We start from the raw sequence: 57,671 nt of genomic DNA, 5'->3' as shown, positions 1-57,671 counted from the left end.
AAAAGCCAGAGTTTGCTCAGAAAAGAAATGAATATTTCAAATTTGTTGATCGCGATAATAGTAAACGAATATTTAAAGAAATTATGCATAAAGAAAAAGATATAGATAAACAAAAAAGCTTTTTGGATGTGTTTAGGCATTCTGATATGGTCAAGGTACTGTGGAGAAGGTATAGAAAACTAAAAATGGTTCAGAGATTTGGTCGGAAATTCTTAAATAGGCATAAACAATAGGACTGGCTTTGAGAGGAAAGGAGGGATTGCATTGAGAAAAGTAATCACATACGGTACCTTCGATTTACTTCATAGAGGACATATTAATTTACTAAGAAGAGCGAAAGAATGCGGAGATTATTTAGTTGTGGCAATATCGACAGATCAGTTTAATGCGATAAAAAATAAGAAAGCATACTATAACTTTGAGAGTAGAAAATTGATTCTTGAAGCTATCCGATATGTAGATGAGGTCATAGCTGAAGAAACATGGGATCAAAAGATTCAAGACGTTCAAAATAACGATATTGACGTATTTGTAATGGGAGATGACTGGAAAGGTGAGTTTGATTTCCTCAAAGAGCATTGTGAAGTAATTTATTTACCACGAACAACGGGTATTTCTACTTCGAAAATAAAAAAAGAACTTTATATGAATGATAGTAGTTAATTAAAGGGTAGTCCGCATGGAGAGAATGCGGACTTTTTTTATGGGAAATAAGACAATTTAATCAGAAAACTTATAAAGGATAATTAGTAATATTCATTTAGTGTGACTAAGATATCTGTTATAATTTGAACAATTAATTTGTATATTGTTCCACAGCAAATGGAGGAAATGAAATAATTTTGATATTAATTTATGTTACAATAAGAGGTGTTGTAATTTTCTGAATCAAGGAGGGGGATTCTTGAAAAAAGTACTTACCTATGGAACTTATGATTTACTTCATTGGGGACATATCAACTTATTAAAAAGAGCTAAAGATCTAGGGGACTATGTTGTTGTAGCTATTTCAACTGATGAATTTAATGCGATAAAAAATAAAAAGGCTTATCATAGTTTCGAAAATAGAAAGATGATTTTAGAAGCTATCCGGTATGTAGATGAAGTAATACCAGAAGAAAATTGGGATCAAAAAATAAACGATGTAAAAAAACATAATATAGATTTGTTTGTGATGGGAGATGACTGGAAAGGTAAGTTTGACTTCTTAAAACCTTATTGTGAGGTTGTCTACTTACCAAGAACAGTAGGAATTTCAACATCACAGATTAAAGATGAAATATATCTAGCTGATAAGAATTAAACTTTATGCCTACGTTATAAAACGTGGGCATTATTGGTATGGGAGTGAATACAAAATTATGAATATAAAGAAGAAGTTACATGTATTAAAGAGGCGTACTAAATTTATTGTGAGTCCTATCGTTGAGTATATCTTAAAAGACAGATCAAAAATACGGTCTATTTACACGAAATACACTGAGAGGCTACCTATAAATGATAAAACAATAATGTATGAAGCTTATCATGGAAAAAATATGACTGGAAATATATATGCCATATTTTTAGAGGCGATCAATGATAATAGGTTAAAAGGATTTAAACATGTCTGGGTAATCAATGACAAGAATAATCCTCATTATGATGAAATTTCTTCAATGGGAAATGTTGAGTTTGTATCCGTTGATGATAAAAATTATTTGAAATATCTTGCTACAGCAAAATATTTACTGAATGATACCTCTTTTCCTTATTACTTCTATAAAAGAGAGGGACAATACTATGTTAATACTTGGCATGGCACACCTTTAAAAACATTAGGTATAGATATTAATAATAGAAGTATGTCTGGACATATGAATATCCAGAGAAACCTTTTGCATGTAGATTTATTAGTCAGCCCTAATGAGTTTACTTACAAAAAGCTATTAAAATCTCACGACGTTTATGAGCTCTTTCCAGGAAAGGTTGCTGATTTTGGGTATCCAAGAGTTGATTTAACATTAAATACTGATAAAGCTATAGTGCTACAAGATTTAAATATTGATTTACAAAAAAAGGTGGTCTTATACGCTCCTACTTGGAGAGGGGAAGTCGGTAAAGAATATGATACAAGCCTAAGCCTGCTTGAAGATGTCAAAGCTATTCAAACATCCTTGGGTGATAACCATGTAGTTTTATTAAAAGCTCATTATTTTACGACTAACTTCTTTAAAGAGCAAGGTTTAGACCATTTATGTGTTCCAGACTCTTACGATACTAATAAACTACTAGCAGCAGTTGATATGCTAATTACAGATTACTCTAGTATATTTTTTGACTATTTACCTACTAAGAAACCAATTTATTTTTACATGGAGGATCTTAATTCTTATCAAAATTCCAGAGGTCTGTATTTCGAAATTGATTCATTACCTGGACCAGTTAGCTTTAATAGAGAAGAATTAATTCATTCATTAAAGAATAATAATTCAAAATATATTGATAACTATGAGAAGTTTTTGGATAGGTTTTGTTATAACGATAAGGGAACTCAAGCTAAAAAACTAGTAGAAACTATATTCCATGGGAAACATTTAGAAGAACTAATAAAAACCGAAACAGAAAAAGAAAGAATGTTATTTTATTGTGGTGGTTTTTATAACAATGGAATTACTGTATCTGCCATTAACCTTATGGATAATATTGATTACTCTAAATATGAGGTAGCGATTATTGATAACTCAAATAATCATAGGGACAAATTTCCAAACATAAAAAGATTAAATCCAAATGTTCATATACTATTTAGACCTGGTGTTTTTAATCGAACGATCAAAGAAACTTATTGGCATGAGCTTGTTATGCGAAGAGGAGTGAACTCCCAATTCATGAAAGACAAGTTACCTGTCCGCGCTTATAAAAGGGAGCTTAGGCGGTTAATAGGAGATGCAACATTTAATTATGGAATTGATTTTGGTGGCTATAACAAATTTTGGTCTTTGCTATTCGCGTTTGGTGATTTTAATAGAAATAGTATTTATCTTCACAATGATATGATGGAAGAGTACAAGAAAAAGGTTAATGGAAAATTTAAACACAAACATAATTTAAAAGTTATTTTTTCCCTTTATGATTTCTATGACAAAATTGTTTCAGTTGCAAAATCCACAAATGAGACGAATAAAATCTCTTTAAAAACTTATATTAAAAGCGAAGATAAAATGGTTTATGTTAATAACGTGATTAATGCAAAAAAAATTCTTGAAATTAAAGACAATAAAAACTTTATTAATTATGCTGGTAAAACATTTTTAATTACAGATGATTCTCAATTAAATGAGAAAAATATTCTTAATTTGTATGGAGTTAATGTACCCTCTGACGAATACATAAATTTTATTAGTATTGGCCGATTTTCTCCTGAAAAAGGTCAAGAAAAGCTATTAAATGCATTCTCAGACGTTATATCAGTTTACCCTAAGAGTAGATTATATTTAGTAGGTGATGGACCATTAAAAGAATTATTGAAATCAAGGATTGAACAGTTAAACTTAACTGATCATGTTATTCTTACAGGGCAGCTTAGTAATCCGTACGGCTTACTAAGTCTCTGTGATTGCTTCGTATTATCTTCTGAATATGAAGGACAAGGATTGGTTTTAATGGAGGCAATGGTATTAGACAAGCCTGTTATTGGAACTAATGTAACTGGGGTAAGGAGTGTATTAGAAGGTGGGTATGGGCATTTAGTTGGTAACAGCGTTGAAGAACTTTCAATAGGGATGTTATCTTTTGTGAAGAACGGACTGAATAGGAAGAAATTTGATTATGATAAATATAACAAAGAGGCGCTAGAGATGTTTTACAAACATATTTGCGCCAGAAATTAAATCTAGTATTCATATGCTTAAAGAGGTGAAATAAGGTGAAAAACGTATATATGCTAATAAATGATTTAGATGTAGGAAGAGGAGGGATTACAAGGGTAATTCTCGATAGAGCCTCGTATTTTTTAGAATATGGGTTATCAAGTAATCTTGTTTCGCTAACATTTAAAAAGAATCTACCATCTATATATAAAAGCTTAATCGAAAATGGTAGGTTATCAAAGCATGTGAATACGATAAATATGTTTGATTATTACAGAGATTTAAATACATTGACCTCTAAGATCACGACTACTTCTGACTTAGATCTTGAAGAACCTAACTCTAAAATTCACGATGAAGAGTACGAGAATCATCATCATGCAAGATATTTTACTGAGGATGGAGAGTATTTCAAATATAAGAAATGGGACAAGTCAGGGATACTCCAATATATTAGCTACTTTACGCATGATAAAAAAGAATATAGAAGAGAAGAATTCCACCCTTCAGGCTATAAAATGAGGTCAAAATTGTTTACACTTGATGAGAAAAAAATTAAATTTGAGACTTATTTCACCCTAGATGGTTTTGCTTATCTCACCTTTGATTATGATTTGACCACTGGATATCCAGGTCTGATTTTTTTGTTTAATAGAAAAAATAACAAGGCTAAATTTTTTAATGGTAACGCACTAAATCAATTTCAAAAATTCTTTTTAGAAGAGATCATGTCATTTGGCTTGCAAAAACCTGTGATAATCAATGATTCTATTGAATTAACTAATATGTTTGTAAGTCTTGATAATAAAAAAGTAACAAAGATTTCGACAACTCATAGTAATCATTTAACTGCTCCTTACACCTATGGCGCTGAAGTTAAAGGGAATTTCAAGAATCTATTTAGTCATTATAAGAAATTGGATGCTATTGTTTTATTAACGGATAGTCAATATTATGATGTGAAGAAAGATTTTGCGGATATAGACAACCTCTATGTCGTGCCAAATGCACTATCTAAAATAGATGCTCCGCACATAAAGAAAAGTGCAAATTTAATTAATGTAATAGGTCGTTTTGATTATCAAAAAAACCTAATTGATCTGTTGAAAGCATTTAAAATAGTTTTAGAAAAACATCCAAATTGTAAACTAAGACTATTTGGAAAAGGTCCTGAAGAAGAGAGTTTAAATAATTTTATAATTCAAGAAAAGATGAAAGGCAATGTCGAATTATATGGGTATACAAATGAAGTTAACTTAAGATTAAAGGAATCGCTATTTACTGTGATGACTTCAATTTTTGAAGGTTCTCCAATGGTTTTAAGAGAATCAATGAGTTTATCTACACCAGTAGTGAGTTATAATTTAAATTATGGACCAAGAGACATTATTGAAAATAATGTTGACGGTTATATTGTAAATGCAGGGGATGTTAATGAGCTAGCAGAGAAGATGAATTATTGGTTGGAAAACCCTGATACTGCAATACGAATGGGCACGAAGGCTGCTGAAAATGTATACAACAAATTTTCTGAGAAAAAGATATTCAACGAGTGGATCAAACTAATAGATAACTTAAGTAGCGTTTCTAGAGGACCTGAATGACTTTGGGATGACTGGAAAGGTGAGTTTGATTTCCTCAAAGAGCATTGTGAAGTAATTTATTTACCACGAACATCGGGTATTTCTACTCCGAAAATAAAAAAAGAACTTTATATGACCGATAATGGATAATACATGTTAGCCCTGCGTATAAATAAGCGCGGGCTTTTTTTAATATCTATTAGGGTGGTGTCGTTTAATGAATGTCACTTTAAAAAAGATTAGTGTGATTATCACGGTCTATAATAAGGTAGAGCAAGTAAGTCGATGTATCCATTCGGTGTTAGATCAAACGTATCCAAACATTGAACTAATTATTATCGATGATGGATCTACTGATGCTAGCAATACGATCATTAATGAAGCAAAGCAATATGCTCAGGAAATAAAATCTATACGCTTTGAAACGCAGCAAGGATTGGCTAAGGCTAGGAATAAGGGGTTACAACTGGCTAATGGAGAGTTTGTTTTTTATTTGGATGCAGATGATTACCTTCTTCCTCAAGCTTTATCGTTACTTGCTGTCACGAGTGATATCAATTCATTGTCGATGATCGCCTTACGAGTTCAAAGCGAGAGAAATATGAGGACTACTGAGTATCAAAGTATTAGAACGGTAAATTGGGAAGGAGATAAACGGTTAAAAATATGTTCTAGACGTTCAGCTTCAAGTATTTTGTACAAGCGTTGTTTTTTAATAGAGAATGAGCTTTCCTTTAATGAAAGTTTTCATTATTATACAGATTTTGATTTTATCATTAGAGCAGCAAATCAAACAAATACCATATTATATGTGGACGCTCCTTTGTACATTCGGGGTGAGTGCCTAGACCCTGTAAATAAACCTTCACTCAGTATAATTCCCGTGACTGATTATATAGATGAGTATTTACTCTTTCTCTCTAAAAGAAAAGAGTATAGTAAAAAGCTAGTGCAGGGAGTGACCCCTTTAGAAGAAGTAGAAATTCTAATTGAAAGAGCTTTTTTGAGAGTATACTTTAATGAAATTTCTAAATGGATGTTAAATCATACAACCTCTTTTGAAAAACTTTTTGATGAATTGAGAAAAGTCTTGATGAACTGTCATGATAAGGTTCTAAAAAACAGTGGTAGGATTGGTAGACTTCAAATTAAAGCACACGTCCAAGGGAAGCCGCAGAAGACAATGAAGTTGGCTAAACTTAGATATTCTCTTTCAAGCTGGAGAAAGGCACTTACCAGTAGATCGGCTTTATATCAACAGTTGGCTAATCATGTTTTTTCAAAGCTTCCACTTAAAGAGAAGCAAGTTGTATTTGAAGCGTTTGGAGGGCGATCTTATGCTTGTAACCCCCGCTCTATTTATGAAGAGCTTCAACAGCTCGATCCATCATACACATGTATTTGGGTGTTTAATGATCCGTCATCTAAGCATATGAATGATAAGACAACAAAAGTAAAACGGTTTAGCTTGCGATACTACTATTACATGGCCACATCAAAGTACTGGATTGTAAATTCAAGAATTCCGAAATACGTGCTCAAACGTGAAGGTACGATTTATGTACAAACATGGCATGGCACACCATTAAAGCGGTTAGCCTCTGATATGAAAGAAGTTTATATGCCAGGAACCACTACGACAACCTATAAATTAAACTTCTATCACGAGGCCGGGAGATGGGATTACCTCCTATCCCCTAATGCTTATTCTAGCGAAATTTTTAAACGAGCCTTTCATTATAAAAAGAACCTTCTCGAGGTTGGCTATCCACGAAATGATCTATTTTTTGATGAAGAAAAAAGATTACCTTCCTCCATTCAACAACTAAAAAGATCACTAGAATTACCTCCTTTAAAAAAAGTCATTCTGTATGCACCTACGTGGAGAGATGATGAATATCATCGTAAAGGGGAGTACAGATTTGATTTACAATTGGATCTTCATGAAATGAAGCGATCATTGGGTGAAAGCTATATTGTCCTACTACGCATGCATTATTTGATTGCCGATAAGCTTTCGTTTGAAGGTCTCGAGGATTTTGCTTTTAATTTGTCTGATCATGAAGATATTGCTGAACTTTATCTACTCTCAGACTTATTGGTTACAGATTATTCTTCCGTTTTTTTTGATTATGCCATTTTAAACAAACCCATTCTTTTTTATACTTATGACCTGGACAAGTACCAGCATGAATTAAGAGGATTTTATTTTGATCTAAGAAAAGAAGCTCCAGGACCTTTGCTTAAAACAACGGAAGAGATTATACATTCGATCAAAGATTTAAATAAAATTACTAGTGAATATCAAGAGCGTAGAGATCAATTTCGTCAACGATTTTGTCATTTAGATGATGGTCAATCCTCTCATAAGATCTTAAAAGAGATATTTAAATAATGTTTTGGAAATGAAAGAATATAGGATATTTGTCTGAATAAGAAATTATGGTATGATGAATTGTATGAGAAATTGCACTCATTTTTAGGAGGTACGACATGAAGAAAGTAAGAAAAGCCATCATCCCAGCAGCTGGTCTAGGAACACGATTCCTGCCGGCTACTAAAGCAATGCCTAAGGAAATGCTCCCGATAGTCGATAAGCCAACGATTCAATATATCGTGGAAGAGGCGGTTGCATCTGGAATTGAAGATATTATTATTGTAACGGGTAAAGGTAAGCGTGCGATTGAGGATCATTTTGATCATGCGTTTGAATTAGAGCAGAATTTAATTGAAAAGCAAAAGCTTGAGCTTCTTGAGAAGGTGCAGGAAGCGTCAAAAGTAGATATACACTACATTCGTCAAAAAGAAGCTAAAGGTCTAGGACATGCTGTTTGGTGTGCGCGTAAATTTATTGGCGATGAACCGTTTGCGGTATTACTTGGTGACGACATTGTTCAAAATGAGAAGCCCTGCTTAAAGCAGTTGATTGATCAATATAATGAGACTGGCTCATCTGTGATTGGTGTCCAGCAGGTGGATGAGAACGTTACGGATCGTTACGGGATTATTGACCCAATGAGCCAGAATGGCCGCCTCTATAAAGTAAATCAATTTGTTGAGAAGCCGGCATTAGGCACAGCTCCGTCCAATCTTGCTATTCTGGGGCGCTACCTTCTTACGCCTGAAATCTTTACATACCTTGATAAGCAAGAGACGGGTGCAGGTGGAGAGATTCAATTAACTGATGCGATTCAGCGTTTAAATGAAGAGCAATCCGTGTATGCGTATGACTTTGAAGGCAAACGTTACGATGTTGGGGAGAAGCTTGGATTTGTAATGACGACGCTTGAATTCGCTATGCAACGTGATGATTTGAAGCCTGAATTAATTAAAAAGATGAAGGAATACCTTCAGCTTGAGGACATTCTAAAGCCATAAGAGTGAATGTTTTATTTATGTAAAGTTTGTAAAGTGATAGCACTTCCCTAATTGGGGGGTGCTTTTTTTTTGTGAAATAATTCTGCTACAATCAGTTTGTGACCATACTGTAAGACATCAGGATGTTTGTTGAGGGGGAAGTCTGTTGCTAGCTAGACACGCATTTGCGTATTTATTATCTCATGGCACTCCAGCTTTGGTTGGCTTTGCGGCTATTGCTGTATATACACGGTTATTAAGTGATACGGAGTATGGCACGTACGCGCTCGTTTTTGCGATTGCCGCCATGATGAATGCCATTGTATTTGAATGGTTAAAGGTAAGCTTCCTAAGATACTTTGCGAGCTATCAAGAAAAAAGGAAGCTAATGGAGACAGTGAAACTGACCTTTTTACTGTTAGCTGGGGCCACGACTTTTTTGGCTTTGCCCTTATATTTCTTTATGGAGAATTTAAGCTGGGTCCACATTTTACTTGCTTTTGTCTTATCATGGAGTCAATCCTGGTATCAGCTGAACCTGAGTCTTATTCGCTCTGAATTTAATCCTCAATTATATGGGTATTTAGCTTTTTCTAGATCGATTCTGTCCATGCTGTTTGGTGTGGTGCTTATTGTTGCAGGTTTTGCTGAATTAGGGCTCTTATGGGGGCTTGTGCTCTCTTTTGCTGTAACTTTGATATGGCCTACTTTGAATAGGTGGAAACTTCGTATGCATCTTCAACAATTTGATACGTCCTTGCTTAAAAGCTTTGCGAGCTATGGTTTGCCACTTGCTATCACTTTATTGTTAGCGGTTGTTATTCATAATTCAGATCGATTTATTATAAGTGCAATGATGGGGGTAGGAGCAAATGGAACGTACTCTGCGACCTATGATTTGACTGAACAAACGATTTTCACACTGATGATGGTGATTAATCTTGCTGCATTTCCGATTGCATTAAAAGCAATGGAATCCAAAGGAGAGGCAGAAGCGCTTCTCCAGGTAAAGGAGAATACAGGACTGCTTTTGCTTATCGCATTACCAGCAATGGCTGGGATGATTTTGATTACACCAAATGCAGTGTCTCTTATGCTGGGTGAAGCCTTTCGAGAGGATGCGTTAGTATTAATGCCATTTATTGCGGTTGGTGCTTTCTTGAAAGGCTTTAAACTTTATTCTGTGGATATTATTTTTCATCTACATAAAAATATGTCTATTCAATTGCTTCCGGTATTGATTGCAGCCGTGTTGAACGTAGCCTTAACGATTTGGTTGATTCCGCCATTAGGTTTAGTAGGAGCAGCGGTGGCGACCATTACGGCGTATGCAATCGCTATTATCCTAAGTCTGTTTTTCATGAGGATACCTATGCGAACATTTCCATTTCCATATAAAGATTTTGTAAAGATTTTGTTAGCGGTTGTAGGTATGACCGTCGCTCTATGGCCTTTAAGATCGTTTATAGGTATTGGATGGCTTTCTGTGCAGCTAATAATAGCATTAATGGTTTACGGAGGTATTGTGTGGTTGACAAATACCTTACAGATTCGGAGGCATGCCCACCGAATACTACATAATAAGAGGAAGATGTAAGCATGAATAAGATTGCCTTTATATTGTATTCGCTTGAAGGCGGAGGAGTAGAGCGAATGACTCTGCATTTAGCAGAGGGGTTTCTGAATAAAGGGTACGTAGTTGATTTGCTGGTTATTCAGCTTAAGGGTGAGTATGTGCAGGATATTCCCGATGGTATCAATATTATTGATCTGAACAAGTCTAATCTTCGCTCGAGTGTAGGAGCGATTCGCTCTTATTTAAAGGCAGAGAAACCTGACACAATCATTTCTGCTAAAGACTATATTAATTCAGTTGTGCTACTTGCTAATCTATTATCGGGTACAAAAACCAAAACCATTGTTAGCTGTCGTGTAAATCTGACGGAGCAAGCTAGGAGAGAGCCGTCATTTAACAAGGTAAAAAGAAGCGTCTCTCTATTATATCGTTTTGCTACTCATATCGTTGGGGTTTCACAGGGGGTGGCGGACGACATTCAACGTATTTCAAAAGTACCATCAAAGCGGGTGCATGTAATCTACAACCCGGTAGTTACACCTGCATTAATGCAAAAAGGGGCAGAAAAAGTGGAACATCCTTGGTTCTCGAATGAATACCAGGTAGCAGTAACAGTAGGGCGGCTGCATATTCAAAAGGATTATCAAACACTACTTCAGTCCATGAGCTATATCGAAAAAAAGAATTCGGCCTTTAGATTAATCATTGTTGGTGATGGTCCAGAAAGGGAACAGCTGATTGAGCAGGCTCATCAATTGAAAGTCGATCATCTTGTTGATTTTATTGGATTCCGTTCAAATCCATATCCATATATGAAAAAAGCAAAGCTGTTTGTGTTATCTTCCGCTTGGGAAGGCTTTGGCAATGTATTGGTTGAGGCTCTTGCGATGGGGACACCTATTGTATCTACTGATTGTCCAAGCGGTCCAGCAGAAATCCTAGATGACGGGCGATATGGACGATTAGTGACAGTGGGAGCTGAGAATCAGCTTGCTGAAGCGATGCTTGCAACGCTTGAATCACATCCTCCAGAACAGGAATTAAAGGAAAGAGCAAATCAATTTAGTTTAGAGCATTGCTTAGATGCATATGAACGGTTGCTACTAAATAAATAGTGGGGAGAACGAGATATGCTCAGTATAATCATACCTACGCTTGGTCAGAGAGTAGAGGAATTTAGAAGGTTATGTAAAAGTCTTGAAGAACAAACGAATCAATCATTTGAGGTTATTGTCACTTCTCAAGACCATCACAAAAAAGTAGGCGAGCTATTACAGACATTTTCATTTTCGTACCAGCATGTGACGCTTCATCGAAGAGGGTTATCATATGCTAGAAATGAAGGGCTCAAAATGATAAAAGGTGATTATGTCACTTTTTCTGATGATGATTGCTGGTATCCGTCAGATATGGTAGAGCGGGTAGAGCGCTTTTTCCTTGATCATCAGAAGCCTGTTGTGTGCTTTCAAATTTATGATCCTATTTCCCAACAGTCTTATAAAAATTACCCACTACAAAAAAAGGATTCTGTTAGTACCAAGGATCTCTTTCGGAAATCATCGATCGAAATCTTTGTTCATGTGACAAATGTGGATAAGCGTTATCTGAGATTCGATGAGAGGTTTGGTTTAGGTGCAGAGCATCCAAGCGGAGAAGAAAATATCTTTTTAGTTGGATTAAAAAGAGCAGGCTATGAAATAAGCTATATTCCAGTGCCTATTGTTTATCATTTAAAACCAACTCATGAATCAAGATTAGCTGAAAAAACGATGATTAGTAAAGGCGCACTCTTTGCAGTGCTCTATAACAAACCCATAGATATGCTGATGCTGACAGTTCTTTTTGCCAAGAAAATCCCTCATTTAAAACGACCTTTCAGCACATACATAAAAGCGGTGAGATTAGCGCTACAAATAGAAAAGAAGTAATTAAATTCATTCTATTAGCCACAAAAGCCTCACTATATCCCATATCATAATGGAGCTCTATGTACTACCATTTGGACATACTTAAAAACGGTCCCTAGATGACTCTAAGGACCGTTTTTATTTTGAATATTAACTAGGAGGAAATTCGAGGGTAGTTAGTTTGTGACTGCCGTCTACTTCCTCCCATTTAGTGTAATAAAGTAACTCACCCGAGGAACTATAACGATATAACCCATCACCGTATCGTGAATACCTTGTTTGTGGATTACTTTCAAGAACCTTTTTAAATTGAGTAAGCTGTTCTTCTTTCACAGGCTGACCCTGTGGAGTTAATTGTGAGAAATCCTCTTGATCTAGAGTCGCTAGATTGTTACGTATGTACTGATCTCCTTCTAATGTGCTTCGAATGGTTAATGTTTGCTCTCCACAAGCAGTAAGAAAAAACATACTACAAAGAACACTTAAACCAATTAAACGTTTCATAGCAACCCCTCCATCGTGATTTCGACTTTATTATAGCTTTTATTACTGTGGATGCAACTGGTTAAATGTAAATATTAAGATTGTAAATACGAATCAAAGTGAATGGTTATTTCAATTGAATCCGGTCATGCTATAACAAATGCAGCACACACGATACAAACATGGATGCATAGGATTGCATCAGTTCGTCCCATCTTTATAAAATCTTTACCTTCATTTAACAAAAGTGGTGATTTACACGTGTTATGATAATGAAAGCCTAAAAGACGAGGGAATTCGACTATGATCTTAACGTTAAAAAAAACGATTAATAAATATCAAACATTCATCCTTTGGGGAACGCTAGCGCTTTTTGCATTTTTAGCGCCATTTGCTGTTGTAAGTGCATATCAAAACGCCTTTCCACTTGCAACATCCGTTTTAATAAGCTCCCTAACAGTGGTGTTACTTGGTCTCGTTTTCTGGGGGAGTGAGCATCGTCATTCTTTGAGACATGTACTAAAAAATCCATCTAGTTGGGTTGTCTTAGCTTTACTTATTCCCGCAGTTCTAGCGGTGATGGCTGCCACCTATAATTTAACGGTGATGCACTCAGCTGAATTTATCCAATATTATCAATCATCGATGATCCGTAGAATTCTTAATGGAACACTGTATATGTGTATCATCCTCATCTTTTTAATGCTTATTCAACAGATGAATACACGAGAGCTACAGGTTCTTGGAAAATCTTATACGGCGGGCATTTATATTCTGATTGTTTATGGAGTTTGGCAGTTCCTACACTTTCTAATTGGATATCCAGCACCTGATTTTGAAACGAGGTCGGCTGTGCATAGTGTATCTTCTGATGTACTAATCAACTTTAGGTTAACCTCTTTAACGGAAGAGCCAAGTTTTCTTGTTCCATTCTTAATTGACGGCTTAATCATAGGATTTATGATCTTTGAGAGTAAAACAAAATATGTCTGGCAGCTTTTCCTTCCCGCTGTATTTGTTTTGTTTTTTTCATTTTCAGTAAGTGGGTATGCCAATATTGTTATCGTTGGTTTGTTTGTATTATGGCTGTTCATTAGTCTTAAGATGATCCCTATCAAGAAATTACTTATAACGATGGGGGCATTAACAGTTCCATTAATAGCGTCAATTGTTTGGAAGTGGAGTTTATTTGTTGGACTGCTTATGCCAATTATTGGTCGATTTGATGTGTTATTTGATGTTACTCGCCACAGCCGTTTGTATATGCTTGTCTATCCATTTGTCTGGCTAACAGACTTTTCATGGGTGAACACCTTATTCGGGTTTGGACCAGGTAGTTATGATTTCTTAGCAAAGACAAAATTTCTGTCCTATGGATCTCGTTTAAGCTCTACCTCTAATAATGTATTTGTTGATCTTCTCTTTGAGCATGGTCTAATTGGTGGAACTATTTTTCTCATAGTATTTATTCTGTTCTTTTTTTATCTATACAGAAGACGAAAGCTAAGTAGTTATTATGTGTATGGCGTCATTTTGTGGTTCCACTTAGGAGTGACCTCATTATATCGTTCCGATTTTGTGTCTCCTAGGTTCTGGCTCATTGTTATGGTGACGATATTGTGCGCTGAACTTGGAAGAAGAGCTACCCTGCAACCACAATGGACGAATGAGACTAACAAACTCCAAGTACGAAAGGTAGGAGATTCTTCATGAAGGTATGTGTCGTCGGAACAGGTTACGTTGGATTAGTATCAGGTGTTTGTTTTAGTGATATTGGGCATCAGGTGGTCTGTGTAGATAATGACCAGTTAAAAATCGATAAGCTTCGACGGGCAGAAGCAACGATTTATGAGCCGGGTCTTGAGGAATTGTTACAAAAGAACATCAAACAAAATCAATTGTCTTTCTCTAAGGAGCTTTCAGCTTCCATCAAAGATGCCGAAATCGTTGTGATCGCTGTAGGAACACCAGCTAACGAGGATGGATCAGCGAACCTTAAATACATTGAGGCTGTGGCCAAAGAGATTGGTCAGCATTTAACCTCATATAAAGTTATTGTGACAAAAAGTACGGTGCCAGTTGGAACAGGTCAAAAAGTAAAGGGATGGATAAAAGAACAATGTGGTGAGATTCCTTTTGATGTTGCCTCGAATCCAGAGTTCCTTCGCGAAGGCTCTGCTATTCATGATACAATGCATATGGAGCGCGCAGTATTAGGTGTTGAAACAGAAAAGGCTGCACAGTATTTAAAAAATCTCCATGCACCTTTTAACACTCATCTTATTGTGACCGATATTGAAACGGCAGAGATGAGCAAATATGCTGCTAATGCGTTTTTAGCAACAAAGATTAGCTTTATTAACGAGGTAGCAAATTTATGTGAGAAGCTAGATGCGGATGTAACTAAGGTTGCTGAAACAATGGGGTTTGATCCTCGTATTGGTGCCGCATTTTTAGGAGCGGGCATTGGATATGGTGGTTCCTGCTTTCCTAAGGATACACAGGCGTTCATTCAAATGGGTATAGAAGCAGGCTACAATCTAAAAATCGTACCTGAAGTGGAAAAAGTTAATTTTGAGCAAAGAAAACGTCTTGTTGATAAGATTGAGCTAGCTTTCTCAGATAGTCTTAAAGGTAAACACATTGCAGTCTTAGGCTTAGCTTTTAAACCAAATACAGATGATATGAGAGCGGCGCCAGCCATTGATATTATTCCGATGTTACTAGAAAAAGGCGCAAAGGTTAAAGCGTATGATCCGGTAGCGATGGATCGTGCCATGAAAATAATGCCTTATGTCGATACCGCAGAAAGTTGGCAGGAAGCGGTTAAAGAAGCGAATGCAGTGGTTATCTTAACAGACTGGAAAGAATTTAAAGAAATTGATCTAGATGTACTGAAATCTAAGGTAACAGATCCAATTTTGATTGATGGGCGAAATGTATTTGATCCAGTGGAGATGAGAGAAAAGGGATTTTACTATGATTCCGTTGGACGTAAAAAAATGAGTATTGAAGGGGATAATTATGAAAGTATTGATCACAGGGGGAGCGGGATTTATAGGCAGAAACTTAGTTGAAGCCTATTTAGAGCGAGGTGATGAGGTAGTCGTCGTGGATATTAAAGCCGCTAATCAACATATCGAATGGCTTGATGGCTGCAAGGTTTATGGAATAGACATCAGAGATGAAGAATTTATTTCCATTGTAAAAGAAGAAAAACCAGACCTAATTAATCATCATGCAGCACAAATCGACGTGCAATCTGCATTAAAAGATCCAAGCAAGGATGCGTCTATCAATATACTCGGCACGATTAATGTTCTAGAGGCCTGTAAGCAAGTGCCAGGCTGTAAACTAATCTATCCTTCTTCAGCGGCAGTATATGGGACGCCCGAGTATCTTGGGGTAGATGAGAAACATCCGATTCGACCATTATCAATGTACGGCATGTCTAAATTCACACCAGAGGATTACATTCGTATTTACTCAGATTTATATGATATTCCATACACCATTTTCCGTTATGCAAATGTGTACGGAAGATATCAGGATCCTAAAGGAGAGGGCGGAGTGATTTGTGTCCTCATGAATTGTGCATTAAAGCATGATCCGTTTACGTTATATGGGGATGGGCAACAAACCAGAGATTTTATCCATGTAGCTGATATTACCTCAGCAAATCTTATGGCAAGTAATGAATCCTTTAACGATGTGTTTAATATAAGCACTGGAAAAGCAACGTCACTCTTAGAAACCATTAGCTTAATGGAGGGAATTGCCGGATTTGAATTTAAAAAGCAAATAAAAGAAGAACGAAAAGGAGATATTAAGCATAGCTACTTACTAAATGATAAAGCAAAAGAGATTATAGGATGGACACCACAAATTGATATTGAAAAAGGCTTGGGGGAGACTTTTTCATTCTATCAATAAGTGAGTGAGGGGATAAAAAGCTTGGCATAGTGCCGTGGCTTTTTATCCCCTTTTTATGTTGTGTTGGAGAGGAGAAGGACAATGCTTCCAATCGTAAAACGAATCGCCGCTATCGTGATGATCACCCTATTTATAAGCGGATTTTTCTTCCTAGATGAAGGGAAGAAAAAACCTGCCTCGGGAGAAAAAGAAACCGTAGTAGCTGATAACGAAGAGATTATGGCGATACGTATGGTTCATAATGCTACGGCTTTTAAGCTTACACAGCTACAGCAAGAGCAAGCCCCTTTAAGTGAAATGGAAAATGAACTGCACTCTTATTTAGGTGGGGAACTACTCCAACAGAGTCTCACTTGGCTTGAAGAGAATGAAAGCACTGAGATTGAATCCTTCCTTCGCGTGGATACTGCTGTCAGTCCAGTTGTTGAGGATGAAGTAGCTGACCAAATTACGTTGATTTGGGGTTCGCCTCGCCAAAGTCATAATGAAGTGACCTATAAGAAGATAAATGATGTGTGGAAAGCCATAGATATGAATACGGCATCCGGGAGTGAATAGAACCATGAATCCATTAGTATCCATTGTTACCCCTGTATTTAACTCGGAAAGGTTTTTGATTGAAACGGTTCAATCCATTTTGGCCCAGACCTATTCAAATTGGGAGCTCTTTTTAGTGGATGATGGTTCTACAGATCAGAGCATAACCATTGCCCGGGATTTTGCCGAAAAGGATGAACGAATTAAACATATTTTGCTCGAGGAAAACCAGGGAGCTGCAGGGGCAAGAAACACAGGAATCATGATGGCAAATGGAAGATATGTGGCTTTTCTTGATAGTGACGATTTATGGGCCCCACAGAAGCTTGAGAAACAAGTGGAGTTTATGGAGACGAATGAATATGTGTTTAGCTTTACCAGCTATAGAATTATACGTGAAGACGGGAAAGAGCGGGAAAAAGTAATTAGAGCACCGGAAGTCGTAACCTATGAGTCCTTATTAAAAAACACCATTATCGGATGTTTGACAGTTATGTTAAATATTAAAGTGCTAGGAAAAGTACAAATGCCCACAATAAGAACGAGACAAGACTTTATGCTGTGGTTAAATATTTTAAAACAAGGCAGAAAAGCGCATGGCCTTGATATGGAGTTGGCTTCTTATCGGAAAGTAACAAATTCCATATCAAGTAACAAACTGAAAACAGCGAAACGGAACTGGATGATTTATAGACATCACGAGGGGCTTCCATTTTTGCGAGCTTGCTTTGTATTTGCAAGCTATGCATGGCATGGATTTAAGAAATTATAGTGGGAAATAAGCTATTCTAAATCCTTTGTTAAGCCTTTGTAAATCAGCGTACAGGAGGGTTTTATTCTGATATTCTCGAGGTAATGTTTCAACCAGAAACCAAAGTTCTGAGGAGATTACTTATGGTGCAAATGTATATAATAGGATTATTGACAGCTTTTTTAGTAACCATTGCTTCTATACCTGTCGTAATGAAGCTTGCTCGAAAATGGGGATTTGTAGATAAACCGAATCATCGAAAAGTACACCAAGCAAATATGCCTCGAATGGGTGGAGTCTCCATAATTCTTGGTACGGCAGCTGGGGTTGCGGTTCTTTGGCCAATGCTCGGACCAACACAAGATGACATGTTATATATTATTCTGGGAGCCCTCGTCCTTTTGATTGTAGGTTTAGTGGATGATCGCTTTACATTAGGAGCAAAATCAAAGTTAATTGGCCAAATCGGTGCAGCTTCGATTGTAGCGATGTCGGGCTTACGTATTGAGTTCATGCAAATGCCGTTTGTTGGAAATATGGATTTTGGTGTATTTAGCTATTTAGTGACGGTTTTATGGATATTAGCTGTCATTAATTCAGTCAATTTAATTGATGGATTAGACGGACTAGCGGCAGGGGTAACGATTATTGCCGTTTTAACAATGATTGTGATGGCTTTTGCACATCCGATCGCTTACGCGGGAGTCATTGTACTATCCTTAGCTCTACTAGGAAGTTCAAGTGGATTTTTATTGTTTAATTTTCATCCGGCTAAGATCTTTATGGGAGATACAGGATCGATGTTTTTAGGATATGCAATGGCAGTTATCTCCATGCTTGGGTTATTTAAAAGTGTGACCTTGTTTAGCCTTATCGTGCCCTTGTTAATCCTTGCTGTCCCTTTTATTGATACAGCCTTTGCCATTATTCGCAGAACGTTAAATCATCAGAGTATTGGTACACCGGATAAAGGGCATCTTCACCACTGCTTGCTAGCGATGGGATATGGGCATCGAAAAACCGTTTTGATTATTTATGGGATTAGCTTGATGTTCGGCATAACAGCCGTATTATTCTCGCAAACCGCAAGTTGGATCTCATTAGTTATTTTGGTTGTTGTCCTGTTCATTACGCTGATATTTGCAGAAATGATTGGTTTAGTTGGACAGAAACGAAAGCCGTTGTTATCTGCGCTTGAGAAGATGCAGGTACTTAGAAAACTTGATTAATAAATAGTGAAAAGCTTTGCTAAAGAAGGCATCCTTGACGCAGAGCTTTTTTTGTATACAAAAATATACGTCTTTATAACAAGCAGACGAATTGGAGGGCCGACAGCTGCTGGGAGAACAGGAGGCCACTGAAAAAGTCATGTAAGAATGTGCTGAATGGCGCCGCTACAGGAGAACCCTAGCACCCGCAAGAACGGCCTCAGCCCTTGAAGTGGAAGGGCGCCACTTCAATGTCTTCAGACGCGTTCTGTTCCGCAGGAGTCTACGGGTTCTCCTTCCGCTAACGTACTGACTTAAAAAAATTGAAGAACGTTCGCAGACTTAATAAAATCGTTTTTCAGTTGCCTCGATGAAAAGGTTCAATGAGATAAATCGACGAAGTCGGGTTAGCTCATTACCTTCCCGCGGTAAGCGTGCCCCCATTTTCGGGAGCGGCAGCCGAAGAAACACTTTACATCGTTGTAATTTACATATAAGTATAACTCTATCTTGGTTTAAAAGAGTCCCAAGAAGTTAAACGAATGTACCAAGACGTTTTAGACAATAATCTTAAAAAAACAGGAGTAAAGACAAGTACATGTCTTTTTCTCCTGTTTTTGTTCTTTAAAAACCAATTGTTTTAATTTGTTTTTACATACTGAGCAGAGACCCAGCCTGTTCTGTTATTGGCTTTAACCTTTAACCATTGGCCATTCTTCTCAAGAATTTCAACATTTGTATTCCGATCAAGCGTAACGATAAAATTATCGCTTGAAACACTTGCTGAAGAGCGAAGGTTGAGACGATCAGTTGTGGTCCCAGTGCTTGATGTGTTTGTAGCAGGTTTAGCTGTAGACACCTGATTGCCGCCGGTATTCACATACTGAGCGGAAACCCAACCGGTTTGCCCACCAGCTTTCACACGAAGCCAGCTGCCGCTTTTCTCAAGAATTTCTACTTTTTGATTGTTGGTTAAGGTCGTAATAATGTTATTCGCCTCAACCTTATTGGAAGAGCGTAAATTCAAGCGAGCAGTAGTAGTTCCCGTACCTGTTACCTTGTCCACATTCTGAGTCGGAGGAGCTGGAGTGGTGTTCGAGCCATCCGTCTTCACATATTGAGCGGAAACCCAACCGGTTTGCCCCGCGGCTTTCACGCGAAGCCAGCTACCACTTTTCTCAAGAATCTCAAGCTTCTGATTGTTATTCAGAGTGGTCAGGATGTTATTCGCTTCAACCTTATTAGACGAGCGCAAATTGAGACGAGCGGTCGTAGTACCAGTTCCAGTGCCTTGACCGACATTCTGAGCCGGAGGAGCTGGAGTGGTGTTCGAGCCATCCGTCTTTACATATTGAGCAGAAACCCAACCGGTTTGTCCCGCGGCTTTCACACGAAGCCAGCTGCCACTTTTCTCAAGAATCTCAAGCTTCTGATTGTTATTCAGAGTGGTCAGGATGTTATTCGCTTCAACCTTATTAGACGAGCGTAAGTTAAGACGAGCGGTCGTAGTACCAGTTCCAGTGACCTTGTCAACATTCTGAGTTGGAGGAGCTGGAGTGGTGTTCGAGCCATCCGTCTTCACATACTGAGCGGAAACCCAACCAGTTTGTCCTGCTGCTTTCACACGCAACCAGCTACCACTTTTCTCAAGAATCTCAAGCTTTTGGTTGTTGTTTAAAGTAGTAATAATGTTATTCGCTTCAACCTTATTGGAAGAGCGTAAATTCAAGCGAGCAGTAGTAGTTCCCGTACCTGTCACCTTATCAACATTCTGAGTTGGAGGCGTCGGTGTGGTGGTGTTCGATCCGTCCATTTTCACATATTGAGCGGAAACCCAACCAGTTTGTCCCGCGGCTTTCACACGTAACCAGCTACCATTTTTCTCAAGAATCTCAAGCTTTTGATTGTTATTCAAAGTAGTCAAGATATTATTCGCTTCAACCTTATTAGAGGAGCGCAAATTGAGACGAGCGGTCGTAGTACCAGTTCCAGTGACCTTATCAACGTTTTGAGCCGGAGGAGCTGGTGTGGTGCTCGAGCTGTCTGTTTTTATATATTGAGCAGAAACCCATCCGACCTTACCAGCCGCACTTATTTTAAGCCAGCTACCGTTTTTCTCTAATATATCGACCTTTTGATTATTGTTTAAGGTTGTGACAATGTTATTCGCTTCAATCTTATTAGAGGAACGGAGATTTAGGCGTGCGGTTGTGGTACCGGTGCCTATAACTTCATGTGATCCGTTGCCACTCTCAATTTTATCGTCATTGTTTGCAGGAGGATTTCCAGATGTAGCAGTTACTTTAACAAACTCAGCAGAAACCCAGCCATCTACACCATTTGCACTAATCTGATACCAGCCATCCTGTTTACTTATAATGGTCAGCTTGGTGCCATTAGCAAGCAGGGTGAGGCGATTTGCACTAGTGCTTGGTGCTGAGCGCACATTTAAGTTAGCGGTTGTTACACCTGGAGTGCTATCCTTTTTTTGCCCTTCATCGATATTAGAGAAGTCTGGTGTAGTGCCTGGTTGGTTCTTATATTGAGGAATCTCATAATGGAGCGTGTAGTCATCAACTAAGCTATACATGCTCGCCATTCGAGAGGTTTGTTTTTCAGCCCAACCAATATCTGTTGCATACTGATGAGTAGCTGGAGCGTCGGGATTCCATCGCATTTTATAGAGCGTGTTTTGTCCTTTTGCTATGTAGTTATTTCCGACAAATTGTGCTCCACCGATAATCGCAGCTTCCTTCGTAAACCAGCCTTGATGAAAGGCGTAGGCAGCTCCAGCTTGCTCTGCATTTCCATCAAAAGCTCCAATCCCGTACATATTATAAACGGTCTTACCGTTGTAATTAATTCCTTGTGCAAGTTTAGACGTTCCATTTCCAGTTTCGAGTAATGCGTGCGAGATCAGATAGATCTCATTTACTCCATGGGTCTTTGCGGCATTAATAAATGCTTGACCTGTTCCAGATAAAGAACCCTTGCCATTTAACAATTGATTGTTAACAGCCTGGGCGCTTAAGTTGGCTGTTTCACTTAAATTAAGAAATTGATAATAGCTGCTTGTTCCAGGCTTAAAGTTATTTGGATTTAGATAATGTGCTACATCCTCTGGGCTAGCATTTTTCCAGGAGCGGTCATAGCGAATTTGATACCAAGTTGAACCGTCCTGTGCTTGTTTGCTACCAAGAATAGTCAGCTTTTGACCATTGGAAGTTTGTCCAACCTTCCACGATTCACTACCGGCACCACCACGTACATTCCAAGCTCCCTTAGATGTTCCAGTCTTACCGCCTGAATCTAAATTGACTCCATCTGAATGGATATAAACATTGTAGCTTTTATCTGTTTGGGCGTTTGCTTTCACTTGCTTCTCGACGACTTGATTAAAATCTAGATCATAGTGAATAACCTTGTAATTTGAACTAGCTAAGGCAGATTGAAAAGGTACTGAAGACATCATAACAGCTAAAGCAATGGGTGAAGTACCTGCAACTACATGAGAAATCTTAATGAATCTCACCTCTTCATAGGAAATTAGTATAGGAAACCAAATAACCAGTTTCCTAAGCTTATTATCGGTGTAAATGGGTAAAAAGTTAAGAGTTTATATGACAAATTTCGATTTTTTCTATAAAACAGTTCTATATAACTAGTATTATAGTCTTTCTAAATATCGAGATAAAAATCTCTAAATTAGCCAGAATATTAGTAGTTCAAAATCTCTTCAAAAACGCGAATCCATTATAATGAAGAAACTAGTCGAAAAAACGTGTATTTTGGTGATCAGAGGTGAGAGAGCTTTACTAAAATTGCCTTTACAAATAAATTCTTTTGTAATATAGCTTTTCTCGCTGAGTAGGTTAAATGAGGAAGTGTAAATTTCGTAATAATTCTTCGTAATTTAAAAGATTCTGATTGATTTTCCTATAAATACCTATAAAAATTTACGAATTACATCAGTCAGATGAACAGTGGGAGATAATCTACCGAAAAAAAATATTATTTTAAAAAGATTGAATATTGCATTCTTTGGAGGTCTCTTTTATAATAAAAATAATAAATTTACGAAATTTGCAAAAAAATCTCGCTAAATTCTATTAAAACGTAATCCTAGAATGTTTTTTTTACTAAATATATGAGTGCGAAGAGGTTGGTTTATGGTGAAGCTGGATGTTGTTGATTTTGCCATCTTAAAATTACTTCAGGAGAATGGTAAAAAACCGTATACGGAAATTGCAAAGCAAATTGAAGTAAGCGAAGGTACAATTCGAACGAGAATTAATCGAATGCTGCAGGATGGTGTATTTGAATTTATTATCCACATTGATCCTAATGCCATTGGGCTGAACGTCCAAGCTATTATTGGCATCACAACAAAGCTTGGTCAGCAAGAGGCCGTAGCCAGGCACTTAAATCAATATCCTGAAGTACGATTTGTAGCAGCATTTTCGGGAAGGCATGACTTAATATTACAAGCCTATTTTAGTAGTAATGAAGATCTTGTTCATTTTGTTAACAAAGAATTAGCAAAGCTGGACGGGATTGTATCAGCTGATGTCAGCATAGAGTTGAAACAGTATAAGGATACATTTTCTTATATGGCTCAAACTGAATCTTAAATTTTTTGAAAATAACCACATTTATAAATATCGGGGTGGATTACTTGGATAAAGGGTTACTAAATATAAAGAATCTATCAACCTCTTTTCGTATTAATGATCAATTCTACGCTGCGGTTGACAATGTCTCATTAAGTGTAAATAAAAATGAGATTCTCGGTATTGTAGGAGAATCAGGTTCTGGGAAAAGTGCATTGGCCTTTTCAATTATGGGTCTTCATGACAAGTTAAATTCAAAGATCGAAGGCGAGATTAATTTTAAAGATCAAAATATTGCGGCTCTTTCAGAGAAAAAGATGAACAAATTGCGCGGCGAAGAAATTGGAATGATTTTTCAGGATCCTTTAACCGCATTAAATCCATTAAAAATTGTTGGAGAGCAAATTAGTGAGATGCTCTATTTGCATACTAGACTTGGGAAAAAAGAGAGAAAAGATAAAGTTCTTGATCTTATTAATCAAGTAGGCATACCTCGTCCGGAATATGTTTACAATCAATATCCACATGAGTTATCTGGTGGGATGAGACAGCGTATTGTCATTGCCATAGCTATTGCGTGCGATCCGGAATTTCTTATCGCAGACGAACCTACTACAGCGCTAGATGTAACAATCCAAGCACAAATTCTTTCTTTAATAAAAAGACTGAAAAATGAGACCAATAGTGGAGTTATCTTAATTACGCATGATCTTGGTGTCGTGGCGGAAATGGCAGATAGGGTAGCTGTTATGTATGCGGGCCAAATTGTTGAAATTGCGCCAGTGAAAGAATTGTTTAAAAATCCCAAACACCCTTATACTCGTTCATTGTTAAACTCAGTACCTCACGGACATGAAGCTAAATCTAAATTACATGTCATTCAAGGGATGGTGCCTTCCTTACAAAAGCTTCCGCGGACAGGTTGTCGCTTTGCTCCGAGAATCCCTTGGATATCAGAATCAGCTCATGAAGAGCATCCAGAGTTGAATGAAATCTCACCTGGACACTTTGTGAGGTGTACGTGTTACAAGCATTTTGAATTCCCTGATCAGGTTGAGGAGGCAGTTGGCAATGGCGTTACTGGAAGTTAAGGATTTAAATGTACATTTTCCAATTAAAGCAGGTATTTTAAAACGGACAGTCGGTCATGTGAAAGCTGTAAATGGTGTTTCCTTTAACTTAGAACCTGGCCAAACCTACGGACTGGTTGGTGAATCGGGCTCTGGGAAAACAACCTCTGGACGAGCAGTTATTGGATTAAATCAAATTACGTCTGGACAGGTACTTTTTGATGGAAAGGATATTTCCAAGGGATTAAAGGGTGGATTTGATTTTCGAAAGGATATTCAGATGATCTTTCAGGACCCTTATTCATCATTAAATCCGAAAAAAAGAGTAATAGATATAATCTCTGAACCGTTACGGAATTTTGAAAAGCTCACTCGAGATCAAGAGAAAGCAGCGGTTAAAGATTTATTAGATAAGGTAGGCTTGAATCCAGAGAGCATATATAAATATCCACATGAATTTTCTGGTGGGCAAAGGCAACGGATTGGGATTGCTCGAGCCATTGCTCTTAAACCAAAGCTAATCATTGCTGATGAGCCCGTCTCAGCTTTAGATGTTTCAGTGCAAGCCCAGGTACTTAACTTTCTACAAGATATTCAGCAAGAATTAAATCTAACCTATCTATTCATTAGTCATGACTTAGGGATTATTCGTCATATTTGTGATCGAATAGGTATTATGTATAAAGGTAGATTTGTAGAAGAGGGCACAAGTGATGATATCTTTAATAATCCTCAACACATCTATACGAAGAGACTACTCTCAGCGATTCCTGATATTGATCCGGAGAACAGAGAAAATCGAGATGCCTTTCGAAAAGAAGTCTCTGAGCAGTACGCTCAATCATATAATGACTATTTTGATGATGAAGGACAGGTTTTTGATTTGCGGCGAATCTCAGATACACATTTAGCTGCGATGCCTGGAAAGGTTGACTGATATGTGGAAATTTATTGTGAGAAGATTGTTCGTTGCAGTGCCTCAGGTTTTTATGCTTTCAATTCTAGTGTTTTTAATGGCTCAAGCTATGCCTGGAGATGCATTGACAGGATTGATTGGTGATCCCGATCTTTCACCTGAAGCAATTCAAGAAATTAGAGAAAGAATGGGCATTGATAACCCATGGTATGTTCAATATAAGGACTGGATTTGGAACGCTTTGCATGGCGATTTTGGTCGCTCGTTCTCACAAAGAGTGCCAGTAGCCGATTTAATAGAAGCTCGGATGTGGAACACAATATGGTTGTCTTTATTCTCAACAATTCTAATCTACCTTATGGGTATTCCTTTAGGAATTTTTAGTGGAAAGTACCACGATACAATTCGAGATCGTATCATAACAGGTTATACCTATGTTGGATTCGCTACACCTATTTTCATTTTTGCTTTAATTATGTTACTAGTATTTGGATTTATGTTGAGGTGGTTCCCTACTGGAGGAAGTGTATCTCCGGGATTAGTGCCAGGGACCTGGGATTATTTTGTTAGCAAAATTAATCATTTAATCTTGCCTTCATTCTCGATTGCACTTATTGGTGTTACAAGTACGGTTCAGTATCTACGTAGTGAGATAATTGATACAAAGCAAAAAGACTTTGTTCGTTTGGCCAGGTCAAAAGGTGTATCTGATAAGAGACTTTATAATAATCATGTATTTCGAAATTCATTAATGCCAATTGCAGCGATTTTTGGATATGAAATTACTCTGATCATCTCCGGCTCAGTCTTTGTTGAGGCTATTTATTCGTATCCTGGAATGGGACAGCTCTTTGTTCAATCTATTACATCGAGAGATTTTAGTGTGGTAACAGCCCTGGTTCTAATATTTGGATTAGCCTATATCTTAGGCGGGTTGTTGTCAGACATTATTATGAGCATAGTTGACCCGAGAATACGAATTAAATAACAAACTCACAAAAGAGCAGGGGTGAATGGTTGTGGCAAAAGATATTGCAGTGGAAGAAAAATCTCCTTCTGGCATTAGTATAATTTGGCGGGAACTTGTCCGCGATAAAATAGCGTTTATATCATTTTTACTTGTTGTCATACTAGCATCAGCTGTATATATTACTTCAGCAATTCTAGATCAAGCAGAAATAGTTAGAGTTGATCTGTTTGCAATGTACGAGCCTCCATCAGCTGAATATTGGTTAGGAACCGATTATGGTGGTAGAGATGTTTTTGGTCAATTAATAATAGGTACGGCAAACTCTCTACAGGTTGGAGTTTTTGTAACGTTACTTAGTGGTACCGTGGGAGTATTAGTTGGTTTAATTGCAGGATATTTCGGTAACTGGACTGACAATATTCTAATGAGAATTCTGGATTTCTTCCAATCATTACCTTCACTAATGATCATCATTGTAGCGGTAACTATTGTTTCATCATACGATGTGTTTAGTTTCTCATTGATTATGTCGACTTTTTTATGGATGCATATAACACGTATTATTCGAGCAAAAGTCATGCAAGAATCCGCTCAAGAATATATTCATGCTGCAAGAACCTTAGGGTCATCACATGTAAAAATCATGTTTTATCATCTATTACCTAATGTGATGTCTTTAATCATTGTAACGATGACATTAAACCTAGCAGCAAACATCGGTATTGAATCTGGCTTATCATTTTTAGGCTTTGGTTTTCCCGAGTCTACTCCAAGCCTAGGAACACTAGTCAGTTATGCAAGAAACCCGCAAGTCTTAGAGTATCGCCCATGGATCTGGTTACCTGCATCTTTACTCATTTTTGTATTGATGCTGTGTATAAATAATGTCGGACAAGCGCTTAAGCGTGCGACCGATGCAAAACAAAGAAGAGGTTAAAAGGAGGAGTCAATATTATGAAAAAGTTTAATCGTGCTAGTAAGATCAAGAAATCGACTGTTGTTCTTGCTTCAACAACAGCGTTGCTATTAGGACTTGCAGCTTGCAGTGGGGATTCCGGTTCTGAAGGTGGTTCAACAGATGGTGGCGGATCTACTGGTGGAGATTCGGAGGAAACAGGGGACGATTTATTCTCAATCGATGATTTTGATGTGATAAAAGGGGAAAATGGCGAGGAAATGATTGAGGGTGGCTCTCTTAATGTAGCACTTGTAACGGACACACCTTTTGAAGGGACACTAAACCCTAACTTTTATCAAGGGACGTTTGATAAACAAGTCATTGACTGGTTTAATGAAAACTTGCTTGCTGTAGATGAGAACTTCACTTATACACAGGAGGGGGCTGCTACATTTGAGATAAATGATGATGGGGATGTATTCACATTCACCATTAATGAGAATCTTAACTGGCATGATGGCGAACCCGTTACAGCTGAAGATTGGGTCTTTGCTTTTGAAGTATTAGGTCATCCTGATTATCCAGCCACACGTTTTTCAGAAGCGTCAAATGTACAGGGATTCAATGAATTCCGTGCAGGTGATGCAGATGACATTTCAGGTTTGAATATCATTGATGAAAAAACACTTGAAATTACATTCACTGAAGCAAGTCCTTCTCTATTAGCTTCAGGTGTATGGGATTATCCAATGCCGAAGCATATATTTGAAGATATTGAAGTAGCTGATATGGAATCTTCACCAGAAGTACGTGAGAATCCGATTGGTTATGGAGCATTTAAAGTTGAATCTGTTACTCCTGGGGAAGCAGTTGTTTATTCTAAAAATGAAGATTACTGGCGTGGAGAGCCTAACTTGGATGAGGTTATTCTAAGTGTGGTTAACCCTCAAACTATCAGCCAATCCCTTCAAAACGGTGAAGTAGATATTGCCGTTTATCCAGCAGATCAATATGCAGATAACTATGAAAGACTTACAAACGTAGAATTCCTAGGTATTACTGACCTTGCATACACGTATATTGGATTCCAAATGGGGACGTGGGAAGATAACCAAAACGTGTTTGATGAAGACAAAGCTGTTTCAGATATTAACCTTCGTAAGGCAATGGCCTATGCGGTTGATAACCAAGGAGTTGCAGAGAATTTCTATGATGGTTTAAGATGGGGAGCAAACACACTATTAGCGCCTTCTCACCCTGATTACTATGATGAGTCTATTGAAGGCTATACTCAAGACATTGATGAAGCTAACCGTATTCTAGATGAAGCTGGATACGAAGATGTTGACGGTGATGGCTTCCGTGAAGATCCAAATGGGGAAGAGCTTGTTCTTAATTTCGCTTCAATGAGCGGAGGCGATACAGCTGAGCCAATTGCTACCTACTATATGCAAGCATGGGAAGATGTTGGAATTAATGTTCAATTGTTAGACGGTCGTTTGCAAGAATTTAATACTTTCTATGATCGCCTTGAAGCAGCAGATCAGGAAATTGATGTATACCAAGGTGCATGGGGTGTAGGCTCTGATGTCGATCCGACTGGACTATGGGGGAGCTCAGCAGCTTATAACTATACACGTTGGACAGATGAAAGAAACGATGAGTTATTAGCTCAAGGTGTATCTGAGGAAGCACTTGATATTGAAAGAAGACAAGAAATCTACAAAGAGTGGCAGGAATATATGGTTGAGCAAGTACCGGCATTCCCAACTCTTTATCGTTCTGAATTAACGGCTGTTAATAACCGTGTTGTTAACTTTGCGCCATTCAGAGCATCTGGTACAGAAGTGTACCTTAACGAGCTAGGTGTAACAGCGGATTCTGCTGAAACAGCTAACTAAGTTAAATTGTTTTAAGAGCTTGGCATTTGCCAGGCTCTTTTTAGTATTCTAAGAAACTATCATTAATTATTCGTACTTTACATAACATTAAGATTCGAATGTTTGATTACACCTAGCCTCATTATTCGAAGTCCCGGAATAGCTTCAGTACGAATTAGAAGTTTTATAAAAATCTTTGTCAGAAAATTTCTCATAAAAAAACTATTTAAATAAAAAGAATATTGCGTACTATGTGAAAATCTATTATAATTTAAAAAACATTAAAGATTCTGTTAAAAATTGAATATTTTTAACTGGAGAGGGGGTTCTATGGAAGGAATAGATGCGCTTGATCGAGCGATATTAATGCACCTGCAAACAGATGGGAAAGTAGCCTATACCAAAATTGCAGCTAACCTCAAAATTAGTGAAGGAACGGTACGAACCCGAGTGAAGAAAATGCTGAATAAAAAGTATTTCCAGTTTATCATTCATATGGATCCCACTAGTTTGGGTCTTAAAGTGCAGGTTATTATTTGGGTGAAAACACAATTGGGATATCAGGACCAAGTTGCAGGTATTTTAAGTCAATTTTCGGAGGTGCGATTTGTAGCTGCTTTCTCCGGTCAATACGACTTGATTGTACAAGCTTATTTTAAAAATAAGCATGATTTAATTACATTTGTTAATCATCAATTAGCTTCTATCGAAGGAATTATATCCTCTGATTTAAGTATTGAATTAAAACAATATAAGGATTCGTTCTCATATATTACTCATTCTTAAGATAGACAGGAGGGGACAAGATGGCAGAGCCGCTTCTTGAGGTCAAGAACTTAAAGACCTATTTCCAAGTAAGTAAAGATAAAGAAGTAAAAGCTGTCGACGGTGTAAGTTTTCGTGTGAATAAAGGAGAAACCTTGGCTGTAGTAGGAGAGTCTGGGAGTGGAAAAAGTGTTACTTCTCTTACGATTATGGGACTTCTTTTTTCACCACCAGCTAAGATAGAAGGATCTGTAAAGCTTGAAGGAAATGAGCTAATCGGTCTTCCAGATAGAAAGCTAGATCGAATTCGTGGAAATGAGATGTCAATGATATTCCAAGAACCGATGACTTCCTTAAATCCAGTTTTCTCAATCGGTAACCAAATCTCTGAGGTGCTGGTGAAACATAAACATATTTCTAAGAAGCAAGCGAAAGAGGAAACAATTCGACTTTTAAAGCTTGTTGGGTTTAGTAGAGCGGAAGAAATGCTGAAAGAATTCCCGCATCAGCTATCTGGAGGCATGAGACAGCGCGTGATGATTGCCATAGCCATGGCATGTAATCCTAAGTTACTTATTGCAGATGAACCAACGACGGCGTTAGATGTAACGATACAACAACAGATCCTTGATTTGATGTTAAAGGTAAAGGAAGAATTTCAATCATCTATCTTACTGATTACTCATGATTTGGGTGTTGTTGCTGAAATGGCCGATCGGGTGCTAGTTATGTATGGAGGTCAAATTGTAGAGGAAGCATCTGCATACAATTTATTTACTGAACCCAAGCATCCATACACGGTTGGGTTATTAAATAGTATGCCGAAAATTGACAGTGAACAAAAACAGCGTCTTGATGCCATACCAGGAAGTGTACCGCCCGCTCATCGTTTTCCACATGGATGTCGCTTTGCAGCCAGATGTTCACATGCTAAGGATGAGTGTACCAAAGAAAACCCGGACCTTCTAAACATAACAGTGAATCACACTGTTCGATGTGTATTGTATAAAGAAGAGGCGGTGAGTGTATGACAAGAAAGGAAGAACTAGTAAAGGTGAAGGGATTAAAAAAATACTTCCCAATAAAAAGGGGGGTGCTACAGCGGAAAGTTGGTGATGTCAAAGCTGTAGATGATGTAAGTTTCACCATATATAAAGGCGAAACGTTAGGAGTGGTTGGTGAATCTGGATCAGGTAAGTCAACATTAGGTAGGATGGTTCTCAAGCTTTTAGATCCAACTGAAGGAGAAATTACATATCGTGATCAGAATTTTGCCAAGATTAAAAATACTGGTTTGAGAAAGCTACGACGCGATATGCAAATGGTTTTTCAGGACCCTTATGCTTCCTTAAATCCAAGAATGAGTGTTGGTGAATTAATAGAAGAACCTTTATTAGTACATAAAACTATTACAAATAGAAACGAACGAAAAGAGAAAGCCATCGAATTGCTACAAAAGGTAGGACTGCCAAAAGAAGCTTATTCAAAATACCCTCATGAATTCTCGGGTGGTCAAAGACAACGAATCGGAATTGCAAGAGCGCTAAGTACGCAACCAGAATTTATTATTGGGGATGAACCTGTATCAGCACTTGATGTCTCTGTTCAATCACAAGTATTAAATTTGATGCAGGACCTTCAAGATGAGTTTAATTTAACGTATATGTTTATTGCTCATGATCTAAGTGTGGTGAAGCATATTAGCGATCGGGTGGCCGTTATGTATTTAGGAAGGATTGTAGAGATCGCTGATAAAGACTTAATTTACGATCATCCCATGCATCCATATACACAAGCACTCATTGCCGCGGTCCCTTCAACCAATGTCACAATGAAACGGGAAAAAGCAGCGTTAGAAGGAGAATTACCTAGCCCAGCTAATCCGCCTGAAGGCTGTGCCTTTCATACTAGATGCCCGCATGTTCACGAACGCTGTAAAGTTGAGCGACCTGTACTTACTGAGTATGAAAGAGGTCAAATGACGGCCTGTCATCTTTATACGGCTCAAACAGTTATAGCTAAGTGAATAATTTCCATTTTAAGGGGGTGAGGTGAAGGGGACGATCTTTAGTATACAGTAATTACAAATATTTTAACCAAAAATAGTGAGGGGGATTTCATGAAAAAGAATAAAGCATTATATGTGTTAAGTGGCGCGGTATCTGTTGGACTTCTACTAGGGGCTTGCTCTGGGAATGCGGTTGATAGTCCATCAACCGATGATGGAGGTACTACAGATAACGGAGGAGAAGAGACAACAGAGTCTACTGGTGATCCTGTTGAAGGTGGGAATGTCAATTTAGCCATGTTCTCTGCTCCTGAGAATTTATTCAACCCTATTTTTTATACAGCTTTATATGATGCACACATCTTAGATATTACACATGAGGGATTAGTGTCTCAGGATGAGAGCTTTGATTTTATCCCTAGGTTAGCTGAGGACTGGGATTTTAATGATGATAACTCTGAACTTACTTACACCTTACGTCAGGATGTAAAATGGCATGATGGCGAAGACTTTACAGCGGACGATGTTGTATTCACCTTTACTTCAATTGCAGATCCGGAATATGTAGGCGCTGGTGGAGTTCGAGTTGATTATGTTAATAGTTTAGTAGGATACGAAGAATATAGTTCTGGCGATGTGGATGAATTTGAAGGAGTCGAAAAGGTTGATGATTACACGGTTACCTTTAAGTTTGCTGAACCTAATGTAAAGGCTCTAGCTGATACGGCGATTGCAATTCTTCCAGAGCATGTATTTGCAGATATCCCAGTTGGAGAAATTCCTGAAGTACCTGAATCACGAGATGGTGGTGCTGTAATTGGAACGGGTCCATTTAAGTTAAAGGAGTATATGGAGGGTGAACAATATATTCTTGAGGCTAATGAGGACTACTATGAGGGAGCTCCGCATCTAGATACGATTACTTGGAAAATTGTTGGGCAATCCGTTGCTGCGGGTATGCTTGAGAATGGTGAGCTAGATTACATCCCGCGTGATCTTGCTCCACAGGACGCAGCAGATGTTGAGGCTTTAGATGGAATTGAATTGTTTGAGCAACCTCAGCTTGGCTATCAGTATATGGGCTTTAAGTTAAACCACGGTCCTGATGATGAGGGTGCACCATTAAATGATTCAAGCATTTGGGAAGTAAATGAAAAGCTACAAAGTAAAGAACTACGTCAGGCTATTGCTCATGCTTTTAACCGTGCTGCTGTAGTTGGGGATCCAGAAGCAGGTAATGGTTTACTTAGCGGACGTGGAATTGTATTAGACGCTCCATTCCCTGAAAGTTCTTGGGCATACAATCCTGATGCCATCGAAGGATACGAATATGATCCTGGAAAAGCAGAAGCGCTTCTAGATGAAGCGGGCTATGTTGATGTGAATGATGATGGCTTCCGTGAAGATCCAGATGGAAATGAATTTGTGTTAAACCTTGACTATCCAGTTGGGAATGAAACACGTGAAAGAATGGCGCCAATCATTCAAGAAAACCTTGAAGAAGTTGGATTGAAAGTTGATCTTAGAACACCGCGTGAAGCAGCAGCGCATTTTGATTTAATTGAGGCCAATAATACTGACTTTGATTTATTCCTTGCAGGCTGGTCATTAAGCAGTGGTGACCCAGATCCAGGTCCGTTATACAAATCAAACGCACCATATAACTATGCGAGATGGGCAAATGAAACATCTGATCAGTTATTAGATGATGCAGTGAATCCAGAATTTGCATTTGAGCAAGAGTACCGTCAAGAGAAATATGTTGAATGGGCACAGAACTTTGTTGAAGAGTTACCTGTTCTACCAATTTATTCAGAGAACGAAATTCACGCTTGGAACAGTAAGTTAACTGGTGTGACAATTAAGCCATTTACTTTTAAACATGACACTCACTTATGGCAGTGGACAGAATAGACGCATGATAAAGGAGGGCGTATGGTAGCGACCATACGTCCTTCATTATAAGAGAGGTGTGTAAGGTGACAAAATATATTATCCGTCGAGTGCTGCAGTTCATTCCAATGGTTATATTAGCGAGTATCGTTGTTTTTATGATGGCTTATTTTGCTCCAGGTGACGCGTTGAGTGGTGAAAACCTAGATCCAAATATCCCGAGAGAGATTTTGGAGGAGAGGCGCGAAGCATTAGGGTTAAATGATCCTATATATATTCAGTACTACAATTGGGCTGTCCGAGCCATTTCAGGTGATTTAGGAATGTCTATGCATCACACAGGACGCTCTGTTTCGGATTTAATTAGTGGAAGGTTAGAGAATACGCTCTACTTATCCGTTTTCTCATTATTTATTACCCTTATTATATCTATACCTATAGGCATTTACTCAAGTAGAAAACCATACTCTATTGCCGATTACTCAGCAACCACCTTTGCATTTATAGGCCTTGCTGTTCCGAACTTTTTCGCTGCATTATTAGGCATTTACATATTTTCATTTGGGCTTGGTTGGTTACCTTCTCAAGGATCGATCTCTGGACCTAACTTAGAGGGCATTGATTACATTGCGAGTAAATTAAGACATTTAATTCTTCCAGGTTTTACGCTTGGTTTAGCTAGTACAGCCATTTATATGCGTTATATGAGAACAGAAATGCTTGAGCTTCGTGGCAGTGACTTTATTCGTACTGCGAGAGCGAAGGGACTCGGAAATCGTTCTGTTCTATATAAACACACTTTACGTAATGCGTTAATTCCAATTATTACTTTATTAGGACTTGAGTTTGGTACGCTTTTAAGTGGAGCCGTACTTGTTGAAACGGTATTTAATTATCCGGGACTTGGAACGTTATTCGTAGGGTCCATCACCAATCGAGATTATCCTGTCATTATGGGCATCAACTTAATTCTCGCAATGACTACATTGATTGGTAACTTATTGGCAGACATTTTTTACGCGGTAGCGGATCCGCGAATTCGTTATGATTGAGGTGAAATGAGATGGAGCCTGAACTTTCAAGACAGCCTGATATAACAGTAGCGAACCAAGAACCAGAAGAAGGCAAAAGTCTAAGTCCCTTTCAATTAGCGTTAAAACGATTTATGAGGAATAAACTCGCTATTATAGGAGTGATTATCATGGTAGTCATTTCTATCATCGCCATTTTTGCCGATGTCATTGCAACGCATGATCCTACCAAATCCGATCTGTTAAATATAGAAATGCGTGCGAGTGCAGATCATATTTTAGGAACAGATGGTTCGGGCAGAGATAATTTCTCACGGCTTGTGTATGGAGCAAGAATCTCTTTAGCCATTGGATTCTTCGCTATGCTTTCCACAGTTATTGTAGGTGGAACATTAGGAGCGATTGCTGGTTATTATGGAAAATGGGTGGATGGACTTATTATGAGATTGACCGACCTTATCCTCATATTTCCATTTCTCTTAATGGTTTTGACCGTAGTAGCCATATTAGAGAGAATGAGTATTACCATCTTTATTATGATTATGGCTTTAATTAGTTGGCCAAACATTGCGCGAGTACTGAGAGGAACGTTCCTTTCTATAAGGGAAAAAGAATTTATTCTTAGTGCTAGAAGTATTGGCTGTTCTGATTTCCGTATTATTCGCAAGCATTTTATTCCTAATGCTGTGGGGCCAATTATTGTAAATGCGACCATCATGATGGCGTTTATGATCATTGTGGAATCCGGTTTAAGTTTTATTGGTGCTGGAATTCCACAACCCACACCAACCTGGGGGAACATGCTCTCTGAAGCACAGAGCATTAGGGTCCTTCGTAATAATCCAGAAACCTGGCTACCTCCAGGGTTGGGGATATTACTTGTAGTTCTCGCCATCAATTTTATTGGGGATGGCTTACGTGACGCGTTTGACAGTAAATCGATATAAAAGTAATAGCCGCGGGGATCATACTAGATTCCGCGGTTTTATTATTTTATGGTTATGCATAACAGAGCGCTTGCTTTTTAACTGAAATCAGGCTTAGAATAAGGAATACTCAACTTCTTACATAAACATGCATACTGAAAGGAGAAACTATGAAAACGCTTCTTCTAACGGGGTTTAAACCATTTTTAGACCATAGCTCAAATCCCACAGAAAAAATAGTCGCTCAATTAGATCAGGAGACAATTGGCGGGTATTACATTCAAGGTAAGGTACTACCTGTTGCATTTGATGAATCCTATCAGGCGCTGGCTGAAGCAGAAAAGGAAATCCAACCTGATGCAGTTCTAATGCTTGGGCTAGCTGCTGGTAGAACCAATATTACGCCTGAGAGGATCGCTATAAACATTCAAGGTGGGGCTGTAGATAATAAAGGAGTGACCCCAGAGGATGAACCCATAGTGACCGATGGACCGGCTGGCTATTTCTCTACATTACCTATTCAAGCATTTGTTGATGCATTACATAAGCATCAGCTGCCAGCAACTATCTCAAATACTGCGGGTACGTATCTTTGCAACAAAGTCATGTACTGTATGTTGCATGACTTAGAAAAAAGAGGGAGCTCACTTCCCGCTGGATTTGTTCACATTCCATTCTCCCATGAGATGAGTATGGGTCAATCCAAGCAACCTAGTCTAGCTTATAGAGATTTGGAAGAAGCGGTCAGAATTATGATTAAAACCCTTAGTGAGAAGGGGTAGAAGGAACATCCAGTTCTAGGTACGTCGCGCCTTCTTCCTTAATTGTCGACTGACCGTTTGTCAGGTTGGTCACCCATTCCTTAAACTCAAGGAGTTCATCAGGTTTTACAAGCAGACGTGCACAGACATCCTCTGCATAATCAATGGATTGTAACACATAAGTGGATTGTCTAAATTCATTTTCTAACTTCCCTAACCACCCGTAGTCAAAGCATACATTTATTTGTTGGACAAGAAGTCGTTGTGTAAGACCTATTTCATTAATCCCTTCGCTCACGCTACGGCCATACGCGCGAATTAGACCTCCCGCACCAAGTTTTATACCACCAAAAATGCGTGTTACCACAACGGTTGTGTTTCGTAGATTCTTTTTTTTCAGTACCTCAAGCATGGGTACTCCGGCTGTTCCGGACGGCTCGCCGTCATCATTCGCTTTTTGCGCTTCATTGTTTTCACCGATTACATAGGCAGAGCAGTTATGATTGGCATGAGCATATTGTTTCTTTATATCTGAGATAAAGGACTGAGCTTCTGATTCAGAGGAAGTGCGCTTAAAGTGTGAGATAAAGCGGGACTTTTGAATAGTTATCTCGTGGGATCCCTCTTCCTTTATAGTTAGATACGTAAATTGCATATAAACTCTCCTCTTTTTTTTCACAGTTTTACAAATAGGCGAAATCACTATGTAATAAAGGTCTGTTACGATTACACTGTTAAAACGACTAGATAAAGACTAATAAATTCGATTTATGGAAGGAAATTCAAAAGCATTTTGTTACTAAAGTGTTGTATGATTAGAATATCTAATAAAGTTGAGTGGCGCAAGAAACGTGGACGGGCATAACGACCTACTGATTTCTTTAAAGCGCTAAAGGTGTGTGAGACTTCTGATTGCAAATAAAACGATGCTAGATGACATTATTAATCATACTTTAGACTCGGTTGGTTCAAGCCGAGAAAAGATTTTTGATATTGGAGAAACTTCGAGGCAGGAGTATGAAACGCTGCAAAGTCAGCTAAAGGATGTTCGTATTAAGGTAGCTGATATTATTGAACGACATGATAAAACAGAAATGCACTCAAAATTTGCTAGAAATCGATTAGCTGAAGTTAGTCGTGCTTTTAACCGATATAGTAGTGAAGAAGTCCGAGCTGTTTATGAACAAGCTAATGAATATCAGGTTCAGCTAGCTGTTCTGCAGCAAGAAGAGATGCAGCTTAGAGAAAAGCGAGATGATATTGAAAGGAGACTAATAGGTCTAAATGAAACCATAGAGCATGCAGAACAATTGGCTGTACAGATGACCGTTGTTTATAACTTTCTCACAAGTGATTTAAAGCAAGTGGGTGAAGCTTTAAAGGACGCGAGAGAAAAGCAGGCATTTGGTTTGCAAATTATTGAAGCACAAGAAGAAGAACGCAGAAGACTTTCGAGAGAAATTCATGATGGGCCGGCACAAACGATGGCCAACGTTCTTCTTCGCTCAGAATTAGTTGAGCGGGTTTTTTTGGAAGATGGGATGGATGCAGCATTAGTCGAAATAAGGGATTTAAGAAAAATGGTCAGAGCTTCGCTTGCTGAAGTCCGAAGAATCATTTATGATCTGCGACCAATGGCGCTGGATGACCTTGGACTTGTCCCTACCCTATCAAAGTACTTGACTACGTTTGAAGAACGACATAACATCCCGGTTAGGTTTAGGCATTTCGGAAAAGAACATCGCCTGTCTCAGCAATTTGAAGTTGCCATGTTCCGATTAATCCAAGAAGCGGTTCAAAATGCTTTAAAGCATGCAGAACCAACTGAGATACAAGTTAAGATTGAAATAAAACCTAACATGGTCATAATGATTGTAAGAGATGATGGAAAAGGCTTTGATACATCTCAACAGGTTGAGGGTTCATTTGGTTTACTTGGTATGAAAGAACGAGTGAATATGCTAAAAGGTGAACTTAAAATTCACTCAAAATTGAATTCTGGCACAACCGTTTTTATCCATATTCCAATTAATTAGTATAACAACAAGAATCTGCACAAATTAAATGTAACAACAACTATTACTGGGTTCCAGAGAGGTGATACCAATGAACGAAACAGAACAAAAAAACATAAGGATTGTCATCATTGACGACCATCAGCTATTTAGAGAAGGGGTAAAACGAATACTTGCGTTGGAGAACAACTTTGAAGTAGTGGCCGACGGAGAAGATGGGGAAGATGCAGTCTCTTTAGTTAGACAGCATAGTCCTGATGTTATTTTAATGGATATTAATATGCCAAAATTAAATGGTGTAGAAGCTACAAGAGACTTAATCAAGGCATTCCCGCACGTTAAGGTTCTCATACTTTCTATACATGATGATGAGACATATGTTACACATGTCCTCAAGACAGGTGCATCAGGGTATCTATTAAAGGAAATGGATGCAGAAGCATTAATTGAAGCTGTAAAAGTAGTAGCTTCAGGCGGGGCGTATATTCATCCAAAGGTTACACATAACTTAATTAAAGAATATCGTCGCCTGGCTAAAGAGGATGAGGAACATGAAGAATCCATTGGCTTCAGAGAAGTAGAATATCGTAAACCGTTGCACATTCTTACGCGACGTGAGTGCGAGGTATTACAACTTATGACAGACGGCCAAAGTAACCGTGCAATAGGTGAAACCTTGTACATCAGTGAAAAAACAGTCAAAAACCACGTCAGTAATATCTTACAGAAAATGAACGTAAATGACCGGACACAAGCAGTAGTCGAAGCAATTAAAAAAGGTTATGTGGTTGTAAGATAAGTTAATTTAAAAAAGCTCTTTAGGAGAGCAGAATCCGAACATGGCGTATACGCTGATGTTCGGATTTTTTTGTAGAAATAGGTCATAGTGCAAAACCAAGAAAGAATCGGTGCATATCAAGAAGAGCCAGCACCCGACCAAGAGCCGGAGCACCATATAAAGAGCCGGAGCACGGTACCAAGAAAGAAGCCGTGCAAAGCAAGAGGAACGAGTACCATAGCAAGAACCGGAGCACGGTACCAAGAAAGAAGCCGTGCAAAGCAAGAGGAACGAGCACCATAGCAAGAGCCTGAGCACAGTACCAAGAAAGAAGCTCCGCATACCAAGAAGAACGAGCACCATACCAAGAGCCTGAGCACGGTACCAAGAAAGAAGCCGTGCAAAGCAAGAGGAACGAGCACCCCACCAAGAGCCTGAGCACGGTACCAAGAAAGAAGCCGTGCAAAGCAAGAGGAACGAGCTCCATACCAAGAGTCGGAGCACGATACCAAGAAAGAAGCTCCGCATAGCAAGAAGAGCCAGCACCATACCAAGAGCCAACCTACCTTACCAAGAAAGAAGCTCCGCATACCAAGAAGAACGAGCACCATACCAAGAGCCAACCCACAGTACCAAGAAAGAAGCTCGGCATAGCAAGAGGAACGAGCACCCCACCAAGAGCAAGAAACGTTCCAATGAAAGAAAGACAACTCTTGAAACTAACTTAGAATCAGGGTACATTAGGAAGAGATTAGGATTTGGAAAAGTGAGGAACCATATGAAAAAAACAGCGATTGTGACAGACAGCACGGCTTACTTATCAATGGAGCTTACTCAGGAAAAAGAAATTCATGTTATTCCCTTAAATGTTGTACTAGGGAATGAATCTTACCAAGAGCTAGTAGATCTAAAAACAGATGCTTTTTATCAGGAGATGGCTGAGAACGAAACATTGCCAACAACTTCCCAACCAGCGATTGGAGATTTTGTGCAGCTGTTTGAATCTCTTAGAGACAAGGGGTATCAAGAAATTGTTACCATTCATCTTTCTTCTCAAATTAGTGGCACCTATCAATCAGCTTTAAGTGCGGCTGAGATGGTGGATGGCATACATGTGATAGGCTTTGATTCAGAGATTAGTTGTGCTCCTCAAGGGTACTTTGTGTTAACTGCTGCAAAGCTTGCCGAAGAGGGACAAGGTGCAGAAGAAATTGTTCAGCACTTAACGGAGCTTAAACACCACGTGCGAGCTTACTTTATGGTGGATGATTTGAATCACCTACATCGTGGAGGGCGTTTAAGTGGAGCCCAGCGAATTGTTGGGAATATGCTGAAGATCAAGCCGATCCTTCATTTTATTGATGGCAAAATCGTTCCATTTGAAAAAGTACGAACTGAAAAGAAAGCTCTTTCTCGTATTTTTGATTTGTTAGAGCAGGATAGAGATAGCAAGCAGCTATCAGAAATTACGATTATTCATGCTAATCGAGTTGGAAAAGCTGAAGAAATCGCCTCTGTTTTAAGAGAACAGTATGCAGATGTGACTATATCTATTAGCTTCTTTGGGCCAGTCATCGGTACCCATTTAGGTGAAGGAAGTATTGGAGTAAGCTGGCATTAATAAGTAAAGGATGGAGATGCCCATGCCCTAAAGCTCGATTCTCGTCTGTTCCGTGGGAGCCTTTGCGCCGTTTTTTAAGCGGCCGTAGGCTTACACGGAAAGAGATTCCTTTTGACCAAGAAATTATACTTGAACACGAAAAACAAGGCTATATTCAAGTTGAACCAGGTCTTTCCGGGAAAGTCCCTTACCTCACCTGCAAACGCTGTAATAATCAAAACCCTTCATTATTTGCAAATCACCCATCACCCTTTTCAGATGCCCCTATTCATTACTGCCGCCATTGCCTCTCGTTAGGAAAAATCTCTACTACAACTGATCTATTAACATGGTTAGAACCGCCTTCTCCTATGCAGAAAATCCCATCTACTCCCCTGAAATGGGAAGGTACACTTTCTCCTGGTCAAAAAAAAGCATCAGATCAAGTTATTTCAGCTATTAAGGAGAGGAGTTCTATCTTGGTTTGGGCTGTGTGTGGTGCTGGCAAAACGGAAGTACTTTTTCGAGGAATTGAGTCAGCGTTATTGGATGCTAAGCGAGTATTGCTCGCTACTCCAAGAACGGATGTTGTGAAGGAGCTCGCCCCTCGTTTTAAGCAAGCATTCCCAGATGTAGAACAGGCTGCGCTATATGGTGGGCATACAAAGCAGGACACGACTGCTTCACTAATTCTTGCAACCACTCATCAGGTTTTACGTTTTTATCGTACATTTGATGTTGTAATTGTTGATGAAATTGATGCGTTCCCATTTTCTTTTGATCCAAGCCTTCAATACGGGGTGCATCAAGCAGCAGCCCCACATGCCTCCAGAGTGTACTTAAGTGCTACCCCATCCAAAACCTTACTACGTTCAAAAGGATTAGAGGTCGTTCGAATTCCCCGACGCTACCATGGATATGATTTACCAGTCCCCCGTTTGCAATGGTGTGGAAATTGGAGAAAGTCTTTACGTAAGCAAAGATTGCCTCAGGTTATTAAACAATGGGTTGTTATTCACGTAAATAAGCGGATTCCAGCTTTATTATTTGTACCCTCCATTAAAGTACTGCACGAGGTGTCAGCCATATTAACCTCTCTTAGCATTCCGCATGCAGCCGTTCATTCAGATGCTCCGGACCGACATACTCATATCCAATCCTTTAGAGATTCATCCATCCCCTTACTTGTAACCACTACCATCCTTGAAAGAGGTATTACCATCTCCAAAGTCGAAATAGGTGTACTTGGCGCGGAAGCTGATATTTTTACAGAAGCAGCCCTTGTACAGATCTCTGGTAGGGTAGGCAGAGACAAACAATTTCCTCAAGGAGACGCTGTGTTTTTTCATTATGGAAGAACAGATGCCATGATAGCAGCCAAAAATCACATCAAAAAAATGAACGAATTGGAGAGTGGAGAATGAAGTGTTTAAAGTGTATGCACACATTTTATCAACAACCAAGTTGGTCCGCTCTCTTTCACAAACAGCCACCTGCACTTTGTTATGCCTGTGAAGGAAATCTTGAATTTATAGGTGAACCAAACTGTCTTTTGTGTTCACGCTCACTTAACAAAATTAGCCATCGTCTTCAAAAAGACCAGATCTGTTTTGATTGTATAAGGTGGGATAAAAGAACCGAGTCAAAAGGATTACTTCAGGAGAATCGTTCATTGCTTGAATACAATGAATTTTTAAAGGACTGGTTTGTACAATTTAAGTTTAGAGGAGATGCAGCAGCGGCTACTTACTTTTCAACTAAGCTATACCAACTATATAAGCGGTACTATCGCTCCTACACTGTTGTAGCTATTCCTTTGAGTTTCGATAGCCTTAAAGAAAGGGAATTTAATCAAGTGGAATTAATGACTCAGTCTTGGACATGTAACCGAATGATCCTTCATCGATTAGCTAGTGAGAAGCAGAGTAAACGAACGAGAAGTGACCGGATTGCCCGTGTAAAAGATAGTCCTTTTTATGTAGAGAAAATCCCTGAAAAAGACCTACTAAAAAAAGTAGTGCTGATAGACGATATTTATACTACAGGCACAACCGTGCGCCAAGCCGCAAGAACTTTAAAAGAAGCGGGTGCAGAAGTCATTGCATCATTAACGGTAGCCAGGTAGCTGGAATAAGGGAGAGAAATGTATGAGTGAATTAGCGAATTGTTCTAAGTGTGGGTCTTTATATGTCCAATCCTTCCGATCAATTTGTTCATCCTGTTACAAAAAGCAAGAAGAGGACTTTAAGCTGGTATCAGGATATATGAGGCAAAAAGATCATAGGATGGCCACAATGCTTGATGTGTGTGCGCATACAGGAGTAGAAGAACGGACGATCCGCCAATTTATTCGAGAAGGACGCTTATTAGTCGCAGCCTTCCCAAACTTAGGCTATCCCTGTGAATCATGTGGAAACATGATACAATCAAAGCGACTTTGCGCGCAGTGTCAGAGGGAGCTTAATGCAGAGATTGCCTCCCTAACTGAACAGGAGTCAACGAAATCGTCAACAAATCCCAATCGAACGAAGCAAAGTCGGTTAAACCAGTTCCTATAAACTAGTCATTGAATTGAACCTGCCTGATATAAAGGAGAGGAATTTAAAAAATGAAAATTAATCCATATACATCGGTACAGCCGTCTACGTACCGAACCACAAACTCTACTCATCAAGAGGAGTCGAGGTCATCGAAGCAAAGTAAAGACAAGCTTGAAATCTCGACAGAAGCATTTGATATGCAAGGAATAAAGGATGTTGAGAAAGCGAGAGCAGCTAGAGTGGAAGAGATCAAAAGACAGGTGGAAGCAGGCGAGTACAAAGTCAATGCCCAAAAGACCGCTGAACATTTTTATGATTATTGGAAAAAATAAGAGAGGGAGAAGAATGAATGGAATTACACCAGCTTCTTTCAACTTTAACCGAGCTCGTGCAAGTGCATCGCACGCTAAATGAGCTAGCCGAACAAAAAAAGGAATGCTTGTTAAAGCAGGATATTTCTAATCTCGACACGATCGTACGTTTAGAGAATAAGGCAGTGCACCGTCTTCAGGTGTTAGAGGGGATACGAGCTAAGCAAGTTAGTCAGGTATTGGTGACAGAACAACTCTCTCAAAAAGACCAAACTATAAGCAAAGTGTTAGAGCTGCTTGATGAAGATGAGAAAGGGCCATTGCTTAATGTGTATCAGCAACTGTTACAAGAAGTTACTCTACTCAAACAAAAAAATGAGCAAAATCAGTTATTAATAGAAGATGCATTGCAGTATGTACATGTTTCCTTAGATGTATTGGTACCTTCTGTGGATGATTACAAATACACAGGAAATCAGAGTGAAACGGCAGCAGAATCTAATCGATCGATATTTGATTCAAAAGCATAGAGTGTCAAAAAGGTAAAAGGAGGAAGGCATGTCATCAACTTTTTTTGGTTTAGAAACAGCAAGAAGAGCTATTAATGCCCAGCGCTACGGATTACAGACGACAGGTCACAACATTTCAAATGCCAATACACCTGGTTATTCGAGACAGCGGGTGAACTTAAGTCCTACTACAGCATTTCCTAATCCAGGAATGAATCAACCAGCCATCCCAGGTCAAATTGGAACAGGGGTTGAGGGGTCATCTGTTCAACGGGTACGTGACCAGTTTTTAGATGTCCAATTTCGAAGCAGAGCAAGCGAATCGGGTTATTGGCATGCCTCCTATAAAGGGCTTGAACGCATGGAGGATATCTTTAATGAAACGTTCAAATCCCCTGAGGAAGAAGCGCGTTCAAGCAATATTTCCAAACAGCTTAATCAGTTTTGGAATGCGTGGAGTGATCTTGCCTCAGGTAAAGAAAGTAAAAGTGTCCTCAGAGAAGAAGCGAACATTATTGCGGAGAGCTTCACAAGTACGGCTAGAGATTTAGTTGAAACAAGAGGGCAGCTAAAGGAAGAAATTGAGGCTACCGAACGAGAAATTAACGGATTATTAAAATCCATCAATGATATTAACCAACAAATCCGTAGTGTGGAGCCACACGGATTTGTTCCAAATGATTTGTATGATAAACAGGACATATTAATAGATCAGCTTTCAAATTTAGTCAATATTTCGGTGGAACGATCAGCAAGTGGAGGCAAGCCTAGTAAGGTTGCTGAGGGAGCGGCTACGATTACGATGATTGGAGCCAATGGAACTAGAATTGATCCACCACTTGTTACCTTTAATAATCCTGAAGCTGTAGCGAAGCTAAGTATAAATTATAGTGACTCATCTTACGGAGCCGTGTCAGAGCTGGTCATCGAGAATGATACTCAGAACACACCTCTGGGTTTTCAAGACTTTGCCAAAGGAGAGATGAAAGGATTAATTGAGGCCTTTGGTTATCTTGAAAACAGTGAGGACGATGAATCTGCCACTGGTAGCTATGTCTGGGCTTTAGAAAAGCTTCAGGAGGTTGCTGGTGCGTTTGCACGCGAGGTGAACGCTGTACATGGCATTGGTTACACTGATCCAGATCGTAATGGGGAAATGAACCTTGGGGGAGAGTTTTTTACTTTTTCTAGTGAAGGAATTCCTTTCACACTAAAATTAAACGAGTCAATAGCTGCAAATACCGATAATATTGCCTCTTTGGGTGTGAATCTGGATGCATTAAAAGATAAATCTCAATACTTAGAATATCTAAAGGCAGAGCCTGTTGATTATGCGGCAATTAGAGAGTATCTTGCGAACGAAGATCATTTTAAACCAGGAGCGCTACAAGCCCTGACCGGTAATCATACCAACGCACAACTAATATCAGAAATACGTGATGTTAAGGTTGCGTTTGGTGAAAATACAAAACAAATCGGAAGCTTCTATCGTGACTTTATTGGTGAATTAGGGGCGAAAGGAAAACAAGCTTCTCAGAACTATGTCAATTCGGATTTATTATTATTCTCTATTGATAATAGAAGGCAAGAAGTAAGTAACGTATCAATGGATGAAGAGCTAACGATGATGATTCAATACCAGCACGCCTATAATGCAGCAGCGAGAAGTATAACAGTGGCTGATGAACTGTTAGACCGTATTATTAATGGAATGGGTGTAGTAGGTCGATAGACAGGAGGAATATAAATGAGAGTAACACAGCAAATGCTTTCAGCTAACACGATGAGATATGTGAATCTTGGCTATCAGCGTCTTGGTGGTTTGCAGGACCAGCTTACTACGGGTAAGCGGATTACACGCGTTTCTCAAGATCCCGTTATTGCCATGAAAGGCCTGCAACACCGTCAAGCTTTATCCGATGCAAGTCAATTTAAGCGCAACATTAATGAAGCTCAGAACTGGTTAGATCATTCGGAAGGAATTCTAGATCAGACAGGTCAGAATCTTAAACGAATTTCAGAACTGATTGTTCAAGCATCAAATGATACGTATGATGCAGACCAAAGAAAAAGTGTTGCAAAGGAAATAGCTCAGCTATCAGAGTATTTGCAGGACTTATCAAATTCAAAGGTCGACAATCGCTACTTATTTAATGGGGCTAATACAGACAATCCACCGTTTAAAAATGGTGCAGTCGTTGAACCGGGAATTGCTCCCATATTAGAGACTGGGGCTGATTTATCTGATTATACGATTGTGTATAACGGGGAAAGTTTTCGTTACATGCCGGATGAAGCGGGCATGGTCTTTCAGCATGTAAGTCAGGTAGATCAAGAGAATCTGCCTATAGACCAACGAATTGTTCTGAGATTTGATTCTGCAGATGAAAATGTTTCGGTGACCTATACGAATCCTATAACTGGCTCTGTAGATTTAGAGGTAGATCCTAATGAACTCTCTACTGTGGAAAATACCGCGATCTCTACAAATACACAGGATGTATATATTGAGGTAAACAAAGGGGTTAAGATTCCCGTTAACGTAAAAGGAAGCCACGTTTTTTCTGCCTCTCTCTTTGGCGATCTTGCTCGTCTAGAAAAAGCGTTAAGTGACCCTGAAATAACAGGGGAGGAGCTTTCCGAATTTATTACCATTGTTGATAAGCATCATACAAATGTAGTGGCTGAACAATCAGAGGTAGGGGTTCGCCTCAATCGAATTGAAATGATGGTTTCCAGATTGGATGACCAACATGCAAGCCTGCAAAAGATGATGACTGAGAACGAGGATGTAGATATCGAAGAAACCATTATGAACCTAGTTTTAGCTGAGAATGTTCATAGAGTGGCTCTTTCGGTCGGGGCACGTATTATGCAGCCATCGTTACTTGATTTTCTAAGGTAATCGCTTATGTTAACAAGTAGGCTTTTTGTTCAAACAACTCCTGCAGTATTAAAGACTGAAACGTCTAGGCCGCCAATGTCGATAAACCAAGAATTTGTTAACATGACAATAACCAAAACGGGTTCTGATTTTCTTAGTATAAGCTCTGAAGCTGCGAAGCTTTTTATAGACCAATCAAGGGCATTTGAAGAAGCGAACCTAAAGAAGATTACTCAACTTACGAAGGAATGGGCCCAACAAGGTAAAGCTGCAGCAATGAACTATGCGGCTGATAAGGCACATGAGGGGAATCAACTTGCAAGGATTGAACGCGGGATTACTGTAGCTAGTCTTACGAAGCAGAAGCTCGCACCTGAAGTCCCAGCTAGTACAATCCAATACATGCCCCATTCAGTAGATCGTGTTCGAATTCACGTTGAGCGAGGAGATCTCCAAGTGATAGCCCCTGATTCGAAGCTTCATATAGAGATGAATGCAAATTCGTTAGACCTGCGAATACCTAAATGGGAGGTAAAAACGCAGGTGGTTCAGAAGCCTGCCATCTCCTTTACCTTTGAGAAACATGTATAAGAAAAAGCAGCCGCAAGAGGTACGGCTGCTTTTCTTCTTTTCAAACCAAAATAGAGATCATACTGAACTTTGTGAAAGAACATGTTGTATCTCTTAGCCCTTGAGATGAGATAGATAAAACATTGAAACCGTCTGAATAATAGAATCTGCTTGGAGCTGTAAGTTATCAAACATATAAGTGTGGCTCTTATTACCTACTATTCTCTCAGATGTAATAGTCCATTTTGGTGGCGTGGAACAGAAGCTATTGATTTCCGGGGAGAACAAAGGATAGATACTGTATACACATATCTGACTATTAGAGGCGTTTGAATTAAAGGCACGAATAGTTATGCAGTGGGTGGGGTCATAGATGAGTAATCCACAAATATTGGGGAGTTGTGAGTAGACTCTGTCTAATGAGGATAGCTCGGAAGACAGATAAGCAATAAAGTGTGGACTGTTATACAAGGTTTTGGTGACATGAATGAGAACCTTTAAGCGATCTGCTTGTTGCTCACACTGTACCAATAGATGATGGGCTGCATAAGACTCTGGCCTTTCGCCAGTCAACATTGGCGCATACTTATATGGACTGACTAAACTTGAAGTACAGCAATCATGTAGGATCGAGACGGTTTCATTCATTTTTTGGTTTGAAGTTGGAGAAATTAACACGAGGATACTCCTTTGGTAACGTAGTTTTTGCAGGGCTATAGTAACAGTTTCTACACAATCCCACAAAACCCTTCAACTTTTTTAAGGAAAATACATTTTTTGTTTTAAGTTTTATCTATTTACAATTTATATAAAATAACAGACTATTTCTTGATTTAAAAGACTAACCGTCCCTATACTTAAGTTACTATGAAAAAAAGGATGAGAGAGATGCACATTCAAACTAAATATTTTGGGGAAATGATGATAAAGGATAATGAAGTCATAACGTTACCTTCTGGCTTGCCAGCATTTGAAGAACAAAAGAGTTATGTGCTGCTTCCATTTGAAGAGGGGACTCCTTTTTTTGTCCTTCAATCAACAGAATCTGCAGAAGTTGCTTTTTTAGCAGTATCTCCTTTTCAATATGTTCCACAGTACCAGTTTCAATTGCCTGACTCGATGATAGAGCAGTTAGACATAGCTAAAGAAGAAGACGTTGCTGTCTATGTATTATTGACTGTTCAGGAACCATTCCACCTAACAACAGCTAATCTACAAGCCCCTATTGTCATTAATACAGAAAACAAACGGGGTAAACAGTTTTTCACCAATGATTCAATCTACCATACCAAACACCGTATTTTTCAAGAGGTGACAGAGGGAGGAAGTAAATAAAATGCTCGTATTAAGCCGTAAAAAAAATGAGCAAATTCAAATTGGTGAAGACATTGCCATTTCTATTTTGTCCATTGAAGGAGATCAAGTAAAGGTTGGGATTGAAGCTCCTCGACATATAGATATTCACCGGAAAGAAGTATATCTATCTATACAGGAAGAAAATAGAGAAGCAGCAAAAGGAATATTTATCGAGGGATTAAAGAACTTCCTGCCAAAACAATAGCTAAATCCTTACTCCGCCTTCATTTTTTGTGGATACTGGTCGATATCAGAAGTAATTAAGCTTCCAGGAACTTATGAAAATGAAGAGAAGGAGAAATGTATGGAGATAAAATCAACAATGTTGGATACGGTTAGCAGGAGTGTACATCCACAAACGAATACACAAACAAACCAGCAACAGACAAGTCAAGAACCTAAGAAGTCAGATGGACGTGAAGTCAGTCTTGATACGCTAGAACATAAAATTGAGAGTATGAATGATCTTTTAAGTACCACTCCTACATCTATTAAGTTTAATCTTCATAAAGATCTGGACCGTATTTATGTTCAGGTGGTGGATCTTCAAACAAAAGAGGTTGTTAAGGAGATTCCACCAGAAGAATTTTTAGATATGGTCGCTTCCATGCTAAAAAATGCAGGGTTAATTGTAGATGAACGGATTTAAAAAAGAAGGAGCTTGATTTCGCTCCTTTTTTTGTTGTTAACACACGGAGATGTTTTGTCGATATAAAAGGAAAGACTATTATTTGAGGTGAGGGAATAAATGATGCGTTTATCAGGGATGGCCACGGGAATGGACATCGACCAAATTGTTAAGGATTTAATGAGAGCTGAGCGTATGCCGTTAGATAAGGTCATACGGACTCAGACGAAACTTGAATGGAAAATGGAAGATTACCGTGAGATCAACCTGAAGCTACGTGCATTTAGCGACTCCATTTTTGATAATTTAATGAGAAGCTCGGTCATGAAAAAACGCAAGGTGGAAAGCTCTAATTCGAATTTAGTAACAGCTACGGCAAGCTCGAATATAGGGAATACATCGTTTTCGATTTCGAAAGTGACAAAATTAGCTACAGCTGCGACGAATGCGAGTGAGGGATCGGTTTTTGGTGAGTCTGAAAAACTGGCTTCGACATCCTCTTTAAAGGATTTAAATGATTCGTTTGAAAACAAGATAACTTGGAAAAATGGTGCGATTAAAACAGAGAGATTAACACTCGAATCGGGTTCTAGAGAAACCCAATTAAAAGCCAATCCTCTTGCTGAGGGAGATACGTTTGATGTCGTCGTGAAGGTCAACGGAAAAACATTAGAGGTAGTAACGGGAGATGAAATAGACCTAGCGAAAGGACAGGTACACGTAGCTGCAGATGGAACCTTAACCTTTGCTGAAGAAGTTACCGCTAAAACAACGGTTGATGTAACATATGCAGCTGAGAGTGCTGAAAAGTCTTTTACATACAAGGAGCCTGCAGAAGGACAGAAGCCACAGCGTGTGTTTAACATTGGTGTTAGGAATGTGCACGAAGTAGAAGTTAGGGGTGCTGAGGGCAGGGTTTATACTAACTATACTTTAAATGCAGAGACCGGACAGATTACCTTTGCTGAGGGTGAAGAACCTGAAGAAAATATCACCATTGAATATAAGCAACGCTATACAGCGGCTGGTGTTGATACGGTCGATGCAAATGGTGAGACGGTCAGAGGGCGTTTCCTATTTACAGATTCACAGTCACTCGATTCTGTTATAAAAAGCTTCAATGACTCTAATGTCGGTGTTAACATGTTCTTCGACGATCATAGTGGTAAAATCTCTGTTACAAGAAAAGAGACAGGAGTTTATAACACTGAAGGAAAAGAAATGACATTTGTTGGTTCTTTTATGACAGAGACTTTGAAACTGGATGGTAATGAAACAAAGGGAACCAACGCATCCTTCACAGTTAACGGACTAGAAACAGAGCGCCGCACAAATTCATTCACCATTAGTGGCATGACTGTCACGTTAAAAGATACCTTCGACCAAGAAGTTGTTTTAAATGCCTCCACCGATGTTGATTCCGTGGTAGATACAATAAAAGATTTTGTGGAAAAATATAATGCGTTGCTCGATCATGTAAATGGAAAGCTGACAGAGTCGCGTAGTCGTGACTTTGAACCGCTCACACAGGAAGAACGAGATGGCTTATCTGAAAAAGAAGCTGAGCGCTGGGATGAGAAGGCAAGAGCCGGTCATTTGCGAAATGATCCTCTTTTACGAGGTAGCTTTGATCAAATGCGTTCAGGGTTGTACTCACCCGTAACACTCGGCACAAACAGTGAATTTACTCAGCTAGCTACAATAGGCATTACGACTTCTAGTGATTATATGTCTAGAGGGAAATTGGAGATTAATGAAGACAAGCTCCGAGCTGCCATTGAAGCAGATCCAGATGGGGTATTTGATCTTTTTAACGCAGATGGGGAAACAACAGCAGAAAAAGGGTTAGCGAGACGATTACGAAGCTCTATTTCTACAACCGTTGATTCAATATCCAAAAGAGCCGGTGGCGCAGGCTACGCTCAGAATCATCAATTCACAATTGGGCGCGAGCTAAATGACATAGAAAAACGTATTCAGAACTTTGAGATGAGATTAGAACAAAAAGAAAAAAGATATTGGGCTCAATTTAATGCTATGGAAGCCGCTGTACAGCGAGCGAATAACCAAGGCGATATGCTTATGGCTCAGCTCTTTGGCAATGGCTAATAGGGAAAGGATGGAATAATAAATGACCGTATCAACTATGCAGTCTGCGTATAAGCAAAATGCATTAAATACAGCTTCACCAGGGGAATTAACCCTTATGCTTTATAATGGATGTCTAAAATTTATTCATCAAGCAGAAGCCGCGATTCAAAACGAGGATGTAGAGAAGCGGAATGTGTATTTAACAAAAGCACAGAATATTATTAGAGAGTTAATGGTTACATTAAAACTCGATACGGACTTGGCAAAGGATATGTCTAGAATGTACGAGTTCATCCTTTCAAAGCTAATTGATGCCAATATTAAAAATGATCAACAGGCATTAAAAGATGCAGAAGGTCTAGTCGTAGAATTTCGCGATACATGGAAACAAGCTATTCAATTGGATCGTCAAAACCGACATGGATCAGGCGGAAAAGCCTAATGACCATCTTAACTCAGCTTCTTAGCCAAACTGCTGAGCTACAAAAGCATGTGGAACAAGGTCTGCCAGCTGATGATGATGAAAGAATGGAATTTATTAATCAACTGGATGCCTGGTTAGTGCAAAGGGGTCAGTTGATTGAACAGCTAACAGATCATACGACTGACCCTTCTGAATTTGAGATTCGGGACGAACTAGTTAAGAGGAACGCTGTGTTTCAAGAAAATCTTCACCAGTTGCAAAATCAGATTAGAAGAGATCTGAAACAAATTCAAATTAAAAAAGAAACTGGCCGTAAGTATGAGCAACCATACGAAGGTATGACGGATGGAGCCTTTTTTGATAAACGTGGAGTATAAAAAGGATACGGCATAATAAGTGATGATGCTGATTCTGCTTGCCAACTTATTCTTGTTAAACGAGAATGTTGGCAAGCTTTTTTTATGATTGTTGTAGCGAGCAAGAAAGTTGAGCGGTTAACCAAGAGCTGAGCTGAAGTCCTTATTATTGTGTAAAAAGTCATTTAAGAATGAGCTGAATGGCTCCGCTACAGGGGAACCCTACGCTTTCCGCGGGAACGGCCTCAGCCCTCGAAGCGGAAAACCACCACTTCGATGTCTTCAGACACGTTCTGTTCCGCAGGAGTCTACGGGTTCCCCTTCCGCTAACGTTCTGACTTAAACAATTGAAGAACGTTTGCAGTCTTATAAAGATTGCTTCTCAGTGACCTCGATAAAAAGGTTCATTGAGATAAGATGGCAGAGCCAGATTAGCTCAGGTACTCCCGCGGAGAGCGTGCTCCCTATATTTAGCGATCAAAGAACGAATCCTGAGCCGCCCTCTATCCATAGAAACCTTATATTCTTTTACACATAAACTTGGACACAGTCAGAGCTGAGATACTTTACTCAGAAGAGTGGGATGGTTAACAAGAGCTTTAGGTGTATTACCAAGAAGGAACAAGCGATAGCAAGAAAAATATCTGTATTACAAAGAAGAATGAACTAGTAACCAAGAGGCAGAGTGTCTTACTAAGAAAGATGAGGCCATAATAAAGAAAGATATGTTCATTACCAAGAAGTCGGCCACCTAGTCACTACACTAGCACCACAACATGCACACAAAAAAAGAAACGGGACACCCTGTGCCCGTTTCTCACATTATTATTGATCGTCTTCTTCCATTTCAAATTCGCCTTCAATTGCACCCATCTCTTCTTCAGAAATTTCTTCAGCGTTTTCTAGAATGTCATCAGGGACAACGATTTCTTCAAGCTCATTAAAACCAGAAAATAGGCTATCAGATACTTGACTAATGGTAATGGTTTCACCTTCTGCTTCCATAGTCATTTCTAGCTCCATATGCATTTCCTCTTGGTAGTACGTCTCTTTATTTATATATAGAACGTAATCCAGTTTACTAATCTCTGTTCCTTCAAAAATCTGGTCCATATCATCTTGCATAGAAGGGTCTGATTCGGCATTAGCTAATTCTCTAGCCAACTCCATCAATTCATCCCCAGATCCGTTAATAGTTAATGCGTAGCGATCGCCCTCATCTTCAACAGTGATTTCTTCTGCAAAATCCATCAGAACGTCTAACTGATCCTCTGGTGACATTTCTAAGTCTTCAAGATCATCCATTCCTAATACGTCTCCAGACATCATCATCCATTGATCATCAATAGGGTCTTGCATGTAAATGACGCCATCTACATAGTATTGCTCCATTTCAAATGTTTCACCAGAAGAAGGATCTGATGAAACAATTAATTGATAAAAAGATAACGGATCCTGTACGCCATCCATTGTAACAGAGGAGGTCGTTAGCATTGGCTCTTCGCCATCCATCTCTATAGTCTGCTCTGTGTTCATTTCCATACTGAAGCTGTTCACATCTTCCATTGCCGCAATAGACTGCTCCAGAATCGTGTGAGCATCATTTTCATTACTCACTTCTTCTCCCGTTTCTTCCGAGTCTCCCGTGTCTACCTCTGTAGATTCTTCTGGACTAGATGATTCAGTTGTTTCTGTATCATTTGCCTCTTCAGTCGAAGCATCTTCATTCCCGCATGCAACAAGTGCCACTGTACAAACTAACCCGACTGTTAACCATTTTACTTTCTTCAAGCAAAATCACTCCCCGTTGTAAAATACAAAAAAATATACACACCAGTTGTCACTGATTCCCTAATCTTTAGAAAATGAAACCATTTTGTAACATGGAATATAATATTAATCAGACCCATTATAAACCAATTAATATTTTCAACCTTAAAATCTAACAATCTTTGAAAATCTTTCGACAATTTTTGATAAATATAAACACACTCTAAAGAAATCAAAAAACCTACGTAAACCCTTGATTTAAAAGAAAGCGTTAACAAATAAGGTGATATGAATCGTCAGAAATCATCAAACTTTGACGAGCACACGTAAAGTGAAGCGTTTGACATTAATATACTGCACTGATATATTTAAAACGTGGAAAGACCACATGAATTAAGTTACGAAGGGAATGTGAAGCATGCAAGGAAAAGTAAAATGGTTCAACGCAGAAAAAGGTTTTGGTTTCATCGAACGTGAAGATGGGGATGACGTATTCGTACACTTCTCAGCAATCAACTCAGAAGGTTTCAAATCTCTTGACGAAGGTCAAGAAGTTGAGTTCGAAATCGTTGAAGGTGCTCGTGGACCTCAAGCTTCAAACGTCGAAAAGCTTTAATTCACATTCCTGGGTTTAGGAAATGAATAATGGCTAAATAATTAAAAACCTGCTCTCGAGCAGGTTTTTTTATTTTGTAAAAATATAAAGATAAAAATAGGTTTATAAGAGCAATTGTTAAGGGAATATGTTAATCTATACATATAAAGGAGGCGTTCTTAATGAATTATAATATTCGTGGTGAGAACATCGAAGTAACTCCAGCTCTTCGTGACTACGTTGAAAAAAAGGTAGGCAAGCTTGAGCGTTATTTTGACACAACTCCGGTTGCGGATGTCAATGTCAAGCTATCAGTGATTAACAGCCAACAAGGTGTTGAGGTTACCATTCCAATGCCACAGCTCTTATTGCGTGGAGAGGAAACCCACTCCGATATGTACGCAGCTATTGACAGAGTCATTGAAAAGCTCGAACGGCAAATTCGTAAACACAAAACAAAAGTAAATCGTAAATTCAGACAAGAAGGCAGTCTGAAATATATGTTTAAAAATGAACTTGAGCCACTTGAAGGTTCTGAGGAAGTTGAACCTGAGGATGATGATCTAGAAGTGGTTCGGACAAAGCGTTTTAATTTAAAACCAATGGATGCCGAAGAGGCTATTCTTCAAATGGACATGCTAGGTCATAATTTCTTTGTTTTTTCCAACGCAGAAGGCGGAGACACAAATGTAGTTTATCGTCGTAAAGATGGAAAATACGGTTTGATTGAGCCAGAGGCCTAATAATAGTCGAGAGAAAAGAGTGCGGATGATCCCGTGCTCTTTTTTCTCTTGACAATCGATGTCGAAGTGCTGCTTCATCTTGTAAGGCTCCGTTTAAACTGATAAAATGGGCATTAAGTAGTGTGTAGGTGCCTATTACATTTAGTAGGGCAAAGGAAGAGAGGACGAGTTCCATGATAGGTTTATTAAAGAAAGTTATTGGCGATCCAAGTCAAAAGCAACTGAAAAAAAATGAGCGTTTGGTTGAGAAAGTCGAAGCTCTTGCAGATGATATGAAAAAGCTATCTGATAGCGAATTACAAAATAAAACGTACGAATTTAAAAAGCGTTTAGAAGACGGTGAAACATTAGACGACATTTTGGTTGAAGCCTACGCTGTTTCTCGAGAAGCTGCTGGACGTGTAATTAACGAATTTCCATATCGTGTACAGGTTCACGGTGCCATCGCTCTTCATCAAGGAAATATTGCCGAGATGAAAACCGGTGAAGGTAAAACCCTAGTCGGTACGATGGCTGTATATCTAAATGCACTTGCCGGAAAGGGAGTTCATATTGTCACGGTTAATAATTATTTAGCTCGTCGTGATATGGAAAAGTATGGAGAAATCTTTAAGTTTTTAGGGCTTGAAGTTGGATTAAATGAGACAGGTCTCTCCAAAGAAGAGAAGCAAGAAGCGTATTCAGCGGATGTTACGTATAGTACAAATAACGAGTTAGGTTTTGATTACCTGCGTGATAATATGGTGCTTTTTAAAGAACAAATGGTTCAGCGCCCGCTGTACTTTGCTCTTGTCGATGAAGTGGATTCCATCTTGGTAGATGAGGCTAGAACACCACTCATTATTTCTGGCTCTGTGGAACGTACTACTCAGCTATACGTGCAGGCGAACTCATTTATTCGTATGCTGAAAGCAGAAACAGATTATACGTTTGATGAAAAAGCGAAGACGGTTCAGTTAACGGAAGAGGGTGTCAATAAAGCAGAACGAGCCTTCCGTATTGAGAACCTTTATGATCAAAAGCACGTTCAGCTTAATCATCATTTAAATCAATCTTTAAAGGCACATGTGGTAATGCAACGCGACTCTGATTATGTGATTGAAGATGGTGAAGTGGTCATTGTCGACCAGTTCACGGGGCGTTTAATGAAAGGGCGTCGTTACAGCGATGGTTTGCACCAAGCGATCGAAGCGAAGGAAGGCATGCAGATCCAAAAGGAAAGCATGACACTTGCATCCATTACCTTTCAGAACTATTTCAGAATGTACCAAAAGCTAGCTGGTATGACAGGTACAGCTAAAACAGAAGAAGAAGAGTTTAGAAATATTTACGGTATGGATGTTATGGTGATCCCGACAAATCGTCCGATTGCTCGTGATGATAAAGCAGATCTTATTTATAAAACCATGGAATCAAAGTTCCGTGCGGTTGTGTTACAGATAGAAGAGCTTCATAAATCAGGGCAGCCTGTGTTAGTAGGTACAGTTAGTGTGGAAACATCCGAACTTGTATCAAAGTACTTAAAACAGCGCCGAATTCAGCACCATGTTCTTAATGCGAAAAACCATGAGCGTGAGGCTGAGATTA

53 protein-coding genes and 1 pseudogene (2 of these 54 running past the window's edge) are annotated in these 57,671 nt (G+C 38.9%); 50 read left to right on the top strand and 4 right to left on the bottom strand.

Annotated elements, in window-relative coordinates; all coding sequences use genetic code 11:
- The 11 genes and pseudogenes from FN960_RS02160 to FN960_RS02110 form a co-directional block, all read left to right on the top strand.
- Nucleotides 1-233: the final stretch of a CDP-glycerol glycerophosphotransferase family protein gene (locus FN960_RS02160; RefSeq protein WP_143846725.1), read on the top strand. 2,761 nt of this gene lie to the left of the window's left edge; only the last 233 of its 2,994 coding nucleotides appear in the window; the start codon falls outside the window, past its left edge; it ends in the stop codon at nucleotides 231-233.
- 31 nt (nucleotides 234-264) lie between these two features.
- Nucleotides 265-663, top strand: a complete 399-nt coding sequence (gene tagD / locus FN960_RS02155; protein ID WP_143846724.1) for a glycerol-3-phosphate cytidylyltransferase — start codon at nucleotides 265-267, stop codon at nucleotides 661-663.
- 241 nt (nucleotides 664-904) lie between these two features.
- Complete coding sequence (gene tagD / locus FN960_RS02150) at nucleotides 905-1,303, top strand: glycerol-3-phosphate cytidylyltransferase (RefSeq protein ID WP_143846723.1); 399 nt, start codon at nucleotides 905-907, stop codon at nucleotides 1,301-1,303.
- Between the two features lie 58 nt (nucleotides 1,304-1,361).
- Nucleotides 1,362-3,872: a glycosyltransferase gene (locus FN960_RS02145; RefSeq protein WP_143846722.1), complete on the top strand. Its 2,511-nt coding sequence runs from the start codon at nucleotides 1,362-1,364 to the stop codon at nucleotides 3,870-3,872.
- Between the two features lie 35 nt (nucleotides 3,873-3,907).
- Nucleotides 3,908-5,455, top strand: coding sequence for a glycosyltransferase (locus FN960_RS02140; protein WP_143846721.1), 1,548 nt, complete (start codon nucleotides 3,908-3,910; stop codon nucleotides 5,453-5,455).
- A 6-nt stretch (nucleotides 5,456-5,461) separates the two neighbouring features.
- A pseudogene (locus tag FN960_RS23130) lies at nucleotides 5,462-5,584 on the top strand (glycerol-3-phosphate cytidylyltransferase); the annotation flags it as partial.
- A 67-nt stretch (nucleotides 5,585-5,651) separates the two neighbouring features.
- A complete protein-coding gene (locus FN960_RS02130) occupies nucleotides 5,652-7,829 on the top strand; it encodes a CDP-glycerol:glycerophosphate glycerophosphotransferase (RefSeq protein WP_143846720.1) in 2,178 nt (725 codons plus the stop codon).
- Between the two features lie 98 nt (nucleotides 7,830-7,927).
- A complete protein-coding gene (gene galU / locus FN960_RS02125; RefSeq protein WP_143846719.1) occupies nucleotides 7,928-8,812 on the top strand; it encodes a UTP--glucose-1-phosphate uridylyltransferase GalU in 885 nt (294 codons plus the stop codon).
- Between the two features lie 145 nt (nucleotides 8,813-8,957).
- Complete coding sequence (locus tag FN960_RS02120; RefSeq protein WP_143846718.1) at nucleotides 8,958-10,388, top strand: oligosaccharide flippase family protein; 1,431 nt, start codon at nucleotides 8,958-8,960, stop codon at nucleotides 10,386-10,388.
- Nucleotides 10,389-10,390: 2 nt separating this feature from the next.
- Nucleotides 10,391-11,482 carry a glycosyltransferase gene (locus FN960_RS02115; RefSeq protein WP_143846717.1) on the top strand — a complete coding sequence of 364 codons (1,092 nt, stop codon included), beginning with the start codon at nucleotides 10,391-10,393 and terminating at the stop codon, nucleotides 11,480-11,482.
- A 15-nt stretch (nucleotides 11,483-11,497) separates the two neighbouring features.
- Nucleotides 11,498-12,295, top strand: a complete 798-nt coding sequence (locus tag FN960_RS02110; RefSeq protein ID WP_143846716.1) for a glycosyltransferase family 2 protein — start codon at nucleotides 11,498-11,500, stop codon at nucleotides 12,293-12,295.
- A 129-nt stretch (nucleotides 12,296-12,424) separates the two neighbouring features.
- Here FN960_RS02110 and FN960_RS02105 read toward each other — a convergent pair whose 3' ends face one another.
- Nucleotides 12,425-12,778 carry an EexN family lipoprotein gene (locus FN960_RS02105; RefSeq protein WP_143846715.1) on the bottom strand — a complete coding sequence of 118 codons (354 nt, stop codon included), beginning with the start codon at nucleotides 12,776-12,778 and terminating at the stop codon, nucleotides 12,425-12,427.
- A 282-nt stretch (nucleotides 12,779-13,060) separates the two neighbouring features.
- On the opposite strand from FN960_RS02105, the gene FN960_RS02100 reads away from it, so the two are divergent.
- The 6 genes from FN960_RS02100 (at nucleotide 13,061) to FN960_RS02075 (ending at nucleotide 19,207) form a co-directional block, all read left to right on the top strand.
- A complete protein-coding gene (locus tag FN960_RS02100; RefSeq protein ID WP_143846714.1) occupies nucleotides 13,061-14,470 on the top strand; it encodes an O-antigen ligase family protein in 1,410 nt (469 codons plus the stop codon).
- Nucleotides 14,467-15,834, top strand: a complete 1,368-nt coding sequence (locus tag FN960_RS02095; RefSeq protein ID WP_143846713.1) for a UDP-glucose dehydrogenase family protein — start codon at nucleotides 14,467-14,469, stop codon at nucleotides 15,832-15,834. Before FN960_RS02100 ends, FN960_RS02095 begins: the two co-directional genes overlap by 4 nt.
- Entirely contained in the window at nucleotides 15,782-16,690 is a 909-nt protein-coding gene (locus FN960_RS02090) for an NAD-dependent epimerase/dehydratase family protein (protein ID WP_143846712.1), read from the top strand. Before FN960_RS02095 ends, FN960_RS02090 begins: the two co-directional genes overlap by 53 nt.
- Nucleotides 16,691-16,771: 81 nt before the next feature.
- Nucleotides 16,772-17,248, top strand: a complete 477-nt coding sequence (locus FN960_RS02085) for a hypothetical protein (RefSeq protein ID WP_143846711.1) — start codon at nucleotides 16,772-16,774, stop codon at nucleotides 17,246-17,248.
- Between the two features lie 4 nt (nucleotides 17,249-17,252).
- Nucleotides 17,253-17,999: a glycosyltransferase family 2 protein gene (locus FN960_RS02080; RefSeq protein ID WP_143846710.1), complete on the top strand. Its 747-nt coding sequence runs from the start codon at nucleotides 17,253-17,255 to the stop codon at nucleotides 17,997-17,999.
- Between the two features lie 122 nt (nucleotides 18,000-18,121).
- Nucleotides 18,122-19,207: a glycosyltransferase family 4 protein gene (locus FN960_RS02075; RefSeq protein ID WP_143846709.1), complete on the top strand. Its 1,086-nt coding sequence runs from the start codon at nucleotides 18,122-18,124 to the stop codon at nucleotides 19,205-19,207.
- Nucleotides 19,208-19,826: 619 nt separating this feature from the next.
- Here the strand turns inward: FN960_RS02075 and FN960_RS02070 are convergent.
- Nucleotides 19,827-22,718, bottom strand: a complete 2,892-nt coding sequence (locus tag FN960_RS02070) for an SH3 domain-containing protein (RefSeq protein ID WP_143846708.1) — start codon at nucleotides 22,716-22,718, stop codon at nucleotides 19,827-19,829.
- A 637-nt stretch (nucleotides 22,719-23,355) separates the two neighbouring features.
- Between FN960_RS02070 and FN960_RS02065 the strand changes: the two genes are divergently transcribed.
- From FN960_RS02065 to FN960_RS02005, 13 genes are all read left to right on the top strand, one after another.
- The gene (locus tag FN960_RS02065; RefSeq protein ID WP_143846707.1) at nucleotides 23,356-23,817 is read left to right on the top strand and encodes an Lrp/AsnC family transcriptional regulator; all 462 of its coding nucleotides are present in this window, start codon (nucleotides 23,356-23,358) and stop codon (nucleotides 23,815-23,817) included.
- A 44-nt stretch (nucleotides 23,818-23,861) separates the two neighbouring features.
- Entirely contained in the window at nucleotides 23,862-24,887 is a 1,026-nt protein-coding gene (locus FN960_RS02060) for an ABC transporter ATP-binding protein (RefSeq protein WP_143846706.1), read from the top strand.
- Nucleotides 24,868-25,803, top strand: a complete 936-nt coding sequence (locus FN960_RS02055; RefSeq protein ID WP_143846705.1) for an ABC transporter ATP-binding protein — start codon at nucleotides 24,868-24,870, stop codon at nucleotides 25,801-25,803. The genes FN960_RS02060 and FN960_RS02055 overlap by 20 nt, the downstream gene beginning before the upstream one ends.
- 1 nt (nucleotide 25,804) lies before the next feature.
- A complete protein-coding gene (opp4B, locus tag FN960_RS02050; protein ID WP_143846704.1) occupies nucleotides 25,805-26,770 on the top strand; it encodes an oligopeptide ABC transporter permease in 966 nt (321 codons plus the stop codon).
- 25 nt (nucleotides 26,771-26,795) lie between these two features.
- Entirely contained in the window at nucleotides 26,796-27,689 is an 894-nt protein-coding gene (locus tag FN960_RS02045) for an ABC transporter permease (protein ID WP_143846703.1), read from the top strand.
- A 17-nt stretch (nucleotides 27,690-27,706) separates the two neighbouring features.
- Nucleotides 27,707-29,551: an oligopeptide ABC transporter substrate-binding protein gene (gene opp4A / locus FN960_RS02040; RefSeq protein ID WP_143846702.1), complete on the top strand. Its 1,845-nt coding sequence runs from the start codon at nucleotides 27,707-27,709 to the stop codon at nucleotides 29,549-29,551.
- Between the two features lie 309 nt (nucleotides 29,552-29,860).
- Nucleotides 29,861-30,316: an Lrp/AsnC family transcriptional regulator gene (locus tag FN960_RS02035; protein ID WP_143846701.1), complete on the top strand. Its 456-nt coding sequence runs from the start codon at nucleotides 29,861-29,863 to the stop codon at nucleotides 30,314-30,316.
- A gap of 20 nt (nucleotides 30,317-30,336) precedes the next feature.
- Complete coding sequence (locus tag FN960_RS02030) at nucleotides 30,337-31,326, top strand: ABC transporter ATP-binding protein (protein WP_143846700.1); 990 nt, start codon at nucleotides 30,337-30,339, stop codon at nucleotides 31,324-31,326.
- A complete protein-coding gene (locus tag FN960_RS02025; RefSeq protein WP_143846699.1) occupies nucleotides 31,323-32,321 on the top strand; it encodes an ABC transporter ATP-binding protein in 999 nt (332 codons plus the stop codon). The genes FN960_RS02030 and FN960_RS02025 overlap by 4 nt, the downstream gene beginning before the upstream one ends.
- Nucleotides 32,322-32,414: 93 nt before the next feature.
- Complete coding sequence (locus tag FN960_RS02020; protein WP_143846698.1) at nucleotides 32,415-34,217, top strand: peptide-binding protein; 1,803 nt, start codon at nucleotides 32,415-32,417, stop codon at nucleotides 34,215-34,217.
- 65 nt (nucleotides 34,218-34,282) lie between these two features.
- Nucleotides 34,283-35,248 carry an ABC transporter permease gene (locus FN960_RS02015; RefSeq protein ID WP_143846697.1) on the top strand — a complete coding sequence of 322 codons (966 nt, stop codon included), beginning with the start codon at nucleotides 34,283-34,285 and terminating at the stop codon, nucleotides 35,246-35,248.
- Nucleotides 35,249-35,259: 11 nt separating this feature from the next.
- Nucleotides 35,260-36,174 carry an oligopeptide ABC transporter permease gene (gene opp4C, locus FN960_RS02010; RefSeq protein WP_143846696.1) on the top strand — a complete coding sequence of 305 codons (915 nt, stop codon included), beginning with the start codon at nucleotides 35,260-35,262 and terminating at the stop codon, nucleotides 36,172-36,174.
- A 149-nt stretch (nucleotides 36,175-36,323) separates the two neighbouring features.
- Nucleotides 36,324-36,935, top strand: a complete 612-nt coding sequence (locus tag FN960_RS02005; protein ID WP_143846695.1) for a pyroglutamyl-peptidase I — start codon at nucleotides 36,324-36,326, stop codon at nucleotides 36,933-36,935.
- On the opposite strand, the gene FN960_RS02000 is transcribed toward FN960_RS02005, so the two are convergent.
- Nucleotides 36,919-37,569 carry a YigZ family protein gene (locus FN960_RS02000; protein ID WP_143846694.1) on the bottom strand — a complete coding sequence of 217 codons (651 nt, stop codon included), beginning with the start codon at nucleotides 37,567-37,569 and terminating at the stop codon, nucleotides 36,919-36,921. The genes FN960_RS02005 and FN960_RS02000 overlap by 17 nt on opposite strands.
- Nucleotides 37,570-37,840: 271 nt before the next feature.
- Here FN960_RS02000 and FN960_RS01995 point away from each other — a divergent pair, with 271 nt between their 5' ends.
- From FN960_RS01995 to fliT, 17 genes are all read left to right on the top strand, one after another.
- Complete coding sequence (locus FN960_RS01995; RefSeq protein WP_143846966.1) at nucleotides 37,841-38,950, top strand: sensor histidine kinase; 1,110 nt, start codon at nucleotides 37,841-37,843, stop codon at nucleotides 38,948-38,950.
- 70 nt (nucleotides 38,951-39,020) lie between these two features.
- A complete protein-coding gene (locus FN960_RS01990; RefSeq protein ID WP_143846693.1) occupies nucleotides 39,021-39,728 on the top strand; it encodes a response regulator transcription factor in 708 nt (235 codons plus the stop codon).
- A gap of 757 nt (nucleotides 39,729-40,485) precedes the next feature.
- The gene (locus FN960_RS01985; protein WP_143846692.1) at nucleotides 40,486-41,328 is read left to right on the top strand and encodes a DegV family protein; all 843 of its coding nucleotides are present in this window, start codon (nucleotides 40,486-40,488) and stop codon (nucleotides 41,326-41,328) included.
- A 62-nt stretch (nucleotides 41,329-41,390) separates the two neighbouring features.
- Nucleotides 41,391-42,731, top strand: coding sequence for an ATP-dependent helicase ComFA (locus tag FN960_RS01980; protein WP_143846691.1), 1,341 nt, complete (start codon nucleotides 41,391-41,393; stop codon nucleotides 42,729-42,731).
- A complete protein-coding gene (locus FN960_RS01975; protein ID WP_143846690.1) occupies nucleotides 42,728-43,432 on the top strand; it encodes a ComF family protein in 705 nt (234 codons plus the stop codon). The genes FN960_RS01980 and FN960_RS01975 overlap by 4 nt, the downstream gene beginning before the upstream one ends.
- Nucleotides 43,433-43,454: 22 nt before the next feature.
- A complete protein-coding gene (locus FN960_RS01970; RefSeq protein WP_143846689.1) occupies nucleotides 43,455-43,865 on the top strand; it encodes a TIGR03826 family flagellar region protein in 411 nt (136 codons plus the stop codon).
- A 50-nt stretch (nucleotides 43,866-43,915) separates the two neighbouring features.
- A complete protein-coding gene (flgM, locus tag FN960_RS01965) occupies nucleotides 43,916-44,179 on the top strand; it encodes a flagellar biosynthesis anti-sigma factor FlgM (RefSeq protein ID WP_143846688.1) in 264 nt (87 codons plus the stop codon).
- A gap of 17 nt (nucleotides 44,180-44,196) precedes the next feature.
- Nucleotides 44,197-44,688 (top strand): flagellar protein FlgN, encoded by a 492-nt coding sequence (locus tag FN960_RS01960; protein WP_143846687.1) that lies wholly within the window; start codon nucleotides 44,197-44,199, stop codon nucleotides 44,686-44,688.
- Between the two features lie 28 nt (nucleotides 44,689-44,716).
- Nucleotides 44,717-46,399 (top strand): flagellar hook-associated protein FlgK, encoded by a 1,683-nt coding sequence (gene flgK, locus FN960_RS01955; protein ID WP_143846686.1) that lies wholly within the window; start codon nucleotides 44,717-44,719, stop codon nucleotides 46,397-46,399.
- Nucleotides 46,400-46,414: 15 nt separating this feature from the next.
- Complete coding sequence (flgL, locus tag FN960_RS01950) at nucleotides 46,415-47,572, top strand: flagellar hook-associated protein FlgL (protein ID WP_143846685.1); 1,158 nt, start codon at nucleotides 46,415-46,417, stop codon at nucleotides 47,570-47,572.
- A 6-nt stretch (nucleotides 47,573-47,578) separates the two neighbouring features.
- A complete protein-coding gene (locus FN960_RS01945; RefSeq protein ID WP_143846684.1) occupies nucleotides 47,579-48,142 on the top strand; it encodes a DUF6470 family protein in 564 nt (187 codons plus the stop codon).
- A gap of 867 nt (nucleotides 48,143-49,009) precedes the next feature.
- Entirely contained in the window at nucleotides 49,010-49,456 is a 447-nt protein-coding gene (fliW, locus tag FN960_RS01940; protein ID WP_143846683.1) for a flagellar assembly protein FliW, read from the top strand.
- A 1-nt stretch (nucleotide 49,457) separates the two neighbouring features.
- Nucleotides 49,458-49,682: a carbon storage regulator CsrA gene (gene csrA / locus FN960_RS01935; RefSeq protein ID WP_143846682.1), complete on the top strand. Its 225-nt coding sequence runs from the start codon at nucleotides 49,458-49,460 to the stop codon at nucleotides 49,680-49,682.
- Nucleotides 49,683-49,781: 99 nt separating this feature from the next.
- Nucleotides 49,782-50,126, top strand: a complete 345-nt coding sequence (gene flaG, locus FN960_RS01930; RefSeq protein ID WP_143846681.1) for a flagellar protein FlaG — start codon at nucleotides 49,782-49,784, stop codon at nucleotides 50,124-50,126.
- A gap of 99 nt (nucleotides 50,127-50,225) precedes the next feature.
- Nucleotides 50,226-52,214: a flagellar filament capping protein FliD gene (fliD, locus tag FN960_RS01925; RefSeq protein ID WP_143846680.1), complete on the top strand. Its 1,989-nt coding sequence runs from the start codon at nucleotides 50,226-50,228 to the stop codon at nucleotides 52,212-52,214.
- Nucleotides 52,215-52,236: 22 nt separating this feature from the next.
- Nucleotides 52,237-52,638, top strand: a complete 402-nt coding sequence (gene fliS / locus FN960_RS01920) for a flagellar export chaperone FliS (RefSeq protein ID WP_143846679.1) — start codon at nucleotides 52,237-52,239, stop codon at nucleotides 52,636-52,638.
- Complete coding sequence (gene fliT / locus FN960_RS01915; RefSeq protein WP_143846678.1) at nucleotides 52,638-52,997, top strand: flagellar protein FliT; 360 nt, start codon at nucleotides 52,638-52,640, stop codon at nucleotides 52,995-52,997. The genes fliS and fliT overlap by 1 nt, the downstream gene beginning before the upstream one ends.
- An 804-nt stretch (nucleotides 52,998-53,801) precedes the next feature.
- Here fliT and FN960_RS01910 read toward each other — a convergent pair.
- Complete coding sequence (locus tag FN960_RS01910; protein ID WP_143846677.1) at nucleotides 53,802-54,767, bottom strand: DUF6612 family protein; 966 nt, start codon at nucleotides 54,765-54,767, stop codon at nucleotides 53,802-53,804.
- Between the two features lie 397 nt (nucleotides 54,768-55,164).
- On the opposite strand from FN960_RS01910, the gene cspD reads away from it, so the two are divergent.
- From cspD to secA, 3 genes are all read left to right on the top strand, one after another.
- Nucleotides 55,165-55,362 carry a cold-shock protein CspD gene (gene cspD / locus FN960_RS01905; protein ID WP_143846676.1) on the top strand — a complete coding sequence of 66 codons (198 nt, stop codon included), beginning with the start codon at nucleotides 55,165-55,167 and terminating at the stop codon, nucleotides 55,360-55,362.
- A 161-nt stretch (nucleotides 55,363-55,523) separates the two neighbouring features.
- Nucleotides 55,524-56,084, top strand: coding sequence for a ribosome hibernation-promoting factor, HPF/YfiA family (gene hpf / locus FN960_RS01900; protein ID WP_143846675.1), 561 nt, complete (start codon nucleotides 55,524-55,526; stop codon nucleotides 56,082-56,084).
- 173 nt (nucleotides 56,085-56,257) lie between these two features.
- A protein-coding gene (gene secA, locus FN960_RS01895; protein WP_143846674.1) for a preprotein translocase subunit SecA crosses the window boundary here: on the top strand, nucleotides 56,258-57,671 show its 5' portion. It continues 1,109 nt past the right edge of the window; 1,414 of the gene's 2,523 nt are visible here — the first part of the coding sequence; the start codon lies at nucleotides 56,258-56,260; the stop codon falls past the right edge of the window.

Source organism: Alkalicoccobacillus porphyridii (genome assembly GCF_007293315.1).
GTDB lineage: Bacteria > Bacillota > Bacilli > Bacillales > Bacillaceae_D > Alkalicoccobacillus > Alkalicoccobacillus porphyridii.
This window is presented reverse-complemented; position numbering and strand designations above follow the sequence as displayed.

Bases quoted from the DNA above. Each gene is read 5' to 3' on its own strand.
- flaG (WP_143846681.1), top strand. From the start codon at position 49,782: ATGGAGATAAAATCAACAATGTTGGATACGGTTAGCAGGAGTGTACAT.
- FN960_RS02020 (WP_143846698.1), top strand. From the start codon at position 32,415: ATGAAAAAGAATAAAGCATTATATGTGTTAAGTGGCGCGGTATCTGTT.
- FN960_RS01985 (WP_143846692.1), top strand. From the start codon at position 40,486: ATGAAAAAAACAGCGATTGTGACAGACAGCACGGCTTACTTATCAATG.
- FN960_RS02115 (WP_143846717.1), top strand. From the start codon at position 10,391: ATGAATAAGATTGCCTTTATATTGTATTCGCTTGAAGGCGGAGGAGTA.
- fliS (WP_143846679.1), top strand. From the start codon at position 52,237: ATGACCGTATCAACTATGCAGTCTGCGTATAAGCAAAATGCATTAAAT.
- FN960_RS02045 (WP_143846703.1), top strand. From the start codon at position 26,796: ATGGTTGTGGCAAAAGATATTGCAGTGGAAGAAAAATCTCCTTCTGGC.
- FN960_RS02035 (WP_143846701.1), top strand. From the start codon at position 29,861: ATGGAAGGAATAGATGCGCTTGATCGAGCGATATTAATGCACCTGCAA.
- csrA (WP_143846682.1), top strand. From the start codon at position 49,458: ATGCTCGTATTAAGCCGTAAAAAAAATGAGCAAATTCAAATTGGTGAA.
- FN960_RS02145 (WP_143846722.1), top strand. From the start codon at position 1,362: ATGAATATAAAGAAGAAGTTACATGTATTAAAGAGGCGTACTAAATTT.
- FN960_RS01970 (WP_143846689.1), top strand. From the start codon at position 43,455: ATGAGTGAATTAGCGAATTGTTCTAAGTGTGGGTCTTTATATGTCCAA.
- FN960_RS01990 (WP_143846693.1), top strand. From the start codon at position 39,021: ATGAACGAAACAGAACAAAAAAACATAAGGATTGTCATCATTGACGAC.
- flgK (WP_143846686.1), top strand. From the start codon at position 44,717: ATGTCATCAACTTTTTTTGGTTTAGAAACAGCAAGAAGAGCTATTAAT.
- FN960_RS02110 (WP_143846716.1), top strand. From the start codon at position 11,498: ATGCTCAGTATAATCATACCTACGCTTGGTCAGAGAGTAGAGGAATTT.
- FN960_RS01995 (WP_143846966.1), top strand. From the start codon at position 37,841: ATGCTAGATGACATTATTAATCATACTTTAGACTCGGTTGGTTCAAGC.
- flgM (WP_143846688.1), top strand. From the start codon at position 43,916: ATGAAAATTAATCCATATACATCGGTACAGCCGTCTACGTACCGAACC.
- FN960_RS01945 (WP_143846684.1), top strand. From the start codon at position 47,579: ATGTTAACAAGTAGGCTTTTTGTTCAAACAACTCCTGCAGTATTAAAG.
- FN960_RS02090 (WP_143846712.1), top strand. From the start codon at position 15,782: ATGAAAGTATTGATCACAGGGGGAGCGGGATTTATAGGCAGAAACTTA.
- galU (WP_143846719.1), top strand. From the start codon at position 7,928: ATGAAGAAAGTAAGAAAAGCCATCATCCCAGCAGCTGGTCTAGGAACA.
- FN960_RS01975 (WP_143846690.1), top strand. From the start codon at position 42,728: ATGAAGTGTTTAAAGTGTATGCACACATTTTATCAACAACCAAGTTGG.
- cspD (WP_143846676.1), top strand. From the start codon at position 55,165: ATGCAAGGAAAAGTAAAATGGTTCAACGCAGAAAAAGGTTTTGGTTTC.
- FN960_RS02065 (WP_143846707.1), top strand. From the start codon at position 23,356: ATGGTGAAGCTGGATGTTGTTGATTTTGCCATCTTAAAATTACTTCAG.
- FN960_RS02100 (WP_143846714.1), top strand. From the start codon at position 13,061: ATGATCTTAACGTTAAAAAAAACGATTAATAAATATCAAACATTCATC.
- FN960_RS02085 (WP_143846711.1), top strand. From the start codon at position 16,772: ATGCTTCCAATCGTAAAACGAATCGCCGCTATCGTGATGATCACCCTA.
- fliW (WP_143846683.1), top strand. From the start codon at position 49,010: ATGCACATTCAAACTAAATATTTTGGGGAAATGATGATAAAGGATAAT.
- FN960_RS02080 (WP_143846710.1), top strand. From the start codon at position 17,253: ATGAATCCATTAGTATCCATTGTTACCCCTGTATTTAACTCGGAAAGG.
- FN960_RS02030 (WP_143846700.1), top strand. From the start codon at position 30,337: ATGGCAGAGCCGCTTCTTGAGGTCAAGAACTTAAAGACCTATTTCCAA.
- FN960_RS02025 (WP_143846699.1), top strand. From the start codon at position 31,323: ATGACAAGAAAGGAAGAACTAGTAAAGGTGAAGGGATTAAAAAAATAC.
- FN960_RS02095 (WP_143846713.1), top strand. From the start codon at position 14,467: ATGAAGGTATGTGTCGTCGGAACAGGTTACGTTGGATTAGTATCAGGT.
- FN960_RS02000 (WP_143846694.1), bottom strand. From the start codon at position 37,569: ATGCAATTTACGTATCTAACTATAAAGGAAGAGGGATCCCACGAGATA.
- FN960_RS01960 (WP_143846687.1), top strand. From the start codon at position 44,197: ATGGAATTACACCAGCTTCTTTCAACTTTAACCGAGCTCGTGCAAGTG.
- FN960_RS02105 (WP_143846715.1), bottom strand. From the start codon at position 12,778: ATGAAACGTTTAATTGGTTTAAGTGTTCTTTGTAGTATGTTTTTTCTT.
- hpf (WP_143846675.1), top strand. From the start codon at position 55,524: ATGAATTATAATATTCGTGGTGAGAACATCGAAGTAACTCCAGCTCTT.
- fliD (WP_143846680.1), top strand. From the start codon at position 50,226: ATGATGCGTTTATCAGGGATGGCCACGGGAATGGACATCGACCAAATT.
- FN960_RS02130 (WP_143846720.1), top strand. From the start codon at position 5,652: ATGAATGTCACTTTAAAAAAGATTAGTGTGATTATCACGGTCTATAAT.
- opp4A (WP_143846702.1), top strand. From the start codon at position 27,707: ATGAAAAAGTTTAATCGTGCTAGTAAGATCAAGAAATCGACTGTTGTT.
- flgL (WP_143846685.1), top strand. From the start codon at position 46,415: ATGAGAGTAACACAGCAAATGCTTTCAGCTAACACGATGAGATATGTG.
- fliT (WP_143846678.1), top strand. From the start codon at position 52,638: ATGACCATCTTAACTCAGCTTCTTAGCCAAACTGCTGAGCTACAAAAG.
- opp4C (WP_143846696.1), top strand. From the start codon at position 35,260: ATGGAGCCTGAACTTTCAAGACAGCCTGATATAACAGTAGCGAACCAA.
- FN960_RS02075 (WP_143846709.1), top strand. From the start codon at position 18,122: ATGGTGCAAATGTATATAATAGGATTATTGACAGCTTTTTTAGTAACC.
- FN960_RS02005 (WP_143846695.1), top strand. From the start codon at position 36,324: ATGAAAACGCTTCTTCTAACGGGGTTTAAACCATTTTTAGACCATAGC.
- FN960_RS02055 (WP_143846705.1), top strand. From the start codon at position 24,868: ATGGCGTTACTGGAAGTTAAGGATTTAAATGTACATTTTCCAATTAAA.
- opp4B (WP_143846704.1), top strand. From the start codon at position 25,805: ATGTGGAAATTTATTGTGAGAAGATTGTTCGTTGCAGTGCCTCAGGTT.